54 protein-coding genes and 2 riboswitches (1 of these 56 running past the window's edge) are annotated in these 56,080 nt (G+C 59.5%); of the genes, 28 read left to right on the top strand and 26 right to left on the bottom strand.

Annotated elements, in window-relative coordinates:
- The first annotated feature begins 1 nt into the window (after position 1).
- Positions 2-3,466, top strand: a complete 3,465-nt coding sequence (gene pyc, locus ATY80_RS14510; protein WP_088693084.1) for a pyruvate carboxylase — start codon at positions 2-4, stop codon at positions 3,464-3,466.
- 70 nt (positions 3,467-3,536) lie between these two features.
- On the top strand, positions 3,537-4,097 hold the full coding sequence (locus tag ATY80_RS14505; protein WP_088693083.1) for an NAD(P)H-dependent oxidoreductase: 561 nt from the start codon (positions 3,537-3,539) through the stop codon (positions 4,095-4,097).
- 21 nt (positions 4,098-4,118) lie between these two features.
- Here the strand turns inward: ATY80_RS14505 and ATY80_RS14500 are convergent, their stop codons facing one another.
- From ATY80_RS14500 to ATY80_RS14490, 3 genes are all read right to left on the bottom strand, one after another.
- The gene (locus ATY80_RS14500; RefSeq protein WP_088693082.1) at positions 4,119-4,880 is read right to left on the bottom strand and encodes an amino acid ABC transporter ATP-binding protein; all 762 of its coding nucleotides are present in this window, start codon (positions 4,878-4,880) and stop codon (positions 4,119-4,121) included.
- Positions 4,877-5,557, bottom strand: coding sequence for an amino acid ABC transporter permease (locus ATY80_RS14495; protein ID WP_088693081.1), 681 nt, complete (start codon positions 5,555-5,557; stop codon positions 4,877-4,879). The genes ATY80_RS14500 and ATY80_RS14495 overlap by 4 nt, the downstream gene beginning before the upstream one ends.
- Before the next feature lie 104 nt (positions 5,558-5,661).
- Entirely contained in the window at positions 5,662-6,435 is a 774-nt protein-coding gene (locus ATY80_RS14490; protein WP_088693080.1) for an amino acid ABC transporter substrate-binding protein, read from the bottom strand.
- 238 nt (positions 6,436-6,673) lie between these two features.
- Between ATY80_RS14490 and ATY80_RS14485 the strand changes: the two genes are divergently transcribed.
- The 3 genes from ATY80_RS14485 to ispG all read left to right on the top strand — a co-directional run bounded on the left by ATY80_RS14485 (position 6,674) and on the right by ispG (position 10,055).
- Positions 6,674-7,456 carry a DeoR/GlpR family DNA-binding transcription regulator gene (locus ATY80_RS14485; protein ID WP_088693079.1) on the top strand — a complete coding sequence of 261 codons (783 nt, stop codon included), beginning with the start codon at positions 6,674-6,676 and terminating at the stop codon, positions 7,454-7,456.
- A 59-nt stretch (positions 7,457-7,515) separates the two neighbouring features.
- Positions 7,516-8,709: an MFS transporter gene (locus tag ATY80_RS14480; protein ID WP_088693078.1), complete on the top strand. Its 1,194-nt coding sequence runs from the start codon at positions 7,516-7,518 to the stop codon at positions 8,707-8,709.
- 95 nt (positions 8,710-8,804) lie between these two features.
- On the top strand, positions 8,805-10,055 hold the full coding sequence (gene ispG, locus ATY80_RS14475) for a flavodoxin-dependent (E)-4-hydroxy-3-methylbut-2-enyl-diphosphate synthase (protein WP_088693077.1): 1,251 nt from the start codon (positions 8,805-8,807) through the stop codon (positions 10,053-10,055).
- A 17-nt stretch (positions 10,056-10,072) separates the two neighbouring features.
- Here ispG and ATY80_RS14470 read toward each other — a convergent pair whose 3' ends face one another.
- Positions 10,073-10,711, bottom strand: coding sequence for a LysE family translocator (locus ATY80_RS14470; protein WP_088693244.1), 639 nt, complete (start codon positions 10,709-10,711; stop codon positions 10,073-10,075).
- Between the two features lie 113 nt (positions 10,712-10,824).
- Positions 10,825-11,739: a polyprenyl synthetase family protein gene (locus ATY80_RS14465; protein WP_088693076.1), complete on the bottom strand. Its 915-nt coding sequence runs from the start codon at positions 11,737-11,739 to the stop codon at positions 10,825-10,827.
- Between the two features lie 134 nt (positions 11,740-11,873).
- Here ATY80_RS14465 and mtgA point away from each other — a divergent pair, with 134 nt between their 5' ends.
- The 5 genes from mtgA to ATY80_RS14440 all read left to right on the top strand — a co-directional run bounded on the left by mtgA (position 11,874) and on the right by ATY80_RS14440 (position 14,994).
- On the top strand, positions 11,874-12,620 hold the full coding sequence (gene mtgA / locus ATY80_RS14460) for a monofunctional biosynthetic peptidoglycan transglycosylase (RefSeq protein WP_189637154.1): 747 nt from the start codon (positions 11,874-11,876) through the stop codon (positions 12,618-12,620).
- Positions 12,621-12,717: 97 nt separating this feature from the next.
- Complete coding sequence (locus tag ATY80_RS14455) at positions 12,718-13,437, top strand: DUF1868 domain-containing protein (RefSeq protein ID WP_088693243.1); 720 nt, start codon at positions 12,718-12,720, stop codon at positions 13,435-13,437.
- A gap of 13 nt (positions 13,438-13,450) precedes the next feature.
- Positions 13,451-14,098 (top strand): glutathione S-transferase family protein, encoded by a 648-nt coding sequence (locus ATY80_RS14450; RefSeq protein WP_088693074.1) that lies wholly within the window; start codon positions 13,451-13,453, stop codon positions 14,096-14,098.
- A gap of 156 nt (positions 14,099-14,254) precedes the next feature.
- On the top strand, positions 14,255-14,440 hold the full coding sequence (rpmF, locus tag ATY80_RS14445) for a 50S ribosomal protein L32 (protein WP_003543812.1): 186 nt from the start codon (positions 14,255-14,257) through the stop codon (positions 14,438-14,440).
- Positions 14,441-14,589: 149 nt separating this feature from the next.
- Complete coding sequence (locus ATY80_RS14440; protein ID WP_088693073.1) at positions 14,590-14,994, top strand: hypothetical protein; 405 nt, start codon at positions 14,590-14,592, stop codon at positions 14,992-14,994.
- Between the two features lie 3 nt (positions 14,995-14,997).
- Here the strand turns inward: ATY80_RS14440 and phaR are convergent, their stop codons facing one another.
- The gene (gene phaR, locus ATY80_RS14435) at positions 14,998-15,570 is read right to left on the bottom strand and encodes a polyhydroxyalkanoate synthesis repressor PhaR (protein WP_007528399.1); all 573 of its coding nucleotides are present in this window, start codon (positions 15,568-15,570) and stop codon (positions 14,998-15,000) included.
- A 235-nt stretch (positions 15,571-15,805) separates the two neighbouring features.
- Between phaR and ATY80_RS14430 the strand changes: the two genes are divergently transcribed.
- Together ATY80_RS14430 and ATY80_RS14425 are read left to right on the top strand one after the other, a co-directional pair.
- Positions 15,806-16,987, top strand: coding sequence for an acetyl-CoA C-acetyltransferase (locus ATY80_RS14430; protein ID WP_088693072.1), 1,182 nt, complete (start codon positions 15,806-15,808; stop codon positions 16,985-16,987).
- A gap of 68 nt (positions 16,988-17,055) precedes the next feature.
- Positions 17,056-17,781: a beta-ketoacyl-ACP reductase gene (locus tag ATY80_RS14425; protein ID WP_088693071.1), complete on the top strand. Its 726-nt coding sequence runs from the start codon at positions 17,056-17,058 to the stop codon at positions 17,779-17,781.
- On the opposite strand, the gene ATY80_RS28955 is transcribed toward ATY80_RS14425, so the two are convergent.
- The 8 genes from ATY80_RS28955 to metA all read right to left on the bottom strand — a co-directional run bounded on the left by ATY80_RS28955 (position 17,778) and on the right by metA (position 24,200).
- Complete coding sequence (locus ATY80_RS28955) at positions 17,778-17,930, bottom strand: hypothetical protein (protein ID WP_189637153.1); 153 nt, start codon at positions 17,928-17,930, stop codon at positions 17,778-17,780. The genes ATY80_RS14425 and ATY80_RS28955 overlap by 4 nt on opposite strands.
- A gap of 89 nt (positions 17,931-18,019) precedes the next feature.
- Positions 18,020-18,166: a hypothetical protein gene (locus ATY80_RS28950; protein WP_189637152.1), complete on the bottom strand. Its 147-nt coding sequence runs from the start codon at positions 18,164-18,166 to the stop codon at positions 18,020-18,022.
- Between the two features lie 143 nt (positions 18,167-18,309).
- Positions 18,310-19,038, bottom strand: coding sequence for an SIS domain-containing protein (locus ATY80_RS14420; protein WP_088693070.1), 729 nt, complete (start codon positions 19,036-19,038; stop codon positions 18,310-18,312).
- A 14-nt stretch (positions 19,039-19,052) separates the two neighbouring features.
- Positions 19,053-20,204: an N-acetylglucosamine-6-phosphate deacetylase gene (gene nagA, locus ATY80_RS14415; protein WP_088693069.1), complete on the bottom strand. Its 1,152-nt coding sequence runs from the start codon at positions 20,202-20,204 to the stop codon at positions 19,053-19,055.
- Positions 20,204-21,235 carry an SIS domain-containing protein gene (locus tag ATY80_RS14410; protein ID WP_088693068.1) on the bottom strand — a complete coding sequence of 344 codons (1,032 nt, stop codon included), beginning with the start codon at positions 21,233-21,235 and terminating at the stop codon, positions 20,204-20,206. The genes nagA and ATY80_RS14410 overlap by 1 nt, the downstream gene beginning before the upstream one ends.
- On the bottom strand, positions 21,232-22,005 hold the full coding sequence (locus tag ATY80_RS14405; protein WP_088693067.1) for a GntR family transcriptional regulator: 774 nt from the start codon (positions 22,003-22,005) through the stop codon (positions 21,232-21,234). Before ATY80_RS14405 ends, ATY80_RS14410 begins: the two co-directional genes overlap by 4 nt.
- Before the next feature lie 114 nt (positions 22,006-22,119).
- Positions 22,120-23,142, bottom strand: a complete 1,023-nt coding sequence (locus tag ATY80_RS14400; protein ID WP_088693242.1) for an aldose epimerase family protein — start codon at positions 23,140-23,142, stop codon at positions 22,120-22,122.
- A gap of 134 nt (positions 23,143-23,276) precedes the next feature.
- A complete protein-coding gene (gene metA / locus ATY80_RS14395; RefSeq protein WP_088693066.1) occupies positions 23,277-24,200 on the bottom strand; it encodes a homoserine O-succinyltransferase in 924 nt (307 codons plus the stop codon).
- 35 nt (positions 24,201-24,235) lie between these two features.
- Positions 24,236-24,313: riboswitch (SAM riboswitch) on the bottom strand.
- Positions 24,314-24,463: 150 nt separating this feature from the next.
- Between metA and ATY80_RS14390 the strand changes: the two genes are divergently transcribed.
- Entirely contained in the window at positions 24,464-26,290 is a 1,827-nt protein-coding gene (locus tag ATY80_RS14390) for an ABC transporter ATP-binding protein/permease (RefSeq protein ID WP_088693065.1), read from the top strand.
- 4 nt (positions 26,291-26,294) lie between these two features.
- On the opposite strand, the gene ATY80_RS14385 is transcribed toward ATY80_RS14390, so the two are convergent.
- The 4 genes from ATY80_RS14385 to ATY80_RS14370 form a co-directional block, all read right to left on the bottom strand.
- Positions 26,295-26,912 (bottom strand): DUF5666 domain-containing protein, encoded by a 618-nt coding sequence (locus ATY80_RS14385; protein ID WP_088693064.1) that lies wholly within the window; start codon positions 26,910-26,912, stop codon positions 26,295-26,297.
- A 138-nt stretch (positions 26,913-27,050) separates the two neighbouring features.
- Complete coding sequence (locus ATY80_RS14380; protein ID WP_088693063.1) at positions 27,051-28,877, bottom strand: ABC-F family ATP-binding cassette domain-containing protein; 1,827 nt, start codon at positions 28,875-28,877, stop codon at positions 27,051-27,053.
- 3 nt (positions 28,878-28,880) lie between these two features.
- Positions 28,881-29,531, bottom strand: a complete 651-nt coding sequence (locus ATY80_RS14375) for a thiamine diphosphokinase (protein ID WP_088693062.1) — start codon at positions 29,529-29,531, stop codon at positions 28,881-28,883.
- A gap of 48 nt (positions 29,532-29,579) precedes the next feature.
- Positions 29,580-30,110: a MarR family winged helix-turn-helix transcriptional regulator gene (locus tag ATY80_RS14370; RefSeq protein WP_088693061.1), complete on the bottom strand. Its 531-nt coding sequence runs from the start codon at positions 30,108-30,110 to the stop codon at positions 29,580-29,582.
- A gap of 119 nt (positions 30,111-30,229) precedes the next feature.
- Here ATY80_RS14370 and ATY80_RS14365 point away from each other — a divergent pair, with 119 nt between their 5' ends.
- The 5 genes from ATY80_RS14365 (at position 30,230) to ATY80_RS14345 (ending at position 37,142) form a co-directional block, all read left to right on the top strand.
- The gene (locus ATY80_RS14365; RefSeq protein WP_088693060.1) at positions 30,230-31,762 is read left to right on the top strand and encodes an MDR family MFS transporter; all 1,533 of its coding nucleotides are present in this window, start codon (positions 30,230-30,232) and stop codon (positions 31,760-31,762) included.
- 59 nt (positions 31,763-31,821) lie between these two features.
- A riboswitch (TPP riboswitch) is annotated at positions 31,822-31,932 on the top strand.
- A 46-nt stretch (positions 31,933-31,978) separates the two neighbouring features.
- Entirely contained in the window at positions 31,979-33,007 is a 1,029-nt protein-coding gene (thiB, locus tag ATY80_RS14360) for a thiamine ABC transporter substrate binding subunit (protein WP_088693059.1), read from the top strand.
- Entirely contained in the window at positions 33,007-34,641 is a 1,635-nt protein-coding gene (gene thiP, locus ATY80_RS14355; RefSeq protein ID WP_088693058.1) for a thiamine/thiamine pyrophosphate ABC transporter permease ThiP, read from the top strand. The genes thiB and thiP overlap by 1 nt, the downstream gene beginning before the upstream one ends.
- Positions 34,634-35,350 (top strand): ATP-binding cassette domain-containing protein, encoded by a 717-nt coding sequence (locus ATY80_RS14350; RefSeq protein ID WP_088693057.1) that lies wholly within the window; start codon positions 34,634-34,636, stop codon positions 35,348-35,350. Before thiP ends, ATY80_RS14350 begins: the two co-directional genes overlap by 8 nt.
- 247 nt (positions 35,351-35,597) lie before the next feature.
- Positions 35,598-37,142, top strand: coding sequence for a M48 family metalloprotease (locus ATY80_RS14345; protein ID WP_088693241.1), 1,545 nt, complete (start codon positions 35,598-35,600; stop codon positions 37,140-37,142).
- A gap of 51 nt (positions 37,143-37,193) precedes the next feature.
- Here ATY80_RS14345 and ATY80_RS14340 read toward each other — a convergent pair whose 3' ends face one another.
- The 5 genes from ATY80_RS14340 to ATY80_RS14320 form a co-directional block, all read right to left on the bottom strand.
- Positions 37,194-38,057, bottom strand: coding sequence for an RNA polymerase factor sigma-32 (locus ATY80_RS14340; RefSeq protein ID WP_007528357.1), 864 nt, complete (start codon positions 38,055-38,057; stop codon positions 37,194-37,196).
- 376 nt (positions 38,058-38,433) lie between these two features.
- Entirely contained in the window at positions 38,434-39,006 is a 573-nt protein-coding gene (locus tag ATY80_RS14335; protein ID WP_007528356.1) for a CarD family transcriptional regulator, read from the bottom strand.
- A 398-nt stretch (positions 39,007-39,404) separates the two neighbouring features.
- Entirely contained in the window at positions 39,405-39,743 is a 339-nt protein-coding gene (gene fdxA / locus ATY80_RS14330) for a ferredoxin FdxA (RefSeq protein ID WP_088693240.1), read from the bottom strand.
- 194 nt (positions 39,744-39,937) lie between these two features.
- A complete protein-coding gene (locus ATY80_RS14325) occupies positions 39,938-40,342 on the bottom strand; it encodes an RNA-binding S4 domain-containing protein (RefSeq protein WP_088693056.1) in 405 nt (134 codons plus the stop codon).
- 4 nt (positions 40,343-40,346) lie between these two features.
- Entirely contained in the window at positions 40,347-43,385 is a 3,039-nt protein-coding gene (locus tag ATY80_RS14320; RefSeq protein ID WP_088693055.1) for a helicase-related protein, read from the bottom strand.
- Positions 43,386-43,899: 514 nt separating this feature from the next.
- Here ATY80_RS14320 and ATY80_RS14315 point away from each other — a divergent pair.
- Positions 43,900-44,055: a DUF3309 family protein gene (locus ATY80_RS14315; RefSeq protein ID WP_088693054.1), complete on the top strand. Its 156-nt coding sequence runs from the start codon at positions 43,900-43,902 to the stop codon at positions 44,053-44,055.
- A 27-nt stretch (positions 44,056-44,082) separates the two neighbouring features.
- Entirely contained in the window at positions 44,083-44,346 is a 264-nt protein-coding gene (locus ATY80_RS14310) for a YMGG-like glycine zipper-containing protein (RefSeq protein WP_007794616.1), read from the top strand.
- 167 nt (positions 44,347-44,513) lie between these two features.
- Here ATY80_RS14310 and efp read toward each other — a convergent pair whose 3' ends face one another.
- Positions 44,514-45,083, bottom strand: a complete 570-nt coding sequence (gene efp / locus ATY80_RS14305; protein ID WP_018855880.1) for an elongation factor P — start codon at positions 45,081-45,083, stop codon at positions 44,514-44,516.
- A 151-nt stretch (positions 45,084-45,234) separates the two neighbouring features.
- On the opposite strand from efp, the gene epmA reads away from it, so the two are divergent.
- The 7 genes from epmA (at position 45,235) to ATY80_RS14270 (ending at position 53,416) form a co-directional block, all read left to right on the top strand.
- A complete protein-coding gene (gene epmA / locus ATY80_RS14300) occupies positions 45,235-46,302 on the top strand; it encodes an EF-P lysine aminoacylase EpmA (RefSeq protein WP_088693239.1) in 1,068 nt (355 codons plus the stop codon).
- Entirely contained in the window at positions 46,299-47,348 is a 1,050-nt protein-coding gene (locus ATY80_RS14295) for a lysine-2,3-aminomutase-like protein (RefSeq protein ID WP_088693053.1), read from the top strand. Before epmA ends, ATY80_RS14295 begins: the two co-directional genes overlap by 4 nt.
- Positions 47,349-47,608: 260 nt before the next feature.
- Entirely contained in the window at positions 47,609-47,860 is a 252-nt protein-coding gene (locus ATY80_RS14290; protein WP_088693052.1) for an acyl carrier protein, read from the top strand.
- Entirely contained in the window at positions 47,861-49,042 is a 1,182-nt protein-coding gene (locus tag ATY80_RS14285) for an acyl-CoA dehydrogenase family protein (protein WP_088693051.1), read from the top strand.
- Positions 49,043-49,046: 4 nt separating this feature from the next.
- Positions 49,047-49,955, top strand: a complete 909-nt coding sequence (locus tag ATY80_RS14280; RefSeq protein WP_088693050.1) for an amino acid--[acyl-carrier-protein] ligase — start codon at positions 49,047-49,049, stop codon at positions 49,953-49,955.
- Between the two features lie 8 nt (positions 49,956-49,963).
- Positions 49,964-50,926, top strand: a complete 963-nt coding sequence (locus ATY80_RS14275; RefSeq protein ID WP_088693049.1) for a DUF1839 family protein — start codon at positions 49,964-49,966, stop codon at positions 50,924-50,926.
- 15 nt (positions 50,927-50,941) lie between these two features.
- Positions 50,942-53,416, top strand: a complete 2,475-nt coding sequence (locus ATY80_RS14270; RefSeq protein WP_088693048.1) for a glycoside hydrolase family 2 protein — start codon at positions 50,942-50,944, stop codon at positions 53,414-53,416.
- 39 nt (positions 53,417-53,455) lie between these two features.
- On the opposite strand, the gene ATY80_RS14265 is transcribed toward ATY80_RS14270, so the two are convergent.
- Entirely contained in the window at positions 53,456-53,692 is a 237-nt protein-coding gene (locus ATY80_RS14265) for an Lrp/AsnC ligand binding domain-containing protein (RefSeq protein ID WP_016556708.1), read from the bottom strand.
- A 67-nt stretch (positions 53,693-53,759) separates the two neighbouring features.
- Positions 53,760-54,650, bottom strand: a complete 891-nt coding sequence (locus ATY80_RS14260) for a LysR family transcriptional regulator (RefSeq protein WP_088693047.1) — start codon at positions 54,648-54,650, stop codon at positions 53,760-53,762.
- Between the two features lie 220 nt (positions 54,651-54,870).
- Between ATY80_RS14260 and ATY80_RS14255 the strand changes: the two genes are divergently transcribed.
- Positions 54,871-56,080: the 5' portion of an FAD-binding oxidoreductase gene (locus tag ATY80_RS14255; RefSeq protein ID WP_088693238.1), read on the top strand. The gene runs 74 nt beyond the window's last position; 1,210 of the gene's 1,284 nt are visible here — the first part of the coding sequence; it begins with the start codon at positions 54,871-54,873; its stop codon lies beyond the right edge, outside the window.

Genomic DNA, 56,080 nt, shown 5'->3' with positions numbered 1-56,080 from the left:
ATTGCCCATTTCCAAGATACTTGTTGCCAACCGTTCGGAAATTGCCATCCGCGTGTTTCGCGCGGCCAATGAGCTCGGGATAAAAACGGTCGCGATATGGGCGGAAGAAGACAAACTGGCACTGCACAGGTTTAAGGCCGACGAGAGCTATCAGGTTGGCCGCGGCCCGCATCTTGCTCGCGATCTCGGCCCGATCGAAAGCTATCTCTCTATCGACGAAGTGATCCGCGTCGCCAAGCTTTCGGGAGCCGACGCGATCCATCCCGGCTACGGCCTGCTGTCGGAAAGCCCGGAATTCGTCGATGCCTGCAACAAGGCCGGCATCATCTTTATCGGTCCGACGGCCGACACCATGCGCCAGCTCGGCAACAAGGTCGCCGCCCGCAATCTGGCAATCTCCGTCGGCGTCCCTGTCGTGCCGGCAACGGAGCCGCTGCCGGACGATATGGCTGAGGTCGCCAAGATGGCCGCAGCGATCGGCTACCCCGTGATGCTGAAGGCCTCCTGGGGCGGCGGCGGTCGCGGCATGCGCGTCATCCGCTCGGAAGCCGATCTTGCGCGCGAAGTGACGGAAGCCAAGCGCGAGGCGATGGCAGCCTTCGGCAAGGACGAGGTCTATCTCGAAAAGCTCGTTGAGCGCGCCCGCCACGTCGAAAGCCAGATTCTTGGCGATACGCATGGCAACGTCGTTCACCTCTTCGAGCGCGACTGCTCGATCCAGCGCCGTAACCAGAAAGTCGTCGAGCGTGCGCCGGCTCCCTATCTGACGGAGGCGCAGCGCCAGGAACTGGCGGCCTATTCGCTGAAGATCGCAGGTGCTACCAATTACATCGGCGCCGGCACCGTCGAATATCTGATGGATGCCGATACCGGCAAATTCTACTTCATCGAAGTCAATCCGCGCATCCAGGTCGAGCACACCGTCACCGAAGTCGTCACCGGTATCGACATCGTCAAGGCGCAGATCCATATCCTCGATGGCTTTGCGATCGGCACGCCGGGCTCGGGTGTGCCCGAGCAGAAGGACATCCGCCTCAACGGCCACGCCCTGCAGTGCCGCATCACGACGGAGGATCCCGAGCACAACTTCATTCCGGACTACGGCCGCATCACCGCTTACCGCTCGGCCTCCGGCTTCGGCATTCGCCTCGATGGCGGCACCTCCTATTCCGGCGCCATCATCACCCGCTACTACGATCCGCTGCTGGTCAAGGTCACGGCCTGGGCGCCGAGCCCGTCTGAAGCGATCTCGCGCATGGACCGGGCGCTGCGCGAGTTCCGCATCCGCGGCGTCGCCACCAACCTGACCTTCCTGGAAGCGATCATCGGCCATCCGAAGTTCAAAGATAATAGCTACACCACGCGCTTCATCGACTCGACGCCGGAGCTCTTCCAGCAAGTCAAGCGACAGGACCGCGCGACCAAGCTTCTGACCTATCTCGCCGACGTCACCGTCAACGGTCATCCGGAAGCCAAGGATCGTCCGAAGCCGTCAGCTGACATCGCCGAGCCGATCGTCCCTTATACGAACGGCAGCGGCACCCCTGATGGTACCAAGCAGCTTCTCGACAAGCTTGGCCCTAAGAAGTTCGGCGAGTGGATGCGCAACGAAAAGCGCATCCTGATGACCGACACGACGATGCGCGACGGTCATCAGTCGCTGCTTGCGACGCGCATGCGCACCTACGATATCGCCCGGATCGCCGGTACTTATGCGCACGCCCTGCCGAACCTCTTGTCGCTCGAATGCTGGGGTGGTGCGACCTTCGACGTCTCGATGCGCTTCCTGACGGAAGATCCGTGGGAGCGTCTGTCGCTTGTGCGCGAAGCTGCGCCCAACCTGCTTTTGCAGATGCTGCTGCGCGGGGCAAACGGCGTCGGTTACAAGAACTACCCTGATAACGTCGTCAAATACTTCGTCCGGCAGGCGGCAGCCGGCGGCATCGATCTCTTCCGCGTCTTCGACTGCCTGAACTGGGTCGAGAACATGCGTGTCTCGATGGATGCGGTGGCTGAAGAGAACAAGCTCTGTGAAGCAGCGATCTGCTATACCGGCGATATCCTGAACTCCGCGCGCCCGAAGTATGATCTCAAGTACTACACCGACCTCGCCGTTGAACTGGAAAAGGCCGGCGCGCATATCATCGCGCTCAAGGATATGGCAGGTCTCCTGAAGCCGGCTGCCGCAAAGGTCCTGTTCAAGGCGTTGCGCGACGCGACCAGCCTGCCGATCCACTTCCACACGCATGATACGTCGGGCATTGCAGCGGCAACGGTTCTTGCTGCCGTTGATGCTGGTGTCGACGCCGTCGATGCGGCAATGGATGCGCTTTCCGGCAATACCTCGCAGCCCTGCCTCGGCTCGATTGTCGAGGCGCTGCGCGGGTCCGAACGCGATCCTGGCCTCGATCCGGAGTGGATCCGCCGCATTTCCTTCTATTGGGAAGCGGTGCGCCATCAGTATGCGGCCTTCGAAAGCGACCTCAAGGGACCGGCGTCGGAAGTCTATCTGCACGAAATGCCGGGTGGCCAGTTCACCAACCTCAAGGAACAGGCCCGTTCACTGGGTCTCGAGACTCGCTGGCACGCGGTGGCGCAGGCCTATGCCGACGCCAACCAAATGTTCGGCGATATCGTCAAGGTGACGCCATCCTCCAAGGTTGTCGGCGATATGGCGCTGATGATGGTCAGCCAAGACCTGACGGTTGCCGATGTCGTCAGCACCGACAAGGAAGTCTCCTTCCCGGAATCGGTTGTCTCGATGCTGAAGGGGGACCTCGGACAGCCGCCGTCCGGCTGGCCGGAAGCGCTGCAGAAGAAGGCACTGAAGGGCGATGCGCCTTATACGGTCCGCCCGGGTTCGCTGCTTGTCGACGCCGATCTCGATGCCGAGCGCAAGGTTATCGAGACCAAGCTGGAGCGCGTTGTCAGCGACTTCGAATTCGCATCCTATCTCATGTATCCGAAGGTCTTCACCGACTTTGCGCTGGCTTCCGACACCTACGGCCCGGTCTCCGTTCTGCCGACGCCGGCCTATTTCTATGGCCTAGGCGACGGTGAAGAACTGTTTGCCGACATCGAGAAGGGCAAGACGCTCGTCGTCGTCAACCAGGCGATGAGCGGCACGGACAGTCAAGGTATGGTCACGGTGTTCTTCGAGCTCAATGGACAGCCGCGTCGCATCAAGGTTCCGGATCGTGCGCATGGCGCGACCGGTGCCGCCGCCCGCCGCAAGGCAGAGCCGGGCAATGCTGCGCATGTCGGTGCGCCGATGCCGGGCGTCATTTCCCGCGTCTTCGTTTCGCCGGGTCAGGCGGTCAACGCCGGTGACGTGCTTGTTTCCATCGAGGCCATGAAGATGGAAACGGCAATCCATGCCGAGAAGGATGGTGCGATCGCCGAAGTGCTCGTCAAGGCCGGCGATCAGATCGACGCCAAGGACCTGTTGGTCAGTTATACCGGCTGATGGAGACTGGAACGACACGACGGGGCGGCCTTTGGGCCGCCCCGTCATTTTTTTTACGAAAGGGATTGATATGAGCAAGCTCAAGATTGCCGTCATCGTCGGGAGCACGCGTATCGGACGCTTTGCGGATCATCCGACCAAGTGGATCGCCGAGATTGCCGCAAGCCGTCCGGAACTCGAGGTCGAAGTCCTCGATCTCCTGGACTACCCGATGTCCTTCCTCGGACAGGCAAACGCGACTGACGCCCAGAACGAAACGGCGGAGCGCTGGAAGAAGAAGCTGCGCGAATTCGACGGCTACATCTTCACGGCCGCCGAGTACAACCATGCCCCGACCGCGGTCCTCAAGAATGCGATCGACCTTGGCGATTTCATCCATAAGCCGGTCGCTTTCGTCGGCTACGGCGGCGTCGGCGGCGCACGCGCGGTCGAGCAATTGCGGCTGATCTTCGTCGAAATGAGCGCCGTCTCTGTAAAGACCGGCGTCCATATTTCCTTCCCGGAATATCTCTCGGTCGCCAAGGAGGGAAGGAGCCTGAACGACTACGCGCATCTCATCGAGGCCGCCAAGAACCAGCTCGATCAGCTTGTTTGGTGGGGCAAGGCACTGAAGGCGGCGCGCGCGATCTAACGCTCCACCCGCCGCCCTTGCCTAAATGTCGTAGGTATGGGCGGCGTTGATCGTCGAGATGAAGCGCTTGGTGCGCTCGCGCTCCGGCGCCGTGAAGATGTTCCTTGCACTTCCCGTTTCGACCACGCTGCCGGCCTCGAGGAAGACGACGTCGTTGGCGATCTTGGAGGCAAGACGCAGGTCATGCGTCGCCATCACCATGGTCGTCCCCTCGCTGGCGAGGCGGCCGAGAACATCGACGACTTCGGCCGAAAGTTCGGGATCGAGCGCCGATGTCGGTTCATCGCAGAGAAGAACACGCGGAGACGGGGCGAGCGCGCGGGCGATCGCGACACGCTGCTGCTGGCCACCCGAGAGTGTCGACGGCCAGGCGTCGGCCTTGTGGGCCATGCCGACTTTCGTCAGCAATTCTATCGCCCGTTCTCTCGCCTTCTCCTTCGGCCACCTCAGGACGGTGACAAGGCCTTCCATCACATTCTCGATAGCGGTCTGATGCGGAAAGAGCTGGAAATTCTGGAATACCATGCCGGTTTGTCGGCGGATCTTCTGGATTGCCTGCCAGCCGGTCTTCTGGCCCGGCGCAAAGTTCAGCTTTTCTTCGCCGAGGCGGATCATGCCTGCTGTCGGAATCTCCAGCAGGTTGATGCAACGCAGCAGCGTGCTTTTGCCGCCACCGGACGGACCAACGAGTGCCGTAACGCTGCCTTCCGGAATACGGATGCTGATATCTTTCAGGATGACGGCGTCGCCAAAGCGCTTTTCGATGTGGGAAAGCTCGATCATGCGTTTGCCTCCAGCATGCCGCCATAGCGCGCGAAGCGACGCTCGAGGCGGACTTGTAGCGCTGACAGAACGGAGCTCAGGGCAAGGTATATCAATGCGGCCTCGATGTAGAGGATGAGTGGCTCGTAAGTCGTTGCAACGATGCGCTGCGCTGCCTGGAACAGCTCCGGCACCGTAATGGCGGCGGCAAGCGACGTGTCCTTCACCAGCGAAATAAACGTGTTGGAGAGTGGTGGCACCGCGACACGCCCCGCCTGCGGCAGGATCGTGCGGCTCATTGCCTGACGCCAGCTCATGCCGATCGAGTAGGCCGCTTCCCACTGCCCCTTCGGCACGGATGAGATGACGGCGCGGATGATTTCGGAGCTGTAGGCACCGATGTTGAGGGTGAAGCCGATCAGCGCTGCCGGAAAGGCATCGAGCAGGATGCCGATGCTCGGCAGCCCGTAGAAGATCACGAAGAGCTGCACCAGAAGCGGCGTGCCTCTGATAACCCAGACGTAGAAGCGCGCGATCGCGGCAGCTGGCGCTGGTGCGAAGAGCCGTGCGATTGCCGTAATCAATCCAAGAATGAGGCCGAATGTGAATGACAGGAGCGTCAGCGGGATCGTGAAGATCAGGCCGGCCCAGAGGAGCGGACCAAGCGACTCCGCCATCAGTTGAAGCCAGTGCTGCAAGGTGAAACCCTCAAAGAAAGATGCGTCCAGCGAGGCTTCGCTGGACGCTTTTCACGCACATATAAAGGATGTAGCGGCGGCAGCAAGCCGCCTGTGGTGGCGACTTACTTCGAAACGTCCTGGCCGAAGTACTTGTCGGAAATCTTCTTATAGGTGCCGTCAGCCTTGATGTCGGCCAGCGCCTTGTTGATCGCTTCCAGCAGTTCCGGCTCGCCCTTGCGGATGATGATGCCGGAATAGTCGGCATTTTCCTGCTGGGCGACGATCTTCACCGGAGCGTCCGGCTTGTGCTTCTTGAAGTCGAGGAAGGAGAGGCTGTCATTGATCGTTGCGTCCGCGCGCTTGGTCAGCACAAGCTGGATCGACTGGTCGAAGCCGTCGGTGCCGACGAGTTCGGCGCCGGACTGTTCAGCAAGCTTGCCGAAGTTGCTGGTCAGCGACTGCGCCGACTTCTTGCCCTTGAGGTCTGCAAAGCCCCTGATGCTGTCGTCACCATCGCGAATGATGAGTACAGCCTTTGAAGCGATGTAGGGCTCGGAGAAATCATACTTCTGCTTGCGCGCGTCGGTGATGCCGACCTGGTTGATGACCGTGTCGTAGCGCTTCGCATCGAGACCGGCGATCAGGCCGTCCCATTTGCCTTCGACAAATTCCGGCTTGACGCCAAGCTTGGCGGCAACCGCTTCGCCGATCTCCACGTCGAAGCCTACCAGCTTGCCGCTGTCGTCATGAAAGGTGAACGGCGCATAGGTTCCCTCGGTGCCGATCTTGAAGACACCTGATGACTTGATGGCGGCGAGGTTCTCGCCGGCAACAGCGGGAAGAAGCGCGGCGGCCTGGATCAGTGCTGCTGCGGCGATGGTCTTCAGAATGTTCATTTTTTTATCCAATTCACGGGGTGTTCGATGCTCAGAAAGTCGCAGAAAAGCCGGCGATGCGAAGCGTAGAAAACTGCAAAGAAAATCGGCATCTGCGAATATTTTTCTCATTTATCACGGATTTGGCGCGGCATGTTTCAGTTTGTGAAGACCGACAGGGGGGTGTGCACTTGCTTGCACGTTTGCATCGGTTTATGCATGTTTATATCAATTCTGTATCAATCGGGCTCAAATCGGCATGAACACGAACGAACTCCTTCTGCAGGAGCGCCAGAGCGTAATCCTGCGGAAGCTGCGGAGCGATGGTCGGGTGCTTGCTGCAGACCTTGCAGTTGAATTCGGTGTATCCGAAGACACGGTGCGCAGAGATCTGCGTGAGATGGCGGCCGCAGGCCTATGCGAGCGCGTCTATGGCGGCGCGTTGCCGCTCTCCCCCGCTGGCGGAAGCCTCAATCATCGTACGGGTATCGCGCGGGATCGCAAGCAGGCGCTTGCCGTGGCCGCGGTCTCGGAGATCGTTCCCGGTTCAGTGGTCTTTTTTGATGCGGGCAGCACCAATCTTGCAATTGCGATGGCCCTGCCAATGGATTTGTCACTGACGGCTGCAACAAACGCTCCAGCGATCGCCGGCGCCCTGATCGAGAGGCCTGCCGTCAACGTGATCCTGATTGGCGGCCTGATTGACCGGCAGGTCGGCGGCGCGCTCGGTGCGAAGGCTCTGCGCGACATGGAATCCCTGTCACCCGATCTCTGCATCCTCGGTGCTTGCGGCATCGATCTGACGGCCGGCGTAACAACCTTCGGCTTCGAAGATGCCGAATTCAAGCGTTTTGCGGCATCGCGAAGCAGGAAGGTCCTTGTCGCCGCGACGTCCGACAAATTCGGCACGGCCGCGCCTCATAGCGTGCTTCCGGTGGCGCAATGCGGATGTCTGGTGGTCGAGCGTGATGCAGACCCGGTCATGCTGGCTCGCTATCGCGACAGCGGCTGCAGGACGATCGTGGCTGGCGGATCGACGTAAGTATCATTCATGAACGCGTCGTGCGCGAGTGCCGGCGTTGAGACATTGTGGGAAGAGAAATGGACAACCGCGTTAACACAGCGCCGATGGTCAGAAGCGGCTTCATAACGAAGAACAGGATTGCGGTTTCGCTGCTGTTCCTCATCAATGGCTTCATAGTCGGCTGCTGGGCGCCGAAAATTCCCGAATTCGCGGAGCGCTTGCAACTGAGCAAGTTTCAGTTGGGTCTGATGATCCTGGTTCTTGGCGTCGGTTCGCTTACCCTCATGCCAATCGCCGGATCGCAAATTGCGCGCTATGGCTCGAAGCTTGTCGCGCAGATCGCTGCGGTTTGCCTTATGCCGGCGCTTCTCGCGCTGACGCTTGCGCCCAACGTTGTGACGGGGGCGGTTTCGATCTTCCTGTTTGGCGGCTTTATGGGCGCCATGGACGTTGCCATGAATGCGAACGCGGTTGCGGTCGAGCAATCGATGCGGCGGTCGATCATGTCTTCATGCCATGCCTTCTGGAGTTTGGGCGGTCTGATCGGTGCCGGTCTCGGTGGCCTGCTGATCGCCAAGGTCGGCGTGCTCTGGCATGCGCAGATTGCGACTGCGCTTGCAGCGATTGTTCTGGGCATCGCCTGGAGGATGATCCTTGCCGACCCTCCCCATCCGGACGAGAAGAAGGAAAAGCTCCGGCTGCCATTGGTTCCGCTGCCGTGGCTGATTGGCTTGATGGCGCTGTTTTCCATGGTTCCCGAGGGTGCTGTGCTGGATTGGGGCGCGCTCTACTTGCGCCAGGAACTGGGGGCGTCGGTGGCACTTTCCGGTTTCGGTTTTGCGGCATTTTCATTGACGATGGCAGTCATGCGCTTTGGCGGCGATCTTGTTCGTGATCGGCTTGGCGGCGTGATGACGCTTCGGATCTGCACGCTGTTTGCAATATCAGGCATGCTGCTGGCCGCCTTCGCGCCCAATGCGGAAATTGCGATCTTAGGCTTTGCACTTTGCGGCATCGGGATCTCGAACATGGTTCCGATTGCTTTCTCCGCTGCCGGCAACATTCCCGGTCTCCGTGCCGGCATTGGTCTCTCGGTTGTCACCACGATGGGCTATTCCGGCATGCTGGTAGCGCCATCGGCGATCGGCTTCGTGGCGGAGCATATCGGCTTCAGCGTTGTCTTTATGGCTTTGCCGGTCTTGCTGGTGGTCGTGCTGCTGTTCTCGAACCTTGCACGCTATGCCGACGGCATATCGGGCGGCGGCCACTGAAACGGCTCCAAGCAAAAGTGATGCGCGGGCGGTTGACAACAAAGCAGGCATGATCCACCTGAAAGACACGAAATTCAGGGGTTCAAGAACTCTATATGTCTTCTGCTGCAGATTTTGATCCGAAACCACGCCGCGCATCTGTCGCCGTCGACGTTGGCGGCGTCATCGTGGGCGGAGGTGCGCCCGTTGTCGTCCAGTCGATGACGAACACCGATACGGCGGATATTGACTCCACTGTTGCGCAGGTGGCGGCTCTCTTCAAGGCGGGGTCCGAGCTCGTTCGCATCACCGTCGACCGCGACGAGAGCGCGGCCGCGGTTCCGAAGATTCGCGAGCGACTGCTGCGGCTTGGCATGGACGTCCCGCTTGTCGGCGATTTTCACTACATCGGCCACAAGCTTCTTGCCGATCATCCGGCCTGCGCCGAGGCACTGGCGAAGTATCGCATCAATCCTGGCAACGTCGGCTTCAAGGACAAGAAGGACAAGCAGTTCGGCGACATCATTGAGATGGCGATCCGATACGATAAGCCTGTCCGCATCGGTGTGAACTGGGGCTCACTGGATCAGGAGTTGCTGACGGCGCTGATGGACCAGAACGCCGAGGCTGGCTCACCGCTTTCGGCACGCCAAGTGACCCGCGAAGCGATCGTCCAGTCCGCGTTGATTTCAGCCAATCTGGCCGAAGAAATCGGTCTGCCGCGCAACCGCATCATCCTGTCGGCCAAGGTCAGCCAGGTACAGGATCTGATTGCCGTCTATTCGATGCTCTCCGAACGCTCTGACCACGCCCTGCATCTCGGCCTTACCGAAGCTGGTATGGGCAGCAAGGGGATTGTCGCCTCGTCGGCTGCCATGGGCTATGTGCTGCAGCAGGGCATCGGCGATACGATCCGCGTGTCGCTGACGCCGGAGCCGAATGGCGACCGGACGCGCGAAGTACAGGTTGCCCAGGAGCTGCTGCAGGTGATGGGCTTCCGCCAGTTTGTGCCTGTCGTTGCGGCCTGTCCCGGCTGCGGCCGCACGACCTCGACCGTATTCCAGGAATTGGCGCAAAACATTCAGAACGACATTCGCAAGAACATGCCGGTTTGGCGCGAAAAATATCCTGGTGTCGAAGCATTGAACGTTGCGGTCATGGGCTGCATCGTCAATGGGCCGGGTGAAAGCAAGCACGCCGATATCGGCATTTCCTTGCCCGGCACCGGCGAAACGCCGGCTGCGCCCGTGTTCATCGACGGCAAGAAGGCGTTGACCCTGCGCGGCCCGAACATCGCTTCGGACTTTGAGGCGCTCGTGGTCGACTACATCGAAAAGCGTTTCGGGCAGAAGACGGCCGCCGAATAAGCGCCAGCCGGAAGCGTTCAGATTCGGCTGGTCAGCAGCTTCAGCCCTGCGACACAGTAGAAGGCAGCCATAGCCCCTTCGATCCAGCGGCGTAGCCCGCGGTAAATCTTCAAGGCATGTGGTGTCGAGAACAACATGGCGTATCCCATGAAGACGGTTAGGCCTGTCACCATGCATACTCCGATGATCAGACCGGCGACGGATGCCGGTGCGCCCTGCGGCATGCCGAGCGCGATGATCGCTAGCCAGGCGAAGATGGCCTTCGGGTTGGTGACGTGGATACCGTAGCCGCGCAGCAACAGGGCGCGTGTCGTAAGGTTTTTCTGCACGACAGCTGTCGGCAGCTCATTGTTGGCGCGCACTGCCCTGAAAGCCTTATAGGCGAGATAGAGCAGATAGAGGCCGCCGAAGATTTTCAGGATCTCCAGCGCCATGGCATAGGTCTGGAGGATGGTCGCAAGGCCGAGAGCGGCAGCACAGGCCCAGGTGAACGAGCCTGCGAAGATGCCGAGCGAAATGGTCAGGCCTGCCTTTCGACCATGTGTCATCGAAGTGGACACGATTGCCATGATCGCAGGGCCAGGGCTGATGACGGCGATCAGATAGGCGACGTAGGCCGGCAGAATCTGCGGGAAGTAGGTCAGGATCTCATGCATCGTGCGTCTCTTGTTTGGCCGGCGACTGTCCATCGTTCTTAGGCGTGGTTCCCCGCGATAGACAAGAGACTGCATGGAGTCTGTTAGCGGAAACATTGTCCCGGTGACGCTTTTCAGTTCCTGCGACCGGCGATGAAGCGAGCCGCTTCCGCAAGAATGATGCTCCGCTCGGCGTAAGGCGCCAGCAATGCTTCTGCCTCGCGCACCTGCTCGGCAAGCTTGGCTTCTGCCCAAGCCATACCATGCATTGCCACCAGCGTGCCCTTGCCGCGGCCGGTATCCTTGCCTGTCGCCTTGCCCATCGTGGCAGCATCGGAGGTGAGATCGAGAATGTCGTCCGCGAGTTGGAAGGCGAGGCCGATCCGCTCGCCGAACTGACGCAATCGCTCGCGATCGTCCGGCGAAGCGCCGGCGATGATGGCGCCCGCCTCGCAGGCGAAGCGGATAAGGGCGCCGGTCTTCATCGCCTGTAGCGTGACGATGCCCTGCTCGTCGGGCGCCTGTTTCTCGGCGGCAAGGTCGAGAGCCTGCCCGCCTGCCATGCCTCCGATGCCCGCAGCGCGGGCCAGCGCCAGCGTCAACGCCAGTTTGGCTGCGTCAGGCAATTTCGTTTCGGGCGCGGCGATGATGTCAAAGGCATAGGTGAGCAGACTGTCACCAGCGAGGATGGCAGTCGCTTCATCATAGGCGATGTGCACGGTCGGTTTGCCTCGGCGCAGGTCGTCGTCGTCCATTGCCGGAAGGTCGTCGTGAACGAGCGAGTAACAGTGTACGCATTCGAGTGCCGCACCCACCCTCAGTGCCGCGTCCCTGTTTCCACCGAGCAACGATGCCGCCTCCACGACAAGGAAGGGCCGCAACCGCTTGCCGCCGTTCAGGGTGGCATAGTTCATGGCTGAACGCAGCCGTTCCGGCCGGGTGATTTCGTCGTTCAGCGCAGGTGACGACAGTAAAACGCCGAGCACAGCCTCGACCTCGCGTGCGGTGGTCGTCAATCTGGCTTCGAATGTTTCAGAGCTCGCGTCCATGGCGCGCTGTTTGGCATGAGCCGCCTTCTGCTTGCAACGGAATTGTCGATGGTGCGGTGAAGATTTCCTTTGTCTCTGGCAATGCCAGTTCGCAAACGGTATGGAGGAGAAGGGCAAGAGACTGGGTCGGGGAATTGGACATAACGCCGGAGAGAGAGGAAAGCATGACCGTGCCGTTTCACAGGCACGTGTTGTTTTGGCTTAAGAGCCGGCCCGTGATCATGCGCATCGTCCTTGCATTGGTGGCGCTCGTCATTCTTCCCTATGTCCTGATTGTCCTTTATCTGCTGCCCTTCGTTCACCCCGTTTCCACGCTCATGCTCCGCGATCTGGTGTTGCTGCGCGGCTACGACCGGCAATGGGTATCACTCGATGATATTTCGCCGGTTCTCGTTCAGTCGGTGATGATGTCCGAGGATGGGCAGTACTGCTTCCACGGCGGCGTCGATTGGGGTGAGATGCGGATGCTGTTGGAGGATACGCTGAGCGGCCAGGCGACCCGCGGCGGCAGCACGATCCCGATGCAGACGGTGAAGAACCTGTTCCTGTGGAACAGCCGGTCCTTCGTTCGCAAGGCGCTGGAACTGCCATTGGCTGTGACGGCGGATTTCATCTGGTCCAAGCGGCGCCTGATGGAGATCTACCTCAACATTGCAGAATGGGGACCGGGGATCTACGGCATCGAGGCTGCGGCCCGTCACCACTTCAAGGTGCCGGCATCGAAATTGACCAGCCGGCAGGCCGCTCTTCTCGCCGTGTCGCTTCCCAATCCCTTCGATCGCAACGCCGGCAAGCCCGGGCGTGGATTGCGACGGCTCGCCGGCCTCATCGAGCGGCGCGCGCGCGGGTCAGGTGATTACATCAGATGCATTTATGATTGATATCGCAATAAGTCGTTGGTGTTCATGAGTGTCATCTGGCATTCGTGCTTCAAACGTATGGACGGAAATCCCGCCACCAATGACTGGACTGCCAGCGATGATTTCTGCCTTTTCGCCTAGCCTTCTCACGTATTCCGCCGTTCATAACCCGGCGCCGCCGAACCATCTCGGGACCCGCTATGACGCAACCGGCACGTTTCTGCGCGAGCCTGGCAATACCGTCGTTTGCCATCTGGTCGAGGGATCGCCATCGCAGCAGGCAATCATTGAGGCGCGCCAGAGTTTTCTGGCGATGCCGGAGGCATCTCAGTTCGCCTTTACGCCGATCTTCAGTCTGCACATGACCCTGTTTCAGGGTGTTATCGAGTATCGTCGCAGGCTGCCTTACTGGCCGCAGGATGTGACGCTTGATACCGCGATCGAGCGGATGAGCGAGATCTATCTGGATCGGTTGCAATCCTTTGGGCCGCTCGGCCCCTTCGATGTTGAAGTTACCGACGTAACGCCGGTAGGGCTTACCGTGAACGGTGTTACGGCTGCGGATCGGCGTATTATGAAGGAATGGCGTGACGCGTTCGCACACGTGTTCGGCTACCGGCATCCGGATCATGACACCTATGAATTCCATATCACATTCTGCTACCCGATCGCGCGGTTACAGGAAGCAGCGCTACCCGCATGGCAGGCCATGCTCGACCGCGCGCTCGTCACGCTGCGCGAAACCACTCCGGTGATAGCATTGAGGCCGCCCGCCTTCTGCACTTTCGAGGACATGAACCATTTCGTGGAGCGGCTTGCGTTCGCGCCCGAAGCGTAAAAGGAAGATCCTGTTGGACAAGCTCACGCTCTACATCGGTAACAAGAACTATTCGTCCTGGTCGTTTCGGCCATGGATTGCCATGACAGCCGCCGGCATTCCTTTTGAGGAGGTGCTGGTTCCCTTCGATTTCGCCGCCGGCAATCCGCGCTTCAGGGAGTTTTCGCCGACCGGTCAGGTTCCTGTGCTTCAGCACGGCGATACTCGGGTCTGGCAGTCGCTGGCGATTATCGAATACGTTGCCGAGCTTTTCCCGGAAGCCGGGATATGGCCAAGTGAGCATAAGAAGCGAGCGGTCGCGCGCGCTGTTTCCATGGAGATGCTTGCGGGCTTCAGGACCTTGCGGAATGCTTGCCCGATGAATGTCCGGCGGCCGAAGGGGAAGATCGCGCTTGCCGACGGCGTGATGGCTGATGTCGCCCGGATCGAGACGATCTGGCGTGACCTGCGCGCCCACTCCGGCGGGCCGTTCCTTTTCGGCAATTTTTCCGGTGCCGATGCGATGTTCGCACCCGTTGTCAGTCGTTTCGACGTCTATGACCTGGTATCCGCCGGCGACACGCTAAGTTATATTGCAGCCGTCAAGGCGCATCCTGCCTGGAAGAAGTGGGAAGAGGCGGCGCGATCCGAGCCCTGGATTGTCGAAGAAGACGAGGTCTGACCTATGAATCGCAGGAATCTCAAAAAATAAGCTTGGGGACTGGTCAAGTACCCTCAAGGCATGTATAAGCGCGCAAAATTTCCGAAATCGCGATACGTCGTTTCGGCCGCCAGTCTGGCCGTAGGATGTGTTTGCCCGTGAAGTGGAGTAAGAGAAATGGCTGTACCGAAGAGAAAAACGAGCCCGTCCAAGCGCGGTATGCGCCGCTCTGCAGACGCACTGAAGGCTCCGACCTACGTTGAAGACAAGAACTCCGGCGAACTGCGCCGCCCGCACCATATCGATCTGAAGACCGGTATGTATCGCGGCCGTCAGGTTTTGACGCCAAAGGAAAGCGCATAATACTTTTGCGCTTGCTTGAGCGAGAGTTGCAAGGTCGGCCATGTGCCGGCCTTTTGCTTTTCCCCCGGCACAAAAACATTCTTCTGATATCTTGAAGTGATGCGGTTGTTTACGGCACTATTCTCCGGCTGAGGGGGGAGCTGTGCCATATGTTCAATGCCGTGCCATTGATGATTATCCCATTCATTCTTTACAATATGTCGATGCTGGGCTTGATGGGCAGCGATGGGCTTCCCTCGCTGCAGAACGACATCATCGTTTTGTCGATGATTTCGGGAGCTATGTGGAGCATGTCGCTCGGTGACCTCTTCATCGTCGTCGCGCTCGGTGTCCTGTTCTTCGAGATCCTGAAGGCGACGCGCAATGACGGCAGCCTGACCAACCACATGCTATCGATGCTCGTCTTCATTGCCTTCCTGGTCGAGTTTCTTCTCGTCCAGGATGCGGCCACTCAGGTTTTCTTCATCCTGATGACGATTGCATTGATCGACGTGATTGGCGGCTTTGCCGTATCTATTCGCACCGCCGGGCGCGATGTATCGATTGGGCTCTGAAGCTCAGAGGTTATCGAGTTTGTTCTGAAGCGCGCGCAGCTGTTCCTTCAGCTCGTCGATATCCTTTGCTTCCGCTTTGCGGCTTTCCTTGGCCGGTGGGGTCATGAATGGCGAGAACATCTGCATGGCTTGCTGGAACATCTCGGTATTGCGACGCACCTGATCTTCCACCATCTGCATCGGCAGTTGCAGATTCTTGCCGATCGGCGTTTCGCCGAAAGCACGCGTGACTTGCTCGCGCATCTGTGCCTGCTGCTCGGTAAAGGCGCGCATGGAGTGTTCCAGGAAGCTCGGAACAACCATCTGCATCTGGTCACCGTAGTAGGTAATAAGCTGGCGAAGGAACGAGATCGGCAGCAGTGTGTTGCCCGTCTTGGATTCCTGTTCGAAAATAATCTGCGTCAGCACAGAGTGGGTAATATCGTCGCCGCTCTTTGCGTCCTGAACTGTAAAATCCTCTCCCTTCTTCACCATCTCCGCCAGATCTTCCAGCGTCACATAGGTGCTGGTGCCTGTGTTGTAGAGGCGGCGATTGGCGTATTTCTTGATTACGATCTGCCCGTCATTCTTCGCCATATCAGTCTCCCGAAGCCCGTCTGATTGTTATGGAAATTCCTCCACCTAGGAATGTAGACGCAAACGAAGCCCAGTGACAATCTCTTTGTGCGATGCGGCAACCCCTTTTGCGGCAGAGATAATTTGTCTCAACGTAAGCAATCCCTAAAATTAAAGGGCATACTCTTGTCGTTTGACTTGACGGTGAAGCTTTGTCAGTTTCCTCTAATCCGGTCGAGTTAACGAGGAGATCGTAATGTCGAGTTCATCCATCGTCATCGCTAGTGCAGGTCGCACTGCCGTTGGCTCATTCAATGGGGCCTTCGCCACCGTCCCTGCCCATGAACTGGGTGCGGCCGCAGTCAAGGGCGTGCTACAACGTGCGGGTGTCGACGCCAGCGAGGTCGACGAGGTCATTCTCGGTCAGGTTCTCCCGGCTGGCGAGGGCCAGAACCCGGCCCGGCAGGCGGCCATGAAGGCAGGCGTTCCCAAGGAAGCAACGGCGTGGGGCGTCAACCAGCTCTGCGGTTCTGGCCTGCGCGCCGTGGCGCTCGGCATGCAACAGATCGCGCTCGGTGACGCGAAGATCATCGTCGCCGGCGGCCAGGAATCGATGTCGATGGCACCGCATGCTGCGCATCTGCGCGGCGGCGTCAAAATGGGCGACATGAAAATGGTCGACACCATGATCAAGGACGGCCTGACGGATGCCTTCTATGGCTACCACATGGGCATCACCGCCGAGAACATTGCCCGCCAGTGGCAGCTCTCCCGCGAGGAGCAGGACCGATTCGCGGTTGCATCGCAGAACAAGGCGGAAGCCGCGCAGAAGGCCGGGCGTTTCGCCGATGAAATCATTCCCTACGTCATCCCGACACGAAAGGGCGACGTGACGGTTGATGCCGATGAATACATCCGTCACGGAGCGACGTTGGACTCGATGGCCAAACTGCGTCCGGCTTTCGATAAGGAGGGCACGGTCACCGCAGCGAATGCCTCCGGCCTCAACGATGGCGCTGCCGCAGCCGTCCTCATGACGGAAGCCGAGGCGTCCCGCCGGGGCATCCAGCCGCTCGCCCGGATCGTTTCCTGGGCGACCGCAGGCGTTGATCCGCAGGTGATGGGAACGGGTCCTATCCCGGCATCGCGGAAGGCGTTGGAAAAGGCGGGGTGGTCCGTCGGCGATCTCGATCTCGTCGAAGCGAACGAAGCCTTTGCCGCACAGGCTTGCGCGGTCAACAGGGACCTCGGCTGGGACCCATCGATCGTCAACGTCAACGGTGGCGCGATTGCAATCGGCCATCCGATCGGCGCATCCGGCGCACGCGTGCTCAACACGCTCCTCTTCGAGATGAAGCGCCGCGGCGCGAAGAAGGGGCTGGCGACGCTGTGCATCGGTGGCGGCATGGGTGTCGCAATGTGCTTTGAAGCTCTTTGAACAGCAGGCAATCCAACTATAACCTGAGCCCCGCAGGATAGCGGGGCCTTCAAATGAGGGAGCGGAACATGAGCAGAGTGGCTGTTGTCACTGGTGGTACCCGCGGCATTGGCGCCGCAATTTCCGTCGCACTGAAGAATGCAGGCTATGCGGTTGCCGCGAATTACGCGGGCAACGATGAGAAGGCGAACGCCTTTAACAACGCGACAGGCATTCCCGTCTTCAAATGGGATGTTTCCGACTACGCCTCATGCGGCGAGGGTATCGCGAAGGTTGAAGCTGAACTTGGTCCGATCGATGTCCTCGTTAACAACGCCGGCATCACGCGGGACGCAATGTTCCACAAGATGACGCCGCAGCAGTGGCACGAGGTCGTCAACACCAACCTCACCGGTCTCTTCAACATGACGCACCAGGTTTGGGGCGGCATGCGCGACCGGAGCTATGGGCGGATCGTCAACATATCCTCGATTAACGGCCAGAAGGGCCAGATGGGCCAGGCGAACTACTCCGCTGCCAAGGCAGGTGACCTCGGCTTTACCAAGGCGCTTGCGCAGGAAGGTGCTGCCAAGAACATCACCGTCAACGCGATCTGCCCAGGTTACATCGGGACAGAAATGGTTCTTGCGGTTCCGGAGAAAGTCTTGAACGAAAGAATCATTCCGCAGATACCGGTTGGTCGTCTCGGCGAACCTGAGGAGGTGGCGCGCTGTGTCGTCTTTCTAGTTTCCGACGACGCAGGCTTCATTACCGGATCGACGCTTAGCGCCAATGGCGGTCAGTTGTTCGTTTAACGGATGGACGCTGTAAGGCCGTTATCGTGGCTCTCGATCTGCTGCGAATAGCGGCCTTGCTGGCTGCGCGTATCGTACGGATTCAAGTATGCCGCATAGGCCGCCATGGCGATGGTCAACAATGCGGCTGCGCCGATAATTCTGGTCATTGCCCTGCACTCCAAATTCCCCACGATGCATTGGTCGTCCAACCCGGTGTCGATATTGGGGCCGATTTGAGGAATTATTTGGCTGTCTTTCAGCCCTTTGGGTGGCGCCTTGCTTTGGCCCTGACCGGCACCTTCTGCATAGCGCGGTTCTCGCCACGAAGAGCGGCGGCGGTCGTTGTCGCGAAGGCGACCGCAACGAGGATGGCGACGGCTGAATTTAAGATGATCTGGGTCATGGGACCATTCCTTTCCAAGCCCGCGAGACATTGGCCTCGCCGCTGTTCTTGAAAGAAATATGCGCCCGACCCTCACGGTCCGGTAGATTGAACTTTGGCGACCGACTGTCGGCGTGGCGTTGACAATCGGGTGCCGAGCGCTCTTAGAGATGAGGATTGCGTGGCCGATACTTCTTGACCAGTCGCTGGTTGACTGACGCGGCTCCGGGCATATTGGCGCTGAGATAAATTGGTGCGTCGCCGCCTTTCGACAGTTCTGACGCCACTTCCGCCAAGATGGCGTTGAGAATCGTTGCACCAATAGCGGTCGAAACCGGACCAACCTTCAGTTCCGTGCCCGGGAGTTCGATCACCGCATCGCCGGGCGGGAGGCCGTTGTCCAGGACGATGTCGGCGATGTCCGCAAGACGGCGCCGCCCGTTCGCAACCGCACTCGAGTAGGAGACCGAGGTGAGCGCGATCACCTTGGCGCCGATCTCGCGGCCGTAATCGGCAGCCTCGATCGGCGCTGCATTCACGCCGGAGTTCGACGCGATGATGATGACGTCACCCGGTTGCATTCCATAGCGTTCCAACACCGGCCGCACCAATCCTTCCGTACGCTCGTAAACGGAGCTGATCACCGCGCCCTCGTGCAGCATCGCGGAGCCGACGAGAACCGGAACGGTAAGAGCGAGGCCGCCTGCCCGATAGTGGACCTCTTCCGCCAGCATGTGAGAGTGTCCCGTACCGAACACATAAACCCGCTTGTCATTGCGGGCGGCTTCCAGGATCGCATCGGCCGCCAGGGTCATCGGTCCGGCGAGTTCCGCCTTCAAGGTCTCGAGTCGGTCGATCAGGTTGGAAAAATAGGCATCGGTGATCGCTGTCATCACGTCCTCGCGTTCTAGGCTGCTTCGCCGCTGATGAACGTTCTTGTGACCTCCAGGGCGTCGGTCAGATGCGCCAGATCGGCTCGGGCACCCGGCGAAAGATGGCCGCGATCCTCAAGGCGCAGGAAGCGCGCCGGGTAGAGCGTCGCCATGCGAAGGGCCTCCGCGAGGGTCAACTCCAGATAGGTGACACCATAGCGGACGGTGGACGCCATATCGACGTCGGAGCCGGCGAGCGTGCCATCGGAGAGCACCAGTTTGGAGCAGAAGCCACCTCTCTCGCGTCGGACGGTCCGGCCATTCAACGTGAAGGAGTCTTGTTCCGATCCAACCAGCGACATCGCGTCGGTGACGAAGAAGAGCTTACCTTCGCCCCGTTTGGCGCGAAGAGCGGTTCGCAGCGCCTTCGGGTCGACGTGGTGGCCATCCGCAATGATGCCGCACCAGACTGAAGGATGGTCGATGGCCGCACCGACAAGGCCGGGGGCCCGGTGGCCGAGTTGGCTCATGGCGTTGAAGAGATGTGTCACGCCACGCGCGCCGGCGTCGAAGCGCGCCTCTGCCGCCTCGCTGGAGCAATCGGAATGGCCTATGCTGACGGTGACGCCGGCTTCGCTGAGTTCACGCACCTGCTTCGCCGTGACCTGCTCGGCCGCCATCGTTACCAGCAGTGTGCCGATCGCCTCCTTTGCCGCAATGAAAGCTTTCACGTCCTTGTCTTCGACCGGGCGCATGAGTTCGGCAAGATGGGCTCCCTTGCGCGCCGGCGCCAGATGCGGGCCTTCAAGGTGGAGGCCCGCGACCCCCCGGTTCGTCTTGACGGCTTCCTTGGCTGCTTCGATCGCCGCAGTGGTCGCGTCTGACGTATCGGTGATCAGCGTCGGCAGCAGTGCGGTCGTGCCGTAGGGCCGATGACCGTCGGCAATCATGTACATGGAGGCTGCGGATGCCTCGTCGTTGAGCATCCGGCCACCGCCGCCATTCACCTGCGCATCGATGAAGCCTGCCGAGAGGACACCGCCCTCAAAGCGCGTGTGCTCGCCCTCCGGCAGTTCGCCTGCTGCTGCAATGGCCTCGACGCGCCCGTCCGAGACGATGAGCGCTTTGTCGTCGTGGAAGCGCTGACCATCGAAGATCCGCGCGCCGGAGAAGATCTTGCGAACCATCACATCGTCTCCGTGACCTTGAGCAGGTTGGCCGGCTTGTCCGGGTCGAAACCCTTGCGGCGCGTCACCGACTCAATCAGGCGGTAGTAGACCAGCAGCGAAGCGAGCGGATCAAGTAGGCCGCTGCCGGTCGTCGGCACTTGCAGGTTGATACCGGAGACTGGCTGCGCCGAGAACGGCACGGTGGTCGCGCCGAGTTTCCGCAGTCGCTCGAGCGCCTGGACGTTGTTGCTGAATGCCGGATCATCAGGCGTAAAGGCGACAATCGGGAAGCCTGGCTGAACAAGACGCATCGGGCCATGCATCAGTTCGGCAAGCGAGAAGGCCTCCGCATGCAAGCTAGCCGTCTCCTTGGCCTTCAAAGCGGCCTCGAGCGCAATAGCGAAAGCGGGGCCGCGGCCGGCCGTATAGAGCGAGCTGGCCTCGAAAAGTACATCCTCGGCTGCCTTCGTATCGATCCCGCTGGTCGCCTGCAGGGCTTCCGGCAGCTTTTCCAGCGAGGCATGCAGGTCGCGTTTGCCGCTGATGGCTGCCGTGACACCGGAAAGCGCGGCGACTGAAGCGATGAAGGACTTGGTTGCCGCTACGCTCTTCTCCGGGCCTGCATTGAGGCCGAGAACGATGTCGGCCTGCTTGGCGAGCGGGCTGTCGGTGACGTTGACGACGGCGATCGTTGTTGCGCCGCCGTGCTTTGCCGCATCCTGCAAGGCAATGATGTCGGGGCTCGCACCAGATTGCGAGACGGTGAAGTGGATGCCGCCTTTGAGATGCAGGGACGCGCCATAAACCGACGCGATCGACGGACCAACCGATGCGACCGGCACGCCGCAGGTGATCTCGAACAGGTATTTGAAGAAGGTCGCTGCGTGGTCCGAGGATCCGCGGGCTGCTGTTGTCACCACAGTCGGCGCACCTGATGCAAACAGCTTCGCAATTTCGTCGAAGACGGGCTTTTCTTTCTGAAGCAGCGTTGCGACGACCTCCGGCGACTGGCCGGCTTCCTGCAACATCAGCGAATGGCTTTCACTCATAGGTCATCTCCGATTCTTAATTCCGCAACAAAATCATATGCATCACCACGATAGTGGGAGCGGGTGTATTCAACGACACGCTGGTCTTCCAGGCGCGACACACGTTCGATCAGCAGCGCGGGTGCACCGGCTTTCACGTCCAGCGCCGCAGCCGATGACGGATCGAGCGTGACCGCCGTCAATCTCTGCAGCGCTCGAACGGGGCGGTGACCGCTTGCCGTAAGCGCTTCGTAAAGAGATCCTTCCCCGCCGGCATTTTCTCCCAGGAACTTCACCGGTACGACAGCGCGTTCGATCGCAAGCGGGAGGCCGTCGGCAAGGCGCAGGCGATCCAAACGAAGGACAGGTTCATCAAGGCCGAGCCCAAGCAAAAAGGCTTCGTCGGGAGATGGCGTATTGACGGTTCGAGACAAGATCCTCGCAGCAGGCGCACGACCGCGTGAGCGCATATCGGCGGAGAACGAAGAAAGCCGCCATAGCGACTGCTCCATCCGCTCGACCTTGCTCGAGACGAAGGTGCCGCTTCCATGCCGGGATTCAAGCGTGCCTGAATTCATTAGGTCGCGATAGGCGGTCCGAACGGTCACGCGTCCGACCTTCAGGGCTTCAGCAAGGTCGCGCTCGCCGGGAAGCGCCGTGCCGGGCTTCAGCAATCCTTCTTGGATCAGGCCGGTCAGGGCCTGCGCCAACCGCTTGTAAAGCGGCCCGCTAAGCGCCACGCCGCGCAGGCCACGGCTGTTCAGCTCCGCTATCAGACTGGTTCTATTCATGTTTCAATAATAGAACCTATTTAGAACCAATCGCAAGCGGGAAAATCAGTCGGAAAAAGAAAAACCCTCGCAGGCGACCTGCAAGGGTTTGTTTCTTCGAGCCGAACGAAGGCGTTAGCTCTTCGAGAAAATGTAGTCCGTTTCCTGACGCAGCACTTCGCCAGGACGCAGAACCGCATTGGGGAAGCCCTCGTGGTTGATTGCATCCGGCCAAACCTGCGTTTCCAGGCAGAAGCCGGCGAACGGACCGTACTTGCGTCCGTCCAGGCCGGGTACAGGCACGTCGAGCTTGAAGCCGGCGTAGAACTGTATGCCGGGCTCCGTCGTGCGGACTTCCAGCGAAACGCCTGAGCTCAGGCTGCGGGCAAGCGCGACGGATCGTTTTGCAATGCGTTCGGTGGAGAGGCAGAAATTGTGATCGTAGAGCGCCTGCTCACTCCCGTCGAACCGCTTCATCGGCGACATCTCACGGAAGTCGAAGACCGTTCCGGCGACGGGCCGCACCTCTCCGGTCGGGATCTGCAACTCGTTTGTCACGAGGTAGCCCTCGGCTGCAATCATGATGTCGTGGCCGAGCGCATCTTCGCGGCCGTCGAGGTTGAAGTAGGCATGTTGGCAGACGTTGGCGATCGTCGGCTGATCACTCGTCGATTCGTAGATGACAGAAAATTCGCCGTCACCATGCACCCAGTAAGTTGCCTGGATGGTGCAGTTGCCGGGATAACCGCCGCGACCGTCCGGATCGACGATCTTCAGCACGACGCGGTCGAGATCATGCTCGACGATTGTCCAGTTCCGCTTGGCGATGTTGTCCTTGCCGCCATGAAGGTGGGTCACGCCCTTCTCATTGAGATCGAGCTGATAACTCTTGCCATCCAGCGTGAACTTGCCGCCGCCGATGCGGTTTGCGCAGCGCCCGGGCGTCGCGCCAAAGTAGGAGGAGTGGGCGGGGTAGCTGTCAAAATCATCGAAGCCGAGCAGCAGCGGCGCATCGTGACCGTCAAGGCGAAGATCCTGAATGACGGCACCCCAGGTGATGATTTTGGCCGTGAGCCCGCCACCCTTGATCTCAACACGATAGACGGTCTCGCCCGACTGGGTCTGCCCAAAAACTTCCCGTTTCAACATTTCCGCCATAGCGACCATCCAGATATATGTTCGATTGAGGCAGGGAACCTGCCCCTATTTGCCACAAACCGCAACGGTGTCGTCGAAAAGAAACGCGGCCGGACCCGGCATTCGTTCCGCCAGCCGCCTTGCATCAGCTCGTGTCAGTCGCTCTTGCCGATATCGTTGAGATCGTAGGGTGTGGTCTGGTAGATCTCGTTGATCCAGTTGCCGAACAACAGGTGTGCGTGGCTGCGCCAGCGGTTTTGCGGCGTCAGCGACGGATCGTTGTGCGGGAAGTAGTTGTGCGGCATCTTGATCGGCACGCCGGCGTTCACGTCGCGGAAATATTCGTCGGAAAGCGACGTTGAATCATATTCCACGTGATTGAACATATAGAGCCGCTTGCCCTTGCGTTCGTGCACGAGGCAGACGCCCATTTCGCTGGATTCCATCAGGATCTCCAGGCTTCCCGATTTCTCGATGTCGCTGCGGCGGACCTCCGTCCAGCGCGAAACAGGGACCTCGAAATTGTCGGAGAAGCCGTTCAGGTAGACCGACGACGGCTTCAGGTTCCGGTGCCGGTAAACACCGAAGGCCTTCTCCTTGAGTTCGTACTTGGGAACACCGTGGAAGTGATAGATCGCGGCCATCGCGCCCCAGCAAACGTTCATCGACGAATGGACGTTGGTCTCTGTCCAGTCGAAAATCTGCTGCATTTCGCCCCAATAGTTCACGTCTTCGTAAGGCAGCGTCTCGATCGGCGCGCCTGTCGTGATGAAACCATCGAATTTGCGGTGCTTCACTTCCTCCCACGTCTGGTAGAAGGCGAGAAGATGGCCCTCCGAGGTGTTTTTTGCTTTGTGGTTGCCGACGCGGATGAGCGAAAGCTCGACCTGCAGCGGAGAGGCGCCGACCAGACGGGCCATCTGCAATTCCGTTTTGATCTTGTTCGGCATGAGATTGAGCAGCCCGATCTGCAGCGGACGGATGTCCTGACGGATTGCCGCCGTCTCGGTCATCACGCGCACGCCTTCGTGAACCAGGGTCTCAAACGCAGGCAAGGTATCGGGGATCTTGATGGGCATTGCGGTCACTCGATCAAAACAACGAATACATTGCTATCGGTCCGCACGCGGCCCTTTAGCAACTTCTTTAACGTGGCTGCAAGCCGGCCGGCCAAATCACCACGGAGCGTCTTAAATAGCGTCACTCGATCCGCGAATCAATTGCTCAAACGAAAGGTCGGGGCGATATGAAGTCACCGCAGCGTTAATGACTGCTAGAATCTGTTGGTGGACACAGCGAAACACCATGTTTATTGAAGTAGAATGATGGCTAGGGACGCGTAATGGCAGATGACCTCGAAGGCAGGCCAAGCATTCAAGGGCAGGACAGAGTAGGATACGATCTGAGCCTGGGCTATCGCTTGAGGGTCATGTTCTCGGCCTTCTGGCATTCGCCCGTGCGGGGAAGGGTCTTGGTGATCGCGACCGCGCTGATCGCCATCATTCTCGCCACTGCCTATGCGACCGTCATCCTTAACCAGTGGAATGCGCCGTTCTACGATAGCATCGCTCGGCGCGATCTGCCTGGTTTCTTCCATCAGCTGAAGGTCTTTGCCCTGATCGCAGGCATGCTGCTGCTGCTCAATGTCGTACAGGCTTGGCTAAACCAGATGACCGCGCTTTATATGCGCGAAGGCCTGACACGCGATCTGGTCAACCAATGGCTCCAACGCAAGCGCGCGCTGCGGCTTTCGGCCAGCGGCCTCATCGGTGTCAATCCCGATCAGCGCCTGCACGAAGATGCCCGCAATCTCGCCGAGAGCACAACCAGCCTGATGATCGGGCTGGTACAGGCGACGATTCTGCTTATCAGCTTTATCGGCGTGTTATGGGACCTTTCCAGCGGATTTGTCTTCCATTTCGGCACACGCTCCTTTTCCATTCCGGGCTATATGGTTTGGGCGGCAATCTTCTATGCGGCGTCCGCATCGATTCTCAGTCAGCTGGTTGGCCGCAAGCTGGTGAAGCTCAATGCCGACCGTTTTTCGAAGGAAGCGGAACTTCGCTTCGCGCTGATGCATGCCAATGAGAACATGCCGGCGATTACTGTGGCTCGCGGCGAGGAGAATGAGCAGCAGCGTATCAATACCGACATCAGTGCGGTACTTGCTGTTATCAAGCGGGTGGCGATGGCCAACGTCAACCTCACCTGGGTATCGGCCGGCTACGGCTGGCTTGTCGTGGTTATCCCGATCATCGTTGCTGCGCCCGCCTACTTCTCCGGTGGACTGACGTTCGGGCAGCTGATGGTGTCGGTCGGCGCCTTCAACCAAGTCAATACCGCCCTTCGCTGGTATGTCGCGAACTTTGGCCCCATTGCCGAATGGCGCGCCACGCTGATGCGCGTCACCGATTTCCGGCAGGCGCTCACCAGCATGAGCGATGAGATCAATCTGAAGGGCACGATCAAGTACGAACGGAATCCTCCCGGAATCCTGACGCTGGACCATGTCCGGATTGCCGCCAAGATCGGCGAAGATATTGATCAGTGCGGTGGCTTTCGTGTGCAGGAAAGCGCGGTGACGATCAAGGCCGGCGAAAATGTCATGATCAACGGCGATCACAACGTGAACCGCAAACTGCTTTTCCTTGCACTCTCCGAGCTGTGGCCGTGCGGTGGCGGCAGGATCGGTTTACCGCCCACGGACGATATGCTTTTCATCCCGCAATCGGCCTACATCCCGGGTGGTTCGCTTCGCGAAGCATTGGCGTTTCCGGAACCTGTGGACGCCTATCAGAATGCCGATGTCGTTGCGGCATTGGAAAAGGCAGGTCTCCAAAATCTGGTTTCTCGACTTGATACCCGAGCCCGCTGGGACAAGCTGCTTGACTCAGACGAGCAGCGGGCGATCGGGTTCGCTCGCCTGCTGCTCGTGCGGCCGAAATGGATTGTTTTCGACGAAGTGCTGGAGGGCATGGAGCCGGAATGGCAATCCACAATGATGCAGGTCCTCGCCTCCATGCCAGAGGCGACGATGATCTACATCGGCCGGTCAGACACTTACGTCGAGACTTTCAAGCCGCGCGTGCTGCATCTCGAAGCCCTGCACGCGAAGCCTGAAGCGAAGGTTGTGGTAAAAGCCCCGAACGCGCCGGCACCAGCACTCTGATCACTTACATCGGAGGTATGGCGCCGTTTGTGCCGACCGTGACATTTGTTGCGGACACAGTACCGTCGGCAGCTTTTTCACCCATTACGATCACGCGCGCTCCTGCGATAAGGTCCTTCTTTCCCGCAGGGGCGATGGTAACGATGGGTGTATCGTCGGCAATGGATATCGTCTTTTCCTTGCCCTGGTAGGTGAGCGTGATGGTGTGGCCGTCGATTGCCTTGACAGCCTTAGCGACGGTTGCGTTGGTCATCGTGCTGTTTGGCTTCAGGTCCCAGGGGCGACTGCCTTCTCCGGTGCCCTTCATGGCTGCTGGAAAGATCAGCACCTCAAGAGCGCTGTCGCCGCCGTCAACTTTCGGCAGCGATGCAACGCCAACGAAGTCGCCCGGTTTGATGTCGTCAACAGAGGCCTTCTTGATGCCGCGGACCTTCCAGTCCGGCTTCAATGTTATCGTCTGATCGGTGCCTTCCCGTGTTTTGACCACCAACGTGTTGCCATTCAGGCTTTCAATGGCTCCACGCACACGCTGCGCTTCTTGGGCAAGCGCGCCGTGCGATGCAATAGTGAGGAAACCCGCGACCCAGAGGAGCGCGGTAGATACTTTGAGATTTTGTGGCATGGTCTGCTTCCTTGCCGTCGTGCAAGCTGCGAATACGGGTGCAGCTTAGTCCGGCCGATCGAAGGCTGACGAATCAATGAAACGTGAAAGCCAGGTTGCGTAGCAAACAGACGGATGGATTAGCGGGCGAGAGATGCCTCAGCCTTCCAATTCCTCCCGGAGCATCTCAAGCTCCAGCCATTCCTCTTCCATCTTTGTCAGACTGTCCCGGAGCTTCTCCATTTCTGCTGCTAAGCGGTTGAATGTGGTAGGGTCCTTGGTGAACAGGCTGGGGTCTGCCATCCGCTCCTCGCGTTTGGTGATCTCGGCTTCGGCTTTGGCCATTTCCTTTGGAAGATTATCGAGAGCGAACTTCTGCTTGTAGGAAAGCTTGCCCTTTCCTTTCGCCGTATCGGAGGAAGCTGCTGCTTCCTGCGGCTTTGATCGTTCCGCCGCCTTTTCAGCCTTCTTCCGCTCTTCGACCGCGCCCTTTCGCTGCGCAAGCATGTCCGAATAGCCGCCTGCGTATTCTATCCAGCGCCCATCAGGTGCATCTGGAACTGCCGGCGCGATCGTCGATGTCACGGTGCGGTCGAGGAAGTCGCGGTCGTGGCTGACAAGGATTACAGTACCCGGGAAGCCTGCGACGATTTCTTGCAGCAGATCCAGCGTCTCGATATCAAGGTCGTTGGTCGGTTCGTCGAGGATCAGCAGGTTTGCCGGACGCGACATAATGCGGGCCAGCATGAGCCGCGCTCGCTCGCCGCCGGAAAGGTTCCTGATCGGCGTACGCGCCTGTTCGGGCTGGAACAGGAACTCCTTCATATAGCCCGTCACATGTCGCTGCTCGCCGTTGACGAGGAGGTTCTCACCGCGCCCATCCGTCAGGTAGTGGGCGAGCGTTTCTTCCGGATTGAGGTCTTCGCGTTTCTGATCCAGCGTCGCGATTTCCAGATTGGTTCCAAGCTTGACGGTGCCGCTATCCGGCGCAATCTGTCCGGTCAGCATCTTCAGCAGTGTGGTCTTCCCGGCCCCGTTCGGGCCGACGAGACCGATGCAATCACCGCGATGCACGCGAATGGAGAAGGGAGCGACGATCGGCCGATCACCGAACGTCTTCGTGATCTTGTCGGCCTCGATGACGAGCTTGCCGGACTCCTGCGCGTCGGAAACCGTTGCCTGTACGGTGCCCTGCGGGCCTTTGTGGCCGCGATACTGCGAGCGCATCGTCTGTAGTTCGCCGAGGCGGCGCATATTGCGCTTGCGTCGGGCAGTGACGCCGTAGCGCAGCCAATGCTCTTCGCGCTCGATCGCCTTGCCGAGCTTGTGTTGCTCGAGCTCTTCCGCTTCCAGAACCTGGTCACGCCAGGCTTCGAAATGGGCAAAGCCCCTGTCGAGCCGCCGCGATGTGCCGCGGTCTAGCCAGACAGTCGCCGTCGAGACCTTCTCGAGGAAACGGCGGTCGTGGGAGATCAGGACGAGTGCGCTGCGGCTTTTCTGCAGTTCTCCTTCAAGCCATTCGATGGTCGGAAGGTCGAGATGGTTGGTCGGCTCATCAAGGAGAAGGATGTCGGGTTCCGGCGCGAGAACGCGCGCAAGCGCGGCGCGGCGCGCCTCGCCGCCTGACAGGTTTTTGGGATCTTCCTCGCCGGTCAGCCCGAGGTGCGATAGGAGATAGGTCACGCGGTAGTGGTCGTCACCAGGACCAAGCCCCGCTTCGGCATAGGCCTGTACGGTATTGAAGCCTGCGAAATCTGGGGCCTGTTCCAGATAGCGGACAGTCGAGGAGGGATGGCGGAAGACCTCACCCGATTGCGCTTCGACGAGGCCGGCGGCGATTTTCAGCAGCGTCGACTTCCCGGAGCCGTTGCGGCCGACGAGGCAGATCTTGTCTCCGGGCTCCACCTGCAGAGCCGCGCCGGCAAGCAATGGCGTGCCACCGAAGCTGAGGAAGATGTCATCGAGTTTCAGAATGGGAGGCGCCAAAGATCAGACTCCGGAAAGGTCATAGGGGCGGGCGAGCACAATGGCGCGGCCGCTCTCAAGCGAAAAGCGCACCTTGCCCTTCGCGACATTGGAAATGGTACGCGACGAGCCGAAGGGCAAATGGAAATCGGCCAGCGGGTAGCGCGCGTTTTCGATCGTCAGGCCGCGCAGTTCGCTGAAGCCAGGAACCGAAAAGAGGCTGTCAGGCGGCAGGTCCAGTTCGATTGCGCCGCCAACTAGCGGCACTGCCTCCTCGCTGCCGGACGTCAGGAGCACGTCATAACCCTGTTCTGCGAGGCTGACCGCATAGAGCAGGTGCTGAATGGCATGATCGGAACGCTCACCCGCAAGGGCTCCCGCCAAGACGAGACGTTTTGCACCGCGCGCAATCGCTTCCGAGACGGCAATCTCGCCATCAGTGGACGCCTTCGCGGCGGGATAAGGTTGCCTGGGCACGCCGGGAAAAGCCCCCTCGAGATCCGCAGGCGTCGAGTCGAAATCACCGACCCACAACTCCGGAACGACACCGAGTGCTGCCGCATGACGCATTCCCCCGTCGGCGGCAATGAAACGGCTGCCCGAGATGGCATTTCGCAGGCGATCGGTTATCTGCAGCTCGCCGCCAAGGAGAATGGTGAAGGTGGATTGGTTCATGCGCACTGCCCTTAGCGCAAAGCAGGGGGGAAGGGAAAGGGCCGCAGCTCAGCCTTCGTCGGCGATATCCTTGATGCGGGCCTCAAAAACACTCTCGAAGCCGGAAATGAACTTCTCGAACAGCTCCCCGAACGCCTCGATCTCTTCAGGCTTCCAGTCCTTGACCACCTCGGAAACGAATGCGAGCTTTTGCGCGCGTATCTCTGATAACAGCCTCTGTCCAAGTGGCGTCGTGACGACGATAATCCGCCGCGCATCCGCTTGAGATGCCTTTCGCCGCAGAATGTTCCGCCCCACCATCTCCGCGACGATGCGGCTTGCGCGCGACGGGTCGATTCGCATCATTTCGGCAATCGTTCCAACCGTTACGTCGCCAACCTCATGTGCGCGCCGCACCGCGTCCAGCACGTCGAGGTGGGACAGTTCAAGCCCGGGCGCCACACTTTGAATGGCGAGCCTCCCGATCAGTCTGCGCCCGGTCATCAAGCGCATGCGGGTCATGCTTTGACCAATGCGCAGGATGTCCGGTTCGTGGGTCTCGGCCTCGGTGTCGGTCAGGTTCGTCAAGCTCTCGTTCATTGCGGAAACATAGCATCTCAGGCGGCAAATGAGAATATGCCGATGTCAAACAGGTGACATTGACAAGTATATGCTAACAGCACATAAATGGCCACTCCCTAAGCTGGAACGACGCTTTCATGGACACTCAAATTGCTGCAGCGCCGCTTGTGACGGATCATCGCCGGCGGTTCATCCTCTTCCTTTTCCTGATGGCCGCCATGTTCATGGCGACACTCGACAACCAGATTGTCGCAACGGCTCTGCCGACGATCGTCGGAGAGTTCGGCCACCTCGAGCGGTTCAGTTGGGTTGGCTCGGCCTATCTGCTCGCCGTGAGCGCGGTGATGCCGCTTTATGGCAAGCTCGGCGACCTCTTCGGCCGCAAGTACGTGATGATGGCCGCGATCATGATCTTCACGGTCGGCTCCGCCGTCTGCGGACTGGCCGTGTCGATGAACACGCTGATTGCGGCCCGCGTGCTGCAGGGACTTGGCGGCGGCGGCATCATGGTGTCGATCTTCGCCGTCAACGCGGACCTGTTCGAGCCGCGCGAACGTGCGCGGTACCAGAGCTATTCCAGCCTTGTGTTGATGGCATCCGGTGCGATCGGGCCTGTTCTCGGTGGTGCGATGAGCGATCTTTTCGGCTGGCGCTCGATCTTCCTCGTCAATGTTCCGATCGGTTTCGTCGTCCTTGTCGGTCTGGCTTTGATGCTGCCTTACCGGAAGCCCAACCGCCGTCCGAAGATCGATTACGCCGGCGCCCTGCTGCTCGCCTTGACGACGGCAAGCATCGTTCTGGCCACCGATGGCGCACAGGTCTTCGGCTCGCTGATTGCTCCTCAAAACCTGGCCATCATGGCGCTTGGCGTAGCGGCGGTCGTTGGTTGGATTTTCGTCGAGCGTCGCGCTGCAGAACCGATCGTTCCCTTGTCTCTGTTTCGCAATTCCACGTTCAGCCTGTTGCTTGTGATGTCTGTCATGAGTGGCGCGATCGGCATTGGCATGGTCAATTATTTCGCGTTGTTCCTGCAAACGACGACCGGTCTTTCACCGTCGGCGGCTGGAGCGTTCTTTATTCTTCTGACCGGCGGCATCGTTTGCGGGTCGCTCTCCGCGGGCCGCATCATTTCCATGACCGGACGCTACAAGCCGTTCGCGATCGCAAGCCTGACCTGCAGTGCTATCGCATTCGTGCTGCTCACGCAGGTTCATGTCGGGACACCGGTGATGCTGATCGGGGCGGTGATGGCTCTCCACGGCTTCGGCGTCGGCCTCGCACAGCAGGTGCCGGTGATCGGTGTTCAAAATGCCGCCCCGGCGCGCGACGTCGGCGCCGCAACGGGATCGGTGACGCTGTCGCGCATGGGCGGCGCATCGATCGCCATCTCCATTTACGGGGCGATCGTCGGTTTGCAGCTCGGCAAGACGGGTGCTTCCATTCCGGGGGTAACCGACATCGAGCAACTGACTCCAAAGATACTGGCCGCTTTGCCGGAGCAGGCGCACCACGCCGTTGCCGAGGCCTATGCCAATGCGTTCACGCCGCTTTTCATGGCGTCCTGCGCGATCGCTCTCATTGGCCTCTGCGCAGCGGTGATGCTGAAGCCGACGCAGTTGCCGCGGGTGGCAGAGGTGCGGCGGGCGGCAAGTGCCGAAGCCGCCGAGTAAATGCCGAGCGCGGCCTAAGGCCGCCACTTGCAAGACGCCAAGCGTGGCGATACATCTCAAACGCTCTAACGGGGTGCCCGTGCCATCAGGCATGCGGCTGAGAGGCTGAAAGCCAACCCGCGGAACCTGATCCGGCTAACACCGGCGGAGGGATTAGACGCGTGACATCTGGCACCGCCCTTTTCCCCTTCAAGCAAAAACCAGAGGAGAGGTGCCATGTTCAAAATCAAGTTCAAGAGCCGTTCGCTGCTTGCTACGGCTTTGGTCGCGACTGTCTGCCTGGCCGGTGCAGGCGCGCAGGCGGCAGACAAGACGCTCACCATTTACACCTACGAAAGCTTCACATCCGAATGGGGTCCGGGTCCGAAGGTTAAGGAAGCATTCGAGAGGACCTGCGGCTGCAGCGTCAATTTCGTCAGCGTGGCCGATGGCGTGGCCTTGTTGTCGCGCCTCAAACTCGAAGGCGCCGGCACGAAGGCCGATGTCGTGCTCGGCTTGGATACGAATCTGACCACGGAAGCGAAAGCAACCGGCCTGTTCGATGCGAGCGGTGTCGATGTTGGCGCGCTTAAAGTGCCTGGGAACTATAAAGACGACGTATTCGTGCCTTACGACTACGGCCACTTCGCCGTCATCTACGACACTCAGACGATCAAAAATCCTCCGAAAAGCATGAAGGATCTGGTTGAGGGCGATCCATCGCAAAAGATCGTCATAGAGGATCCGCGCACCTCGACACCAGGGCTCGGTCTCTTGCTGTGGGTGAAGTCTGTTTACGGCGATAAGGCGCCTGAGGCTTGGGCAAAACTCAAGAAGCGGGTGCTGACGGTGACCCCCGGCTGGTCCGAAGCTTACGGGCTTTTCACCAAGGGTGAGGCGCCGATGGTGCTCTCCTACACGACCTCACCTGCCTACCACATGGTCGCGGAAAATACGGACCGTTATCAGGCGGCCGCATTTTCAGAAGGCCATTACATACAGATCGAGGTGGCAGGCCTGCTTAAGAATGCGCCCGACAAGGAGCTTGCGCGTGAGTTCCTGAAGTTCATGGTGACGCCGGGCTTCCAGGATACCATTCCGACCAACAACTGGATGATGCCAGTTTCGGCGACGTCACAGCCGCTGCCGGATGCGTTCGGCAAGCTCGTGAATCCGTCAAAGACCTTTCTGATGAGCTCGGACGAGGTCGCCGAAAACCGCAAGGCCTGGGTCGATGAGTGGCTGGCTGCCATGAGCATGAATTGATGCTTCTGACTAAGGCGGAGATGCGACATGCGATGCTGGGCGGGGCTGCGAGCCTCGCCGGCATTGCCGTTTTCGTCGGCCTTGCAATCTTTGCCTTACTTCTCTCGAACGATACCTCGTCCACTCTGACGGCGGTGTTCGAACCATACGTCCTGCGGGTCCTTCGTTTCACATTGTTGCAGGCCCTACTCTCGACGCTGCTCTCCATCGCTTTCGCCATTCCGGTCGCACAAGCCCTGGCGCGTCAGCGGCATTTCCCCGGCCGTATCTGGATCATTCGCCTCATGGCGGTGCCGATGGGGCTCCCTGTTCTGATCGGGGCCCTTGGGTTGATCGGAATCTGGGGACGACAGGGCATCCTGAACTTGGTGCTGCTCAAGCTTGGTATGGCGGAACCGATCAGCATATACGGGCTTTCTGGGATCCTGCTGGCGCATGTTTTTTTCAACATGCCGCTCGCTTGCCGCCTGATGCTGGCAGCACTGGAACGCGTGCCAGCCGAATATTGGCTGATGGCGAGCGGTCTCGGCATGCGGCCTGGCTCGATTTTCCGCTTCGTTGAATGGCCGGTTCTGCGCTCTGTCATTCCCGGTATCGCCGGCCTGATCTTCATGCTCTGCGCCACAAGTTTCACGTTGGTGCTGACGTTGGGTGGTGGACCAGCCGCGACGACCGTCGAGGTCGCTATCTATCAATCGCTGCGCTTCGATTTTGATCCAGGCAGGGCTGTCGCGCTCTCCCTGCTTCAGATCGTCCTTACAGCTGTGATCCTTGGGGCGCTGTCGCTTCTTCCGGCGCCGAAGGATGAGGGGACGACGGCCGGTAAGGCCGTCAGGCGCCCGGATGGGGGACTGCCGGGTGCGCGGCTTTTGGATGGCAGCGTCCTGCTGCTTGCTACTCTGTTTCTGGGCTTGCCTCTGATGTCAGTGGTTTTCGCAGGCCTTCGGTCTGATCTTATGAAGCTGTTGCGCGAACCCATTTTCTGGCAGTCGGCTGGCACCAGCCTTGCCATCTCAGTCTCCGCAGCGGTCCTCGCTTTGCTGATCTCGATGATGCTGGTGAGTGCACGCCGGGCGGTGCTTCTCCGACGTCCAGGGGTCTCGGGTGCGGGAGCATTCTTTGCCGCCATGGGTGGCGCGTCGTCGCTGGTCTTGCTCGTGCCACCGATCGTCCTTGCGACGGGCTGGTTTCTCGCGCTGAGAAGCTTCAGTGATGTGAGCGCAGCCACTCCTCTGCTGATCGTCGCGATTAACGCTTTGATGTCTCTGCCCTTTGTGATGCGCGTTCTCGAGCCCGCTTTCATCGTTCACAAACGCCGGACGCAGAAACTTGCGGCGAGCCTCGGTGTCACAGGTTGGGTGCAACTACGTCTCATCGACATGCCCGCCCTGTTCAAGCCTATGCTCACGGCATTTTCATTTGCGATGGCGCTGTCGCTCGGCGACCTCGGCGCCGTCGCGCTGTTCGGTTCGGATAGTTTCGTCACGCTGCCTTGGCTCGTATATAGCCGCATGGGGAGCTACCGGACGAACGATGCGGATGGGTTGGCGCTGATCCTTGGTATCGTCTGTCTGCTGCTGACGATCGCCGGCACCATGGGGCCTGCGCGGCGAGAGGTGGCTCTCCATGGGTGATCCGCAGTTCTCGGTCGAGATGCGCGATGTCGGTCTCCAACTTGGCGCGCAAGAGTTTCACTTCGATTGCCGGCTTCCCGCCGGTGCGGTGATTGCAGTGACGGGCGCTTCGGGGGCTGGCAAGTCGACGTTCCTGAACCTGCTTGCCGGCTTCGACACGGCCATTCGAGGGCGGATACTGATCGCGGGAAAGGATGTAACCGGCGAGCATCCGGCCCGACGCGCCGTCTCGCTCGTATTCCAGGACAATAATTTGTTCGCGCATCTCGATGTTTTTACTAACATCGGCCTTGGCATTAACCCGGCAATGAAACTCAGGGCTGCTGATCGGCAATCGATCATGTCTTCGCTTGAAAAGGCGGGGCTCGCCGGTTTTGAGCGGCGAATGCCGGGGACGCTCTCCGGCGGGGAGCGGCAGCGCGTGGCCTTCGCGCGTGCTCTTGTTCGTAATCGCCCAGTGCTTCTGCTTGACGAGCCCTTCGCGGCGCTTGATCCCGGCTTGAGAAATGGAATGGCGGCGCTGCTGCTCGACATGCATCGCGAGACCGGCAATACCGTCGTCGTCGTGTCGCATGATCCTGACGAGGTCAGACGCATCGCAGACTTCGGCCTTTTTATCGAAGACGGCAGGATTGTCGTGGCCGCTCCGATGGATGAATTTCTGGGCCACGAGGATCATCCCGGATTGGCGCAATTTCTCCGCAGTTGACGAATCTGGCAGCTGTAACGGCACTTTCGCCATAATTTGAGGCGACCGAGGGAACTCGAAAGCACGTTAGGCTTGCTAAAATACAACGGCGCCACATTTAGTCAGAGTCTCGCTATGCAACCGATGCGGAAATCAGTTACAGCAAAGACTTGTGTCCCCGATTGTGCAGTGCAAGAACGGGGACGGACGCCTGTTGAATCACCATGAGACCGACCGGGTCGCGGAAGCGGACCGGCCGACAAGCAAAATGACTTGGAGAGCCAGACTGGACAGTATGCCGACGTGGAAATTCCCCGCGCCTTCCAGTGATGTGCTCTCGTCTGCGTGCCGCTTGGTACGACGGGTGTCGTTTGTGTGTGCGACAAGCGTTGCGTTGTACGGCTGCCAATCCATTCTCGAGCAGTCCTATCAGCCAAGCGTTGCACCCTCCTCCAATCCGCAGATCGTCGATGAAGTGCAGAAGAACGATCCGCGCGCTGCCATGGGCGCCCGCGAGCATCCGCGCATCGTCGCGAGCTATGGCGGTGAATACAAGGACGCTAAGACCGAGCGCTTGGTTGCCCGTATCGCGGGCGCACTGACGGCGGTCTCGGAGAATCCGAGTCAGTCCTATCGCATCACCATCCTGAACTCGCCGGCTATCAACGCGTTTGCCTTGCCCGGCGGCTATCTCTATGTGACGCGTGGCTTGCTGGCGCTTGCCAACGATGCCTCCGAGGTCGCTGCTGTTCTTTCGCATGAGATGGGCCACGTTACCGCAAATCATGGCATCGAACGGCAGAAGCGCGAGGAAGCGGAAGTTATCGCCAGCCGTGTCGTTGCCGAAGTGTTGTCGAGCGACATTGCCGGAAAGCAGGCGCTGGCGCGTGGCAAGCTGCGACTGGCAGCGTTCTCGCGGCAGCAGGAACTGCAGGCAGACGTGATCGGCGTCCGCATGCTCGGCGAGGCAGGCTACGATCCCTATGCTGCTGCGCGGTTCTTGGATTCCATGGCTGCCTATAGCCGTTTCATGTCGGTCGATCCTGAGGCGGATCAGAGCCTCGACTTCCTGTCCAGCCATCCGAACTCGGCACAGCGTATCGAACTTGCGCGCGACCATGCGCGTGCTTTCGGTCAGGAAGGCAAGGTTGGCGACACGGGCAGGGACTACTATCTCGACGGAATCGACGGCCTACTTTACGGCGACAGTCCGGAGGAAGGGTATGTGCGCGGTCAGACCTTCCTGCACGGTGGTCTCGGTATTCGCTTCGACGTGCCTCCTGATTTCAAGATCGACAACAAGGTCGAGGCGGTCATGGCGACCGGTCCCGGCGATGTTGCGATCCGTTTTGACGGCGTTGCTGATAATCAGAACCAGAGCCTGACGAACTACATCTCGAGCGGTTGGGTTACCGGCCTTGATCCGTCGACCATTCAGCAGATCACGGTCAATGGAATGGAGGCCGCGACGGCGCGGGCGAGCGCAGATCGCTGGGACTTCGACGTCACCGTCATCCGCAACAACGCACAGATCTTCCGGTTCCTGACGGCCGTGCCGAAGGGTAGCGCGACGCTGCAGCAGACCGCCGATGTGTTGCGGGCAAGCTTCCGCCGCATGACCCCGGAAGAAACGGCTTCCTTGAAGCCCTTGCGGGTCAGGGTCGTCAAAGTACGGCCGGGCGAGAACATCACGACGCTTGCTGCGCGGATGATGGGCACGGATCGCAAGCTCGATCTCTTCAAGCTTATCAATGCTTTGCCGACGGGTGCCTCCGTTTCCCCGGGCGACCGCGTCAAGATTATCGCGGAATAAAAAGGGGCCCGGCTTTCACCGGGCCAGTTCCATCGCTGGGAGTAAGCTCTTTTAGGCGGATGCGGCCATATAGGGGTCCGCGCTGACGAGCGCGCTGCGCAGTTTCTCCATCGCCCGGCTTTCAATCTGCCGGACGCGTTCCTTGGAAATGCCGAGATCCGCGCCGAGTTCCTCAAGCGTAGCGCCGTCTTCCGCGAGCCGCCGGGCGCTGATGATCTTCATTTCACGCTCATTGAGGTGCTTTAGGGCAGAAGCGAGCCAGTTGCGGCGACGCTCGCCGTCGATCATGTTCGATACCTGCTCATCAGGCAGAGGCTCATCGCTGACGAGGAAGTCCATCTTCTCGGCGCTGTCGGCATCGCCGGAAACCGAGGGTGCCTGCAGCGAGGCGTCATTGCTTGAAAGTCTGGCATCCATCGTCTGGACGTCTGAAAGGCTGACGCCGAGTGCGGCCGCGATCTCCTGGTGGATGGATTGGAGCGTGAGCTGCGTGTCGCCCCTGGCGAGCTTGGCGCGCAGACGACGAAGATTGAAAAACAGGGCCTTCTGGGCAGAACTCGTGCCACCGCGAACAATCGACCAGTTGCGAAGGATGTAATCCTGGATGGAGGCTCGGATCCACCAGCTTGCATAAGTGGAGAAGCGGACATCACGCTCCGGCTCGAAGCGCGCTGCGGCCTCCAGCAGACCGACGTAGCCCTCCTGCACAAGGTCGCTCATCGGCAGGCCAAAGTTACGAAATTTACCCGCCATGGAGATGACGAGGCGCATATGGGCCATGGCGATCTGATTGCGGGCGCCACGGTCGTCATTGTTCTTCCAGCGGATTGCGAGATCGTGTTCCTCTTCGCGGGCAAGGTAGGGAGCCGCCATGGCGATTTTAATCATGCGCCGGTCTGCTGACATGTTCTTCATATCGGTCTCCTGAATTCAGGCGTGACGCCAAAAAAGGGCAAAGAATCCTTGCTTCCGGACATTGCTGCCCAGACCAAATTCATGTCTTGAACGTATAAAGGCCCCGAACTCTGGACGTTTCCAGATGGGGCCCTAGCTTAGGGTTATGCGCCGGTAATACGGCCGGGTAGGACCAGTTTCTTCAAGTTGCCGGATAGGCAGAACGTGGAAGGCATGATCCGCTCCTCATCGAACGTTTACAGGGATGCGAGCGTTCGAGGGTGATGTCAGTTCCCGACGCGGTCCGCAGCTACATTCTTGAAACGCGCGAGCACTGAAAAAGTTCCAATAAAAAACCCGGCACTAGGCCGGGTTTTTTGCAGAAAAAACAGAGAGCTTACGCAGCTTCATCCTGAGATTCGTCTTCTTCGATTGCCTTGCCGCGTTTCGGACCCTTGTTAAGGTTGGTCTCTACGAGGCGGACAGCTTCGGTTTCCGACATCTTGTTCACGGCAGCGATTTCACGTGCCATGCGGTCAAGCGCAGCTTCATAAAGCTGACGTTCGGAATAGGACTGTTCCGGCTGGTTCTCGGCGCGATAGAGGTCGCGGACAACTTCAGCGATGGAAATGAGGTCGCCGGAATTGATCTTGGCATCATATTCCTGGGCGCGACGGGACCACATGGTACGCTTGACGCGCGCCTTGCCCTGCACAACCTTCAACGCACGCTCGACGAAATCGGTTTCGGAGAGCTTACGCATGCCGATGCTCATAGCCTTCGCGACCGGCACTTTCAGGCGCATCTTGTCCTTCTCAAAATCGATAACGAAAAGTTCAAGCTTCATGCCTGCTACTTCTTGCTCTTCGATGGCGCTGATGGTACCGACGCCATGTGCGGGGTACACGATCGATTCACCGGTCTTGAAGCCGTGACGTGCGGAAGAAGGTTTTTTCTGCTGGGTCGTCATTCTATTCAAACACTCCCTGTTACGCTTCCGGCTGCAGCCGGAGCCGGGTCAGTCAGGCCCGGATGAGACGGTCAGATCCGTCGGGTGACTTACTTCTGGTCCCACTGGACAAAAACAAACACATCCATGCGCACAAGCTTAGAACCTCACGGCTCAAGGCGTTGATATGTCACGGAAACCGCGTTTTTGGATTTGTTTTGCTTTCGTGGTGGTTTGGGCATGCTTCATGCCGCAAATGGATCAGTGTGAGGAAGCTATCACAAAAATATGAGGAAATCAATAATTTACTGCGGCTGAGTCATGCGCGCAACACATGACACCCATATGCCGCAGGCACACTTCAGCTATTTTTCTTGGTCACTGAACCCGGTTTCAGGCCTAAGCTTGGAACTTTAGTATCAGTCGCCGGCTCCGGGATTCTTCGAGAAGTACTTCTCGAACTTGCCGCTTTCGCCGTCCATTTCCTTCGCTTCGGGCATGGCATCCTTCTTGACCGTGATGTTCGGCCAGATGCTGGCATACTCGGCGTTGATCTTGAGCCACTTGTCGAGGCCTGGCTCCGTGTCCGGCTTGATCGCCTCGGCGGGACATTCCGGCTCGCAAACACCACAGTCGATGCACTCGTCAGGATGAATGACGAGGAAGTTTTCGCCTTCATAGAAGCAGTCAACGGGGCAGACTTCCACGCAGTCGGTATATTTGCAGCGAATGCAATTGTCGGTCACGACATAGGTCATGAAGAACTCCAGGACTTCCATACAACGGGGCCGGGCAACCTGGAACGTCGCGCCTTTCCCCCAACCGGAAAGGAAGCAGTGAGATGCTTGGGAGGCAGTCACGCTATCCGGCAAGTTGATTGTCACGTATCGGCTTTATCTGCGGATTTCAAGAATAAAGAAATCGCAAAACCCCACAGTTCGGACAGAGTTTTCTAATCCTCGTCCGACATCAGCTTGTCGATTGCACGGCGTTCCTTTTTTGTGGGTCGCCCTGCTCCCGTTGCCCGCATTGCCTGCTCGTAAGGTGTGAGGCGCTTCGCCTCGTCGGGTGGCGGCGTCAGATCCTCATAAAGCAGCCGGGCTTCCTCATAGGGGCCGCGTCGCTCACCGCCTGATTTGACGATGAGGACAACATCGCGCCGCTCGAGCGCCAGTTCGACCCTGTCGCCCACCTTGACCGTCTGACTCGGCTGAAGGGCCCGCTCGCCGTTAATCCTGACATGTCCGGATTGAATATGGCCTTGTGCCAGCGAGCGCGATTTAACCATGCGCGTGAAGAACAGCCACTTGTCGATGCGTTGCCGCGAACCGCTTCCTGGCTGTGTCTCCCCGCCCATCCGCTTACTTCTTCATTTGCTCCTTCAAGGCAGCGAGCTTCGCGAAAGGAGAATCCGGATCGATCGGCTTTTCCTTACGCGGCGGCTTTGCCTCGAAGCGCAACGGCTGCGGGCCGCCACGGTTGTTGTTGCGATCCTTGCGATCGCCACGGTCCTGACGGTCGCCGCGCTGCTCGCTGCGGTCGCCGCGTCCCTGATGTGGCTTGCCGCCATCCTTGCCGTGATGCTGGCGATTGCCGTCGCGGCCTTCTCCACCTGCACCACCCTGACGACGATGGTCGGATCCGCGGTCCTGGCCGCGATTGTTGCCACCACGGCGTTCGCCCGGGTTGCGAGCCTGACGCTGATTGTCCGTACGGCCACCAAGGCGCCAGAGAAGAACCGGCTTCGGCTCCTCCGCTTCTTCGGAGTTTGCGGCGACCGGTTGTTCGGTAGCCACCCCTTCAACAACAGCGGGGGCTTCCGAAGCGGTTTCTTCCGATGCGCTGTCGGCATCGTCGTGATCCGCCTTCTCTGCATTGTCCTCAACCGTAGTCTCGGTTGCGGGCGTTGCTGCAGCGTCTTGGGCCGACAGATGGGCGGCCGCCTCCTCTGCCTTAACAGCATCGGCGCGATAGCCGAGTCCCTTCAGGATCTCTTCCATGTCCTCCAGCGTTGCGCCAAGGATCGAAAGCATGGCGGTCGTCGTCGTGAAACGGCGGCCGTCATATGCGCCTTCCGGACGATTGGCCTGGCCCGGCTTCCACTGGAGCAGAGGGCGAATGATATCGGCCAGACGCTCCAGGATGTCGATGCGCACTGCACGTTTACCAAGGAACCGGAAGCCGGCCAGCTTGTAGAAGGTGCGCTCGAAACCTGGATCGGTGACAACCGACGTGCGGCCTGCGGCCAGCACGGGAATGAGATCGCCGTAGCCGGGCTTGTCGAGACCGTCGTTCTTCAGTGCCCAGAGGAGCGTGATGAGCTCTGCCGGGGCGGGCTTCAGAAGGGCGGGGACGAAGATGTGGTAGGCGCCGAAGCGGACACCGTAGCGGCGCATCGAAGCGCGTGCATCCTGATCCAGCGACTTTACCTCTTCAGTCACATCACGCCGGAACAACACGCCGAGGTTCTCGACGAGCTGAAATGCCAGGCCCTTTGCCAGGCCCTGCAGATCCTCCGCGCGAGACAGGTCGTCAAGCGGTTTCAGAACGGTGCTGATGTGATGATTTACGAAGCGCTCGATACGAGCAGCCACGTGGTCGCGGGCATTGCCGGTCAACTGCTCATCGGCGAGGATGATGACGCGCGGGCGCATGACATGATCACTGCCTGCCAGGCGCGCCACCGGGTCGCCCAACCAGCGGATCGAACCGTCGGAGCCGATCGCGAGATCGCCATTGCCGGCTGCATGGAGGCGAGCCGCGCGTGCCTCGAATTCCAGAGCGAGCGCCTTCTGCGAAGCAGACTGAACGGCCTTAGCGTCCGGTCCCTCCGCTCCCGAAATGGGCGTGAACCGGAATCCCGACAGTTGCCCCACATGATGTCCTTCAACGAAGACATCGCCATTTACACTGATTTCAGCTTCCAGCATCGCATTCTCTCTCAGGCGCTTCATGAGCACAGATGTCCTGCGATCAACAAAGCGTTTCGTCAACCTTTCATGTAACGCATCGGACAATCGATCTTCGATTTCCCGCGTCTTTTCCTGCCAGTGTGTCGGATCGGCAAGCCAATTGGGCCGATTCGATACATAGGTCCAAGTCCTTATCTGCGCGATTCGCGCCGAAAGCGTGTCAATCTCACCGTCTGTTCGATCCGCGCGATGCACCTGCTCGGCAAGGAAGTCCTCGTTTACCGTGCCATAGCGGACGAGATCGGAAAAGAGGGTGGAAATCAGATCGGCGTGTTGAGCCGGTGCGATGCGTCGATAGTCCGGAAGTGCACAGGCCTCCCACAACTTCTCGACGCGCGCCGGGTTATCGGCAAGATCGATGATTTCGGGGTAGCGCGACAGGTGCTCCAGCGCTTGCTGGTCGACGGCGGGCAGAGCACGTGTCAGGCCGGAGACCGTCGGACCGTTCTCAAGGCTCGCGCGCAACGCGTGAAGCGAGCCGAAGTCGAGGTTCTTGGTGCGCCACTGCAGCACCTTCACATTGTCGAACTCGTGGCCTTCGATGCGTTCGACCAGTTCCTCATCAAAGGGATCGACCTGGCCCGTGACACCAAACGTCCCGTCGCGAACATGCCGTCCGGCGCGGCCGGCAATCTGCCCGAGCTCGGCGGGATTGAGATTGCGAAACTGATAGCCGTCGAATTTGCGATCTTGCGCGAAGGCGACATGATCGACGTCAAGATTGAGACCCATGCCGATCGCGTCCGTTGCGACCAGATATTCCACGTCTCCGGCTTGATAGAGCGCTACCTGCGCATTGCGGGTGCGTGGACTGAGAGCTCCGAGAACGACTGCCGCTCCGCCGCGCTGTCTGCGGATCAACTCGGCAATCGCATAGACTTCGTCCGCGGAGAAGGCGACGATCGCCGAGCGTTGCGGCAGGCGGGTGATCTTCTTCTGGCCCGCATAGAACAGGTGGGAAAGGCGCGGCCGTTCGACGACGGTGATTCCGGGGAGCAGTTGCTGCAGGATCGGGCGCATGGTACCGGCGCCGAGCAACAGCGTTTCGTCGCGGCCGCGCAAGTGAAGAATACGGTCCGTGAAGATGTGTCCTCGCTCGAGGTCGCCGGCGAGTTGAACTTCATCGATCGCGACGAAAGCGGCTTTGGTCTCGCGTGGCATTGCCTCGACAGTACAGACCGAAAAGCGGGCGTTGGGAGGCGATATCTTCTCTTCGCCCGTCACCAATGCAACGTTTTGAACCCCGACCTTTTCGGCGACACGTGTATAGACCTCACGCGCCAGCAGCCGTAGCGGCAGCCCGATCACGCCGGTGCCATGAGCAACCATGCGCTCAATGGCATAATGCGTCTTGCCGGTATTGGTTGGTCCGAGCACCGCGGTTACTCCGCGCCCGCTCAGTATCATCGGCTGCGATGTCAGTGTCATAGTCCTGCAGATGAGGCGAGGGTGCCCCAGGTCAAGTCAGCTCCTCTCCGAAGCAGACAACACATGGACAGCCGTTGCCCCAAACGCAAGGGCTGATTTGAATTTACTCTGCGGTTTCTGTTGCGCGAAAAGCTTGCAGATTGCTCGTTTTGCGATTCGGAACAGCTTGAGAACGAATCGGAGACGAATCGCTGACTCCGGCTGATTCAGTGTTTGTTCACGGCTAAGTATTGATTTTGAATCGCTTTTTCCCACAAGATGCTGAATCGCAAGATTCTCGCTATACGTGCGGCTCGCTTTGCATCCGGGCTGTCAACAGCCCTTCGCGGAAAATCGACGATCCATTTCGGCTCGAGTCTCGCCTGATGATGTCAACGTTACTCACCGGAAGCGAAAACGGGGCCTGATTGAGTGGTTTTTCCGCCAAAGTGGAACGGTTGATACATTTGGAACAAAAAACGGTGATGTGTGTTTCTTGTCCATTCCAGGTGTAATGAGGCTGAGGACTTGAACCATGCTTGGCACGATACTTCTGATTATCCTTATTCTGCTTTTGATCGGCGCCCTACCGAATTGGGGCTATAGCCGCGGATGGGGCTATGGACCTTCGGGCGGTTTGGGGCTAGTTCTCCTGATTATTATTATTCTTGTGCTGCTCGGTCGTATCTAAACGACGGAAAAAACTGGGAGATATGTCATGATGAAGAAAATTGTACTCATTGGCGCCCTCGTTGGCGCACTTGCTTCCTGTACGGCGACCGAGCAGGGCACCGCAATCGGTGCCGGCACAGGCGCTATTATCGGTGGTGCTGTTAGCAACAGTTGGGGTGGCGCTGCAGTGGGTGCTGTTGCCGGTGGTCTTGCTGGCGCATTGATCGGCCAGTCCGTTGAGCGCCGTGGCTATTGCGTCTACCGGGATCGGTATGGCCGTCGCTACGAGGCACGTTGCCCGCGCTACTAAAACCTAGGCCGGCGTTCGGCGGCATTATCATTTTTGAAATCGAAAGCGCCGTCTTGAGCCGGCGCTTTTTGTTTGAACGGTGGTCGCGATACGAATGTAGCCACTGACAAGAAAAAGGCCGCGTCGTTTCCGAAGCGGCCGTAGTTTCTCAGCGTTGAAGCGGACGATCAGTCCTTTGCGCGCTCGACGTAGGAATTGTCTTCCGTCGCGATAACGACGCGCGTGCCGGCGTTGATGTGCGGAGGCACCATGGTGCGCACGCCGTTCGACAGCATTGCCGGCTTGTAGGAGGACGAAGCCGTCTGGCCCTTAACAACCGGCTCGGTTTCCGTGATTTCGAGGGTTACGTGGCGCGGCAGTTCGAGCGCAAGCGGAACGCCTTCATGGATCGACAGGATGCAGGTCATGCCTTCCTGCAGATAGGCCTTCTGATCGCCCATCGTTTCATCGTTCACGACCACCTGGTCATAGGTCGCCGGGTTCATGAAGTGGAACCCTTCGCCATCCTCATAAAGATACTGGAAGTTCACGTCTTCGACGAAGGCGCGCTCGACCTGTTCGGTCGTACGCCAGCGCTCGGAGACCTTGACGCCGTCAACGATACGACGCATGTCGACCTGCGTAACCGGCGTGCCCTTGCCTGGATGAAAGTTCTGGGCCGTCAGAACGACGTAGAGCTTGCCATCCACGTCGAGAACGTTGCCCTTGCGGACGGAAGAGGCGATGACCTTGACCATTAAGACTTCCTTGTAACTCGGCTTTTGGCGTCGTAGAGGACTGTCGATACAGCCCCGGAGACGCGATTGATTGTTCTTTGGGGGCGCAACTAACCTAAAATCCGGCAAATAGCCAGCCCCAGCGTTGGACAGGTCGGTCAGGATGATGCCAATGAATCCCTCGATCGCCAAAGTCTCGCCGTGGTGGACGCCGAGCGTGCATTTGGACCGCCGCCCGTTCCTGATTGGACGCAATGCGATCCAGTCTTCACTGCGCGGCTACTTCCTGAGCGAGAATTTTCTTGAGGTCGACACCGCCACGCTACAGGTGTCGCCGGGCAACGAGGCACATCTTCACGCATTTGCCACCGAGGCTTTGACGACGGACGGCCAGACGGCGGCACCGCTTTACCTGCACACCTCGCCTGAGTTCGCCTGCAAGAAACTGCTCTCGGCCGGCGAGCACCGCATCGCCTGTTTTGCGCACGTTTATCGCAACCGCGAACGTGGACCCTTGCATCATCCGGAATTTACGATGCTTGAGTGGTATCGCGTGGGTGAAAGCTATGAGAGCCTGATGATGGACTGCGTTCGGATTCTGGCACTTGCCGCGGAAACCATGAAGACGGCGCGGCTCACCTATAAGGGCCGGGACTGCGATCCGTTTGCCGGGCCGGACCGGATAAGCGTTGCCGCAGCCTTCGAACGCTACGCGGGCATCGATCTGCTGGCCTCCGTTTCCGCCGATGGTGCGACGGATCGGGCGCATCTCGCTGACCAGGTGAAGCGGATCGGCATGCGTGTCGCCGGCGACGATGGCTGGGCGGATTTGTTCAGCCGCGTACTTGTCGAAAAGGTCGAGCCGCATCTGGGTTTCGGTCGAGTGACCATTCTTGACGAATATCCGGTGTCGGAAGCAGCATTGGCGCGCCCCTCCGCGCGTGATCCCCGTGTTGCGGAGCGTTTTGAGGTCTATGCCTGCGGCGTCGAGCTTGCAAACGGCTTCGGCGAGCTTACCAATCCGGCCGAACAGCGTCGCCGCTTCGAGATCGAGATGTCTGAGAAGGCCTGCATCTACGGCGAAAGCTATCCTCTCGACGAGGATTTTCTGGACGCACTTGCAATCATGCCCGAGGCAAGCGGCATCGCTCTAGGCTTCGATCGGTTGGTGATGTTGGCAACCGGGGCGTCGCGGATCGATCAGGTGATGTGGACGCCGGTCGCGGAGTACAGCAGATGAGCAGTATCGGGCCGATCAAGACTGTCGAGGGACTGGAACGCGCGGGGCTGGGTCAGAGAGACCGGGACGCGTTGGCTGACGTCGCCGCACGCTACGCTATTGCATTGACTCCGACCGTCGCCGGTTTGATCGACCGTGCTGATGATGCGGACCCGATTGCGCGTCAATTCGTGCCTGACGCGGCAGAGCTTATCGTCGCGCCCGAAGAGCGCGCCGACCCCATCGGTGACGAAGCTCATAGTCCCGTACCGGGGATCGTTCATCGCTATCCTGATCGGCTGCTGTTGAAGGCCGTGCATGTATGCCCGGTCTACTGTCGCTTTTGCTTTCGCCGTGAGATGGTTGGTCCGCAAGGCTTGGGCACGCTTGACCCCAAGGCAATGTCGGCAGCCTTTGCTTATATCCGCGAGCATAAGGAAATCTGGGAAGTGATCCTGACGGGTGGTGATCCGCTCGTGTTGTCACCGCGTCGGCTGGAAGAAATCCTTCGCGAACTGGCATCGATCGACCACGTGAAGATCGTGCGGTTCCACACACGCGTTCCCGTGGTGGATCCCTCAAAGGTAGATGCGGCCTTGATTGCTGCTCTGAGAGCGAGCGGCAAGACCGTCTACGTGGCGCTGCATGCCAATCATCCGCGCGAACTGAGCGATGAGGCGCGCGCGGCATGTGCCCGCCTGATTGATGCCGGAATGGTCATGGTCAGCCAGTCGGTGCTTCTGAAGGGCGTCAATGATGATCCGACTGTACTTGCAGAGTTGATGAAGGCCTTCGTTGAGACGCGTGTAAAACCTTACTACCTGCACCATCCGGACCTGGCTCCCGGCACAAGCCATTTTCGACTGACGATCGAAGAAGGACAGAAGATAGTCGCCGCTCTGCGCGGCCGGATTTCCGGCCTCTGCCAACCCACCTACATACTCGATATCCCCGGTGGCCATGGAAAGGCCGTGATAGGCGAACGGTCGATCAGAGAGATGGGTGAAGGTTGCTATTCTGTTTCGGACTATCGCGGTGTCGAGCACTTATATCCGCCGGTAGCTTAGTAAGAAAGGTGCGAGCGAAGTGTTGTTCTTGGACACTGTGTTGCCAGACCTCTGATGGCGCGAAAATATATAACTCAGTCAAGATTTTGAAATCCAACGTAAGTTCCGCTTCATACCGTTTTTCTTCTAAGAATTTAGCTGAGGTGATTAGCTCACTTTAACTACGTCATTTAGGAGAATTTTGTCTTTTCCAGACTACGCCTATCGCGAGAACAAGGCAGTTTCGCCACTCGAGATATGATCATCTTGGAGAAGTCATAATGAATACTACGATCCGTGAGCTCCTGGTCAAATTCGGAAAGCTTCCCGTTCCTGTTGACCAGGTCGCCGACGATGCCGACCTCTATGCGGTGGGCCTCACTTCCTTCGCTTCGGTGCAGCTTATGCTTGGCATCGAAGAAGCCTTTGACATCGAATTTCCTGACAATCTCCTGAATCGCAAGTCTTTTGCCAGCATTTCGGCGATCGCGAAGACCGTCGACCAGATCAAAGATAGCCGGAAGGTCGCCTAAATGAACTTTCCGGTCAAAATCACGGAAGAAGATCTTGCCGCCAGAGTCGCCCGCGTGTCCGCGATCGCGGCAAGGCATGCGGACTCCGTCGATTTTGACGGGAGGTTCCCACACGAAGCAGTGGAGGCCATGAGGGCCGAGCGGTTGCTCGGAATTCAGATTCCACGCCACTTCGGTGGCGAAGGCGCGACGATCGCAGGGATCGCCGAACTGTGCTCGATGCTTGGGCAGGCGTGTTCTGCGGCTGCCATGGTTTTCGCCATGCATCACATCAAGCTTTGCAGCCTGGTCGAGCACGGCGCCGAGAGCGAATGGCATCGGGCCTTTATGCAACGCGTGGCCGCCGAGCAATTGCTGATTGGGTCGGCGACGACCGAAGGTGGCATTGGCGGCAACCTCAGGAACAGCATCTGCGCGATCGAGGTGGACGGCGATACCTGCCGTCTGGAGAAAGACGCCACCGTCATATCCTACGGCTCCTACGCCGATGCGATCATGATTACGTCGCGCGCCCATGCCAATGCGGCTTCTTCCGATCAGGCTCTGACCGTTTTTCTCAAGGAGCAGTACACGCTGGAAAAAACCCACGCATGGGATACGCTCGGCATGCGGGGCACGTGCTCGGATGGCTTCCTCTTCAAAGGCGAGGCGCCCGCAGCACAAATCCTTCCGAAGCCCTTCGCGGAGATCGCGGCCCAATCGATGCTGGCGTCGTCGCACCTTCTTTGGAGCGGCGTGTGGTATGGCATCGCCGTCGACGCTGTGGGTCGCGCCCAGGCGTTCGTGCGAGCAGCTGCGCGCAAGTCACCAGGGGCGCCACCGCCCGGAGCCCTGCGGTTGGCCGAGGTCTCCAACCTTCTGCAGATGGTTCGCTCGAACGTCGTTGCCGGCCTGAAGGCCTACGAAGATGCCAAGAGCGACGCGGACAAGCTTTCCTCGATGGGCTTTGCCGTCACGATGAACAACGTGAAGATTGCCTCGTCGGAGACGATTCTCGAGATCGTCAATCACGCGATGCTGATTTGTGGGATCATGGGCTACAAGAACGGCACGCCATTCAGCGTCGGCCGGCATCTGCGCGACTCCCATTCCGCACAACTCATGATCTCGAACGACCGCATCCTCGGCAACACGTCGAGCATGCTTCTTGTCCACAAGCAGGACACTAGCTTACTGGGGTGACGACATGGACGTGCAGACAACGTTTCTGGACAGGCTTTTTGAATCGGGTCTCTTGATCGATACGGGCGTTGACGGTCTTTACGGACGCAGCGGACAGTTTGAAGACGTGATTGCCGCCTTCGAGCGCCTGATCGACAAGTTCGGCGGCGCCGATGGCGCTGAAGCGATGCGTTTTCCGCCCGGAATGAACCGTGCCTTCTTCGAGAAGAGCGGTTACATGAAGAGCTTCCCGCAGCTCGCGGGCACGGTTCACAGTTTCTGCGGCAGTGAACTCGACCACATCAGCCTCCTTCAGTGCATGGAGGTGGGCGATGACTGGACGAAGGATCAGCAGGCAACCGACATCGTTTTGACTCCTGCTGCGTGCTATCCGCTCTATCCGACTGTTGCTCGCCGCGGCAAACTGCCGATGGGCGGCGGTCTCTTCGATCTGCAATCCTATTGCTTCCGCCACGAGCCTTCGCGGGATCCCGCGCGCCAGCAGCTTTTCCGCATGCGTGAATACATTTGCATGGGTACGGAGCAGCATGTCACGGATTTCCGGCAACGCTGGATGGACCGCGGCGTCGAAATGATGAAGGCAGTCGGCCTGGATGTGACGATTGATGTCGCGAACGACCCGTTCTTTGGCCGCGCCGGCAAAATGCTGGCCAATAATCAGCGCGATCAGAACCTGAAATTTGAACTGCTCATTCCGATCACTTCGGTTGCCAAGCCGACGGCCTGCATGAGCTTCAACTACCATCAGGATGCGTTTGGCACGAAATGGGAGCTATATCTCGAAGACGGCAGCGTTGCGCACACGGCTTGCGTTGGCTTCGGCCTTGAGCGCATCGCGCTCGCGCTGTTCCATCACCACGGGCTCGAGGTCAAGCATTGGCCTTCCAAGGTGCGTCAAGCGCTGTGGAGCTGAGCGAAGCGATGAGAGCCGTCTTTCCGTGGGTCCACCCGGACGGCTATCAGCCGCATCCGCTGCATTCCAGTGAGCGGATGTGGCCTGAAACCAATTGCTATGTCGACCTCTGGATCGAAGTGCTGAACGCCGTCGGCACCGCGCCGGAGGCGATGCTTGGCTTCACGCTCACGCAGGACTTCGAGGGCGATCAATTCACCTTCTTCAAGGTGCCCCTCGAGGATCTTGAGGCACTCTACGACATCCGTGTCACCGAACTTGCCATCTTCGACCGCGTCGAACGGCACATCGAGGTGCAGATTGCACGCGGGCGCCTTTGCCTGATCGAGATGGACTCGTTTTATATGCCCGACACACAGGGCACTGCCTATCGGACCGAGCATGGCAAGACCACCGTGGCAATCAACAGGCTCGATCTTGCCGGAAAGCGCGTCGAGTACTTTCATAACGGTGGTTATTTTCATCTCGAGGGCGAAGACTTCGACGGGCTGTTCCAGCTTCATCTGACGCCAGAAGATCCGCCGTTCCTTCCGTACACGGAATTTGCAAAGCTTCCCGCCCGTATTCCTGATGCTGCGCATGTCAGCGCCACGGCGCGCAAACTCCTCGGACTTCACTTCGGTCGCCGGCCGGTCTCGAATCCTATCCGGGCTTTCGCCGAAGTGTTTCCGCAGCAGGTGGAAGCAGTGGCAGAGCGACCGTTTGGTTTCTTTCACAAGTATGCGTTCAACACGCTACGCCAGTTTGGCGCCAATTTCGAACTTGCCGGTAATCATCTTGCCTGGCTCTCTGCCAATGAATTCTCGTCCGCCATCGCTGATGCGCGCCGGATTTCCGAAGTTGCAAAGTCAGTGCAGTTCCAGCTCGCCCGGGCCGTGACGCGGAAGAAGTATGATCCACTGCGCACAGCGCTTGATCCGGCAGCCGATGCATGGGATTCCATGATGGCTTCGCTCAAGGAGCGCTTGTGAAGCCGGGAGTCTAGCATGCGGGGACGGTTGGCGAGTGTCGGTGCAGAGGAAACTCTGCTCGCCGAAGGCTGGAATCTGGTTCTTACGGAGCCGGGCGCGTGCGCAACGCCTCATGATATTCCCTTGTCCGCTCAGTTCATCGCTGCCGAAGTGCCGGGGACTGTCGCTTCGGCATTGGAAAAGGCGGGACGCTTCGATCGTGAAAATCCGGAGCCGCTCGATACCCGCGACGCGTGGTACCTCTGCCGCCTTTTTGACGCGCAGCCCGGCGATGTGATCCTGCGCTTCGAGGGCTTGGCTACGCTGTGCCATGTCTTTCTCAATGGCCAGGAGATACTGGCGTCGGAAAGCATGTTCACCATGCATGAGATACCGGTGACGCTCTCCGGCGGCGACGAGCTGGCGCTTTGCTTCCGAGCCTTGGCGCCGAAGCTGGCCGAACCCGGCCCACGCGCACGCTGGCGTCCGCAAATGATCACGCCGCAAGGCTTGAAGAATGTTCGCACGACCTTGCTTGGGCGGATGCCGGGCTGGTGTCCGGAAATTCATGCGGTTGGTCCGTGGCGTCCCATCACGCTCGTGCGCCGCGATGTCGTTTCGATCGACAATGTCGCCATTCGTGCCATGCTTGAGGCGGACGGTACCGGGCGGTTGAGCGTTTCGCTTCACACGAATGTCGACAATCCGGATTTGACGCTTCGGTGTGGAGAGAGCGAGCAGGCCTTCGAAAAGATTGGAGAGAGCCACTACTCGGCAATCCTGAAGCTGAAGGACGTCGATCTCTGGTGGCCGCACACGCACGGCGCGCCTCAACTTTACGATTACTCGATTGTCGTTGACGGTGTTGCCCATCACGCAGGGCGAACAGGTTTTCGGCGGATCGACGTCGATCGTGGCGCCCACGGAGATGATTTTGCACTGTTGGTCAACGGCGAGCGCATCTTCTGCCGTGGTGCTGTTTGGACGACCGCCGATATCGTTCGGTTGCCGGGCGACAGAGCGGATTACGAGCCGTTCCTACGCCTTGCCGCGGAGGCGGGCATGAACATGATTCGTATCGGCGGGACGATGGTCTATGAGACGCCGGAGTTCTTTCAACTCTGCGACGAACTCGGCCTGCTTGTCTGGCAGGACTTCATGTTCGCCAATTTTGACTATCCGAAGAACGACAAAGCTCTGACGGCGCATGTCCACGCGGAGGTCGAGGAATTCCTGCATGCCGTCCAGGGATGCCCGTCGCTGGCGGTTTTGTGCGGCGGCAGCGAGATCTACCAGCAGGCGGCCATGCTTGGATTGCCGCAGGACTATTGGTCGGGTCCGATCACGGAGGAGATCATTCCGGCGATTGCCGGGCGCATGCGGCCCGACGTCCCGTATGTGCCAAATTCACCTTCGGGCGGCGCAATGCCGTTTTCTCCGAATGTTGGGGTCACCCACTACTACGGCGTTGGCGCCTACATGCGACCGCTTGATGACGCGCGCCGAGCAAACATTCGCTTCGCGGCCGAGAGCCTGGCTTTCGCCCACGTGCCGCAGCAGAGAACGCTGCAACGCCATCTGGACGTGCCGCCAGTCCACAGTCCGCTATGGAAATCGCGGGTTCCCCGCGATCGTGGCGCCTCGTGGGATTTCGAGGACGTCAGGGATTTCTATCTGGCAGAACTCTATGGCGAGGATCCGGCGCGCCTCCGTCGTGAGAATCGCGAGCGGTACCTCGACCTTTCCCGTGTCGTCACCGGCGAAGTGGCCGAGGCGACCTTTGCCGAATGGCGACGCAAGGAATCGACCTGCAACGGCGCACTGGTCTGGACACTGCAGGATTTGATGCCTGGCCCTGGTTGGGGTGTGATTGATTCGACCGGCGAGCCGAAACCCATCTGGTACGCGCTAGGTCGCGCGTTCCGGCCGGTGCAGGTTGTCGTCACGGACGAAGGCACGAATGGCCTCGATATCCACGTGCTGAACGAGACCGAGAACGCTCTTCAGCTTGATCTCGAGCTTGTTTGCTTGCGGCACGGCAGGCAGCACGCCGTCAGCGGCGGCCGTATTCTGGCTTTGGCCCCAAGGAGTTGCGAGACCTTTGCCGCCACCGATCTCTTTGGCGCGTTTTTCGACACGACTTACGCCTTCCGCTTCGGCCCGCCTTCCCATGACGTCACCGTTGCTCGCTTGCGCCTGCCGGATGGCGGTCCAGTGGTTGCCGACGCCTTCCATTTTCCGTTGGGGCGCTCTAAGGCCTTCCATGATGCTGAAATCCAGGTGGCGGTGACGCGACAGAACGATGCATGGGGGCTCGATATCGCAGCCGACAGGTTCGCGCAGTCCGTTCACGTCAGTGTCGATGGCTATCGACCCGACGACGACTGGTTTCATCTTGCCCCCGGCGCTGCCAAACGGGTCCGGTTGCTTCCACTATCGGGGTCGGCGGATGGAGAAGCGCCTTCCGGTGAGATTACAAGCGTCGGCAGTTCACGGGCCGTCTCGTTTTAGTGCCCTCGCGGGAGACCGGAAGGCGTTTCAAACGGCTGCTCAGAAGGCCTTGAAGGTCAGGGTTGTCAGCGAGCGCACAATGCCGGGGATGTTGGCGATGTTATCGTTTATGAACTTGCCAATGTCCTGCCCCTCTTCGATGTAGACCTTGAGCAGGAGGTCATAATCGCCGCTCGTCGAATAGAGTTCCGAAACGCGCTCGGTCTGATAGATGGCATCGGCGACTTCGTAGGTCTTGCCTGGCGCGCATTGGAGCTGAACGAAAATTGGCTTCATGGGGAGGTTCCTGCATCACATTCTGGTTCGGCGCATAATGCTCGAAAGCGCCCTGTCGGCGCAAGCTTCAGATCGCGGCTTCACGAACGATCCAGGCGCGAAATGCCTCCAGCGGGGCGTAATCGGCTCGTTCCGGCGGATAGGCAAGATAGTAGTGCTCACTGCTTTCCGTTTCGCGATCAATGGCTGCGACCAGGTCACCACGTTTCAGCTCATCCTGAATAAGGAAAGTCGGTAGCAGCGCAACGCCGAGACCGGCCACCGCCGCTTGGGCGACTGTCGCGAACTGATCAAAGAGCATACCGTGGACGCTTTGAAAGCTCACACCATTGTCTGCGAACCACCGCTCCCATGCATCCGGGCGCGTCGTCAGGTGCAGCAGTGGAGCTTCGAGCAGATCCTGCGCAGTGTTGATCGCGTGCCGGGTGCAAAACTCGGGGCTGCAGGCCGGGACGGTCTTCTCCGACATGAGAAACGTCAGCTCCGCGCCAGGCCAATGCGCGTGACCGAAGTGAATAGCCGCGTCGATCGAATCGAGGCGGAAGTCGAAGGGTGACAATCGGGTGATGAGATTGATCGTTACCCCGGGATTGGCGGCGAGGAAGCTACCCAGCCGGGGCGCCAACCATCGCGTCCCGAAGGTGGGGAGAATGGCCAGATTGAGCGTACCTCCATGCGGATTTGCGCGCAGGTTCAGCGACGCGCTTGAAATGCGTCGCAGTGCCTCGCGTATTTCGCGGGCGTAACCGTCGCCGGCGAGCGTCAGTCGCACGGTCTGGCGCTCGCGCACGAACAGTTCGACGCCGAGTTGCTCCTCCAGCGCCTTGATCTGGCGGCTGACGGCGCTCTGCGTGAGGTCGAGTTCGCGCGCGGCTGCCGTCACGCTACCAGTGCGAGATGCCGCCTCGAAGGCAACAAGCAAGGACGTCGACGGAAGAAAGCGTCGTGATGGCAGCATCCATCATTCCATTTCAGAATAAGCTATTTCGCAAATGTCGATATTTACGGCTTATCCGGATTTGTAAAGTAATCCATCTGACGGAATCGGAATGAACTGGAATGCGATCGACCGGCCGGGTTTGCTGCTCCTGGCAGCGATCGGCAGCCTGTATCAGCGGTTTTACAAGCAATCGCACGGCGCTAGAATGTTGCCTGCCTAATGGATGGATTTTGATCGAATGCTGAACGATCCCCGTTCCCACGGCCTCTGGGAAAAAACCGCTCCCCAGCCACCTGTGACACCGTCGCTGGCTGGCGCCGTGAGCGCCGACGTCGTTGTTGTGGGGGGCGGCTATACCGGACTTTCCTCCAGTCTCCATCTGGCGGAAGCGGGCTCGAAGGTCGTATTGCTTGACGCCAAGGAGATCGGGTTCGGCGGAGCGGGCCGCAACGTTGGCCTCATCAATGCCGGCATGTGGGTCATGCCGGACGACCTCCCGGGCGTTCTCGGCCCGGTCTACGGCGAACGGTTGCTCGACCTGTTGGGCAATGCACCAAAGCTCGTGATGGAGTTGATCGACAGACACGGCATTGCCTGTGAACTCGAACGGAACGGAACGCTTCACGTCGCTGTCGGCGCGAGTGGACTGAAGGAGATCGAAGATCGCGTGCAGCAGTGGGCGGCGCGCGGAGCGCCTGTGACGTTGCTCGACGCGGCGGAGACGGCCAAGCGTGTTGGCAGCAGTGCCTATACGGGCTCATTGCTAGATATGCGCGCCGGCACGCTGCAGCCGCTCGCCTATGCCCGCGGCCTTGCGCATGCGGCGGTCAAGGCCGGCGTTTCAATCCATACTTCGAGCCCCGTGATAGCGACCGAGCCGAAAGGCAACCGCTGGACCGTGAGGACCGCAAAGGGCGAGGTGACGGCTGACTGGATCATCGTGGCGACTGATGCATACAGCACGGGTCCCTGGGAAGCGGTGCGCAACGAGCAGGTCCACCTGCCCTATTTCAATCTTGCGACCCGGCCACTTGGCGACAATTTGCGCCGCTCGATCCTTGCCGGGCGCGAAGGAGTTTGGGACACGAAGGAAATCCTCTCCTCCTATCGCATGGACCAGGCCGGGCGCCTGGTGTTCGGCAGTGTCGGCGCTTTACGCAATACTGGGCTTGGCATCCACACGGCCTGGGCCAAACGCTCTTTGAAGAAGCTCTTTCCGCAGCTTGGCGATGTCGAGTTCGAATGCGAGTGGTATGGCAAGATCGGGATGACCGACAATGCGCTGCCGCGCTTCCACAGGTTCGCGCCGAATGTCGTTGGCTTCTCCGGCTATAATGGTCGCGGGATCGCGCCGGGCACCGTTTTCGGCCGCACGCTTGCCCAGCTTATCCTGGGGCAGACGACGGAAGCGGACCTGCCACTACCGCTTACCGCGCCGTCCGAGCCGA

The organism is Rhizobium sp. R711 (assembly GCF_002211365.1).
GTDB lineage: Bacteria > Pseudomonadota > Alphaproteobacteria > Rhizobiales > Rhizobiaceae > Rhizobium.
This window is presented reverse-complemented; position numbering and strand designations above follow the sequence as displayed.

Bases quoted from the DNA above. Each gene is read 5' to 3' on its own strand.
- ATY80_RS14505 (WP_088693083.1), top strand. From the start codon at position 3,537: ATGAGCAAGCTCAAGATTGCCGTCATCGTCGGGAGCACGCGTATCGGA.
- ATY80_RS14500 (WP_088693082.1), bottom strand. From the start codon at position 4,880: ATGATCGAGCTTTCCCACATCGAAAAGCGCTTTGGCGACGCCGTCATC.
- ATY80_RS14490 (WP_088693080.1), bottom strand. From the start codon at position 6,435: ATGAACATTCTGAAGACCATCGCCGCAGCAGCACTGATCCAGGCCGCC.
- ATY80_RS14485 (WP_088693079.1), top strand. From the start codon at position 6,674: ATGAACACGAACGAACTCCTTCTGCAGGAGCGCCAGAGCGTAATCCTG.
- ATY80_RS14480 (WP_088693078.1), top strand. From the start codon at position 7,516: ATGGACAACCGCGTTAACACAGCGCCGATGGTCAGAAGCGGCTTCATA.
- ispG (WP_088693077.1), top strand. From the start codon at position 8,805: ATGTCTTCTGCTGCAGATTTTGATCCGAAACCACGCCGCGCATCTGTC.
- ATY80_RS14470 (WP_088693244.1), bottom strand. From the start codon at position 10,711: ATGCATGAGATCCTGACCTACTTCCCGCAGATTCTGCCGGCCTACGTC.
- ATY80_RS14465 (WP_088693076.1), bottom strand. From the start codon at position 11,739: ATGGACGCGAGCTCTGAAACATTCGAAGCCAGATTGACGACCACCGCA.
- ATY80_RS14455 (WP_088693243.1), top strand. From the start codon at position 12,718: ATGATTTCTGCCTTTTCGCCTAGCCTTCTCACGTATTCCGCCGTTCAT.
- rpmF (WP_003543812.1), top strand. From the start codon at position 14,255: ATGGCTGTACCGAAGAGAAAAACGAGCCCGTCCAAGCGCGGTATGCGC.
- ATY80_RS14440 (WP_088693073.1), top strand. From the start codon at position 14,590: ATGTTCAATGCCGTGCCATTGATGATTATCCCATTCATTCTTTACAAT.
- phaR (WP_007528399.1), bottom strand. From the start codon at position 15,570: ATGGCGAAGAATGACGGGCAGATCGTAATCAAGAAATACGCCAATCGC.
- ATY80_RS14430 (WP_088693072.1), top strand. From the start codon at position 15,806: ATGTCGAGTTCATCCATCGTCATCGCTAGTGCAGGTCGCACTGCCGTT.
- ATY80_RS14425 (WP_088693071.1), top strand. From the start codon at position 17,056: ATGAGCAGAGTGGCTGTTGTCACTGGTGGTACCCGCGGCATTGGCGCC.
- ATY80_RS28955 (WP_189637153.1), bottom strand. From the start codon at position 17,930: ATGACCAGAATTATCGGCGCAGCCGCATTGTTGACCATCGCCATGGCG.
- ATY80_RS28950 (WP_189637152.1), bottom strand. From the start codon at position 18,166: ATGACCCAGATCATCTTAAATTCAGCCGTCGCCATCCTCGTTGCGGTC.
- ATY80_RS14420 (WP_088693070.1), bottom strand. From the start codon at position 19,038: ATGACAGCGATCACCGATGCCTATTTTTCCAACCTGATCGACCGACTC.
- nagA (WP_088693069.1), bottom strand. From the start codon at position 20,204: ATGGTTCGCAAGATCTTCTCCGGCGCGCGGATCTTCGATGGTCAGCGC.
- ATY80_RS14410 (WP_088693068.1), bottom strand. From the start codon at position 21,235: ATGAGTGAAAGCCATTCGCTGATGTTGCAGGAAGCCGGCCAGTCGCCG.
- ATY80_RS14405 (WP_088693067.1), bottom strand. From the start codon at position 22,005: ATGAATAGAACCAGTCTGATAGCGGAGCTGAACAGCCGTGGCCTGCGC.
- ATY80_RS14400 (WP_088693242.1), bottom strand. From the start codon at position 23,142: ATGGCGGAAATGTTGAAACGGGAAGTTTTTGGGCAGACCCAGTCGGGC.
- metA (WP_088693066.1), bottom strand. From the start codon at position 24,200: ATGCCCATCAAGATCCCCGATACCTTGCCTGCGTTTGAGACCCTGGTT.
- ATY80_RS14390 (WP_088693065.1), top strand. From the start codon at position 24,464: ATGGCAGATGACCTCGAAGGCAGGCCAAGCATTCAAGGGCAGGACAGA.
- ATY80_RS14385 (WP_088693064.1), bottom strand. From the start codon at position 26,912: ATGCCACAAAATCTCAAAGTATCTACCGCGCTCCTCTGGGTCGCGGGT.
- ATY80_RS14375 (WP_088693062.1), bottom strand. From the start codon at position 29,531: ATGAACCAATCCACCTTCACCATTCTCCTTGGCGGCGAGCTGCAGATA.
- ATY80_RS14370 (WP_088693061.1), bottom strand. From the start codon at position 30,110: ATGAACGAGAGCTTGACGAACCTGACCGACACCGAGGCCGAGACCCAC.
- ATY80_RS14365 (WP_088693060.1), top strand. From the start codon at position 30,230: ATGGACACTCAAATTGCTGCAGCGCCGCTTGTGACGGATCATCGCCGG.
- thiB (WP_088693059.1), top strand. From the start codon at position 31,979: ATGTTCAAAATCAAGTTCAAGAGCCGTTCGCTGCTTGCTACGGCTTTG.
- thiP (WP_088693058.1), top strand. From the start codon at position 33,007: ATGCTTCTGACTAAGGCGGAGATGCGACATGCGATGCTGGGCGGGGCT.
- ATY80_RS14350 (WP_088693057.1), top strand. From the start codon at position 34,634: ATGGGTGATCCGCAGTTCTCGGTCGAGATGCGCGATGTCGGTCTCCAA.
- ATY80_RS14345 (WP_088693241.1), top strand. From the start codon at position 35,598: ATGACTTGGAGAGCCAGACTGGACAGTATGCCGACGTGGAAATTCCCC.
- ATY80_RS14340 (WP_007528357.1), bottom strand. From the start codon at position 38,057: ATGAAGAACATGTCAGCAGACCGGCGCATGATTAAAATCGCCATGGCG.
- ATY80_RS14335 (WP_007528356.1), bottom strand. From the start codon at position 39,006: ATGACGACCCAGCAGAAAAAACCTTCTTCCGCACGTCACGGCTTCAAG.
- fdxA (WP_088693240.1), bottom strand. From the start codon at position 39,743: ATGACCTATGTCGTGACCGACAATTGCATTCGCTGCAAATATACCGAC.
- ATY80_RS14325 (WP_088693056.1), bottom strand. From the start codon at position 40,342: ATGGGCGGGGAGACACAGCCAGGAAGCGGTTCGCGGCAACGCATCGAC.
- ATY80_RS14320 (WP_088693055.1), bottom strand. From the start codon at position 43,385: ATGACACTGACATCGCAGCCGATGATACTGAGCGGGCGCGGAGTAACC.
- ATY80_RS14315 (WP_088693054.1), top strand. From the start codon at position 43,900: ATGCTTGGCACGATACTTCTGATTATCCTTATTCTGCTTTTGATCGGC.
- ATY80_RS14310 (WP_007794616.1), top strand. From the start codon at position 44,083: ATGATGAAGAAAATTGTACTCATTGGCGCCCTCGTTGGCGCACTTGCT.
- efp (WP_018855880.1), bottom strand. From the start codon at position 45,083: ATGGTCAAGGTCATCGCCTCTTCCGTCCGCAAGGGCAACGTTCTCGAC.
- epmA (WP_088693239.1), top strand. From the start codon at position 45,235: ATGAATCCCTCGATCGCCAAAGTCTCGCCGTGGTGGACGCCGAGCGTG.
- ATY80_RS14295 (WP_088693053.1), top strand. From the start codon at position 46,299: ATGAGCAGTATCGGGCCGATCAAGACTGTCGAGGGACTGGAACGCGCG.
- ATY80_RS14290 (WP_088693052.1), top strand. From the start codon at position 47,609: ATGAATACTACGATCCGTGAGCTCCTGGTCAAATTCGGAAAGCTTCCC.
- ATY80_RS14285 (WP_088693051.1), top strand. From the start codon at position 47,861: ATGAACTTTCCGGTCAAAATCACGGAAGAAGATCTTGCCGCCAGAGTC.
- ATY80_RS14280 (WP_088693050.1), top strand. From the start codon at position 49,047: ATGGACGTGCAGACAACGTTTCTGGACAGGCTTTTTGAATCGGGTCTC.
- ATY80_RS14275 (WP_088693049.1), top strand. From the start codon at position 49,964: ATGAGAGCCGTCTTTCCGTGGGTCCACCCGGACGGCTATCAGCCGCAT.
- ATY80_RS14270 (WP_088693048.1), top strand. From the start codon at position 50,942: ATGCGGGGACGGTTGGCGAGTGTCGGTGCAGAGGAAACTCTGCTCGCC.
- ATY80_RS14265 (WP_016556708.1), bottom strand. From the start codon at position 53,692: ATGAAGCCAATTTTCGTTCAGCTCCAATGCGCGCCAGGCAAGACCTAC.
- ATY80_RS14260 (WP_088693047.1), bottom strand. From the start codon at position 54,650: ATGCTGCCATCACGACGCTTTCTTCCGTCGACGTCCTTGCTTGTTGCC.